General features: G+C 35.4%; 52 protein-coding genes and 8 tRNA genes (1 of these 60 running past the window's edge). 31 read left to right on the plus strand and 29 right to left on the minus strand.

Annotated elements, in window-relative coordinates; all coding sequences use genetic code 11:
• Positions 1-569 precede the first annotated feature (569 nt).
• The 3 genes from T367_RS0113175 to T367_RS0113190 all read left to right on the plus strand — a co-directional run bounded on the left by T367_RS0113175 (position 570) and on the right by T367_RS0113190 (position 1,901).
• Positions 570-821, plus strand: a complete 252-nt coding sequence (locus tag T367_RS0113175; protein ID WP_027420273.1) for a GIY-YIG nuclease family protein — start codon at positions 570-572, stop codon at positions 819-821.
• A gap of 148 nt (positions 822-969) precedes the next feature.
• The gene (locus tag T367_RS0113185; protein WP_027420274.1) at positions 970-1,422 is read left to right on the plus strand and encodes a hypothetical protein; all 453 of its coding nucleotides are present in this window, start codon (positions 970-972) and stop codon (positions 1,420-1,422) included.
• Between the two features lie 50 nt (positions 1,423-1,472).
• Positions 1,473-1,901, plus strand: a complete 429-nt coding sequence (locus T367_RS0113190; protein ID WP_027420275.1) for a J domain-containing protein — start codon at positions 1,473-1,475, stop codon at positions 1,899-1,901.
• Between the two features lie 74 nt (positions 1,902-1,975).
• Here the strand turns inward: T367_RS0113190 and thrA are convergent, their stop codons facing one another.
• The 13 genes from thrA to T367_RS0113255 all read right to left on the minus strand — a co-directional run bounded on the left by thrA (position 1,976) and on the right by T367_RS0113255 (position 15,534).
• On the minus strand, positions 1,976-4,393 hold the full coding sequence (gene thrA / locus T367_RS0113195) for a bifunctional aspartate kinase/homoserine dehydrogenase I (protein WP_027420276.1): 2,418 nt from the start codon (positions 4,391-4,393) through the stop codon (positions 1,976-1,978).
• The gene (locus tag T367_RS0113200; RefSeq protein ID WP_027420277.1) at positions 4,390-5,556 is read right to left on the minus strand and encodes a trans-sulfuration enzyme family protein; all 1,167 of its coding nucleotides are present in this window, start codon (positions 5,554-5,556) and stop codon (positions 4,390-4,392) included. The genes thrA and T367_RS0113200 overlap by 4 nt, the downstream gene beginning before the upstream one ends.
• Positions 5,557-5,967 carry an OsmC family protein gene (locus T367_RS0113205; protein WP_027420278.1) on the minus strand — a complete coding sequence of 137 codons (411 nt, stop codon included), beginning with the start codon at positions 5,965-5,967 and terminating at the stop codon, positions 5,557-5,559.
• The gene (locus tag T367_RS22380; RefSeq protein WP_051568547.1) at positions 5,964-6,929 is read right to left on the minus strand and encodes an alpha/beta fold hydrolase; all 966 of its coding nucleotides are present in this window, start codon (positions 6,927-6,929) and stop codon (positions 5,964-5,966) included. Before T367_RS22380 ends, T367_RS0113205 begins: the two co-directional genes overlap by 4 nt.
• Before the next feature lie 83 nt (positions 6,930-7,012).
• Entirely contained in the window at positions 7,013-8,284 is a 1,272-nt protein-coding gene (locus T367_RS0113215) for an O-acetylhomoserine aminocarboxypropyltransferase/cysteine synthase family protein (protein ID WP_027420279.1), read from the minus strand.
• Between the two features lie 847 nt (positions 8,285-9,131).
• Positions 9,132-9,950, minus strand: a complete 819-nt coding sequence (locus tag T367_RS0113220) for a metallophosphoesterase family protein (RefSeq protein ID WP_027420280.1) — start codon at positions 9,948-9,950, stop codon at positions 9,132-9,134.
• Positions 9,937-11,316 (minus strand): sodium:solute symporter family transporter, encoded by a 1,380-nt coding sequence (locus T367_RS22385; RefSeq protein ID WP_245593056.1) that lies wholly within the window; start codon positions 11,314-11,316, stop codon positions 9,937-9,939. The genes T367_RS0113220 and T367_RS22385 overlap by 14 nt, the downstream gene beginning before the upstream one ends.
• 141 nt (positions 11,317-11,457) lie before the next feature.
• Positions 11,458-12,312 (minus strand): NAD(P)H-binding protein, encoded by an 855-nt coding sequence (locus T367_RS0113230; protein WP_027420281.1) that lies wholly within the window; start codon positions 12,310-12,312, stop codon positions 11,458-11,460.
• A gap of 31 nt (positions 12,313-12,343) precedes the next feature.
• Complete coding sequence (locus T367_RS0113235; protein WP_157454232.1) at positions 12,344-12,739, minus strand: phenolic acid decarboxylase; 396 nt, start codon at positions 12,737-12,739, stop codon at positions 12,344-12,346.
• 11 nt (positions 12,740-12,750) lie between these two features.
• The gene (locus tag T367_RS0113240) at positions 12,751-12,945 is read right to left on the minus strand and encodes a hypothetical protein (RefSeq protein ID WP_027420283.1); all 195 of its coding nucleotides are present in this window, start codon (positions 12,943-12,945) and stop codon (positions 12,751-12,753) included.
• Between the two features lie 98 nt (positions 12,946-13,043).
• Positions 13,044-13,907 (minus strand): helix-turn-helix domain-containing protein, encoded by an 864-nt coding sequence (locus T367_RS0113245; protein ID WP_027420284.1) that lies wholly within the window; start codon positions 13,905-13,907, stop codon positions 13,044-13,046.
• Between the two features lie 85 nt (positions 13,908-13,992).
• The gene (locus T367_RS0113250) at positions 13,993-14,847 is read right to left on the minus strand and encodes a DUF4437 domain-containing protein (RefSeq protein WP_027420285.1); all 855 of its coding nucleotides are present in this window, start codon (positions 14,845-14,847) and stop codon (positions 13,993-13,995) included.
• A gap of 27 nt (positions 14,848-14,874) precedes the next feature.
• Positions 14,875-15,534, minus strand: coding sequence for an oxygen-insensitive NAD(P)H-dependent nitroreductase NfsB (locus T367_RS0113255; RefSeq protein ID WP_027420286.1), 660 nt, complete (start codon positions 15,532-15,534; stop codon positions 14,875-14,877).
• Positions 15,535-15,650: 116 nt separating this feature from the next.
• On the opposite strand from T367_RS0113255, the gene T367_RS0113260 reads away from it, so the two are divergent.
• A complete protein-coding gene (locus tag T367_RS0113260) occupies positions 15,651-15,986 on the plus strand; it encodes a winged helix-turn-helix transcriptional regulator (protein ID WP_027420287.1) in 336 nt (111 codons plus the stop codon).
• Between the two features lie 239 nt (positions 15,987-16,225).
• Here T367_RS0113260 and T367_RS0113265 read toward each other — a convergent pair whose 3' ends face one another.
• Together T367_RS0113265 and T367_RS0113270 are read right to left on the minus strand one after the other, a co-directional pair.
• Complete coding sequence (locus tag T367_RS0113265) at positions 16,226-17,239, minus strand: TQO small subunit DoxD (RefSeq protein ID WP_027420288.1); 1,014 nt, start codon at positions 17,237-17,239, stop codon at positions 16,226-16,228.
• Between the two features lie 73 nt (positions 17,240-17,312).
• A complete protein-coding gene (locus T367_RS0113270) occupies positions 17,313-17,684 on the minus strand; it encodes a hypothetical protein (protein WP_157454233.1) in 372 nt (123 codons plus the stop codon).
• A 297-nt stretch (positions 17,685-17,981) separates the two neighbouring features.
• On the opposite strand from T367_RS0113270, the gene T367_RS0113275 reads away from it, so the two are divergent.
• Both T367_RS0113275 and T367_RS24040 read left to right on the plus strand, forming a co-directional pair.
• Positions 17,982-18,461 carry a T9SS type A sorting domain-containing protein gene (locus tag T367_RS0113275; RefSeq protein ID WP_027420290.1) on the plus strand — a complete coding sequence of 160 codons (480 nt, stop codon included), beginning with the start codon at positions 17,982-17,984 and terminating at the stop codon, positions 18,459-18,461.
• Between the two features lie 39 nt (positions 18,462-18,500).
• On the plus strand, positions 18,501-19,538 hold the full coding sequence (locus tag T367_RS24040) for a hypothetical protein (protein WP_157454234.1): 1,038 nt from the start codon (positions 18,501-18,503) through the stop codon (positions 19,536-19,538).
• 520 nt (positions 19,539-20,058) lie between these two features.
• On the opposite strand, the gene T367_RS0113290 is transcribed toward T367_RS24040, so the two are convergent.
• Positions 20,059-21,075 carry a helix-turn-helix transcriptional regulator gene (locus T367_RS0113290; protein ID WP_027420293.1) on the minus strand — a complete coding sequence of 339 codons (1,017 nt, stop codon included), beginning with the start codon at positions 21,073-21,075 and terminating at the stop codon, positions 20,059-20,061.
• Between the two features lie 86 nt (positions 21,076-21,161).
• On the opposite strand from T367_RS0113290, the gene T367_RS0113295 reads away from it, so the two are divergent.
• From T367_RS0113295 to T367_RS0113335, 10 genes are all read left to right on the plus strand, one after another.
• The gene (locus tag T367_RS0113295) at positions 21,162-22,592 is read left to right on the plus strand and encodes an RtcB family protein (protein WP_027420294.1); all 1,431 of its coding nucleotides are present in this window, start codon (positions 21,162-21,164) and stop codon (positions 22,590-22,592) included.
• A 748-nt stretch (positions 22,593-23,340) separates the two neighbouring features.
• Positions 23,341-23,416, plus strand: a tRNA-Pro gene (locus T367_RS0113300).
• 87 nt (positions 23,417-23,503) lie between these two features.
• Positions 23,504-23,586, plus strand: a tRNA-Tyr gene (locus tag T367_RS0113305).
• A gap of 82 nt (positions 23,587-23,668) precedes the next feature.
• Positions 23,669-23,740 (plus strand) — tRNA-Pro (locus T367_RS24940).
• A 5-nt stretch (positions 23,741-23,745) separates the two neighbouring features.
• Positions 23,746-23,816, plus strand: a tRNA-Gln gene (locus T367_RS0113310).
• An 8-nt stretch (positions 23,817-23,824) separates the two neighbouring features.
• Positions 23,825-23,897 (plus strand) — tRNA-Leu (locus T367_RS0113315).
• A 74-nt stretch (positions 23,898-23,971) separates the two neighbouring features.
• Positions 23,972-24,042 (plus strand) — tRNA-His (locus tag T367_RS0113320).
• 5 nt (positions 24,043-24,047) lie between these two features.
• Positions 24,048-24,120: transfer RNA gene (locus T367_RS0113325), tRNA-Phe, on the plus strand.
• A gap of 6 nt (positions 24,121-24,126) precedes the next feature.
• Positions 24,127-24,198 (plus strand) — tRNA-Arg (locus tag T367_RS0113330).
• A gap of 456 nt (positions 24,199-24,654) precedes the next feature.
• Positions 24,655-26,898 carry a hypothetical protein gene (locus tag T367_RS0113335; protein WP_027420295.1) on the plus strand — a complete coding sequence of 748 codons (2,244 nt, stop codon included), beginning with the start codon at positions 24,655-24,657 and terminating at the stop codon, positions 26,896-26,898.
• 62 nt (positions 26,899-26,960) lie between these two features.
• On the opposite strand, the gene T367_RS0113340 is transcribed toward T367_RS0113335, so the two are convergent.
• The 5 genes from T367_RS0113340 to T367_RS0113360 form a co-directional block, all read right to left on the minus strand.
• Positions 26,961-27,242 (minus strand): hypothetical protein, encoded by a 282-nt coding sequence (locus tag T367_RS0113340; RefSeq protein ID WP_027420296.1) that lies wholly within the window; start codon positions 27,240-27,242, stop codon positions 26,961-26,963.
• Between the two features lie 9 nt (positions 27,243-27,251).
• Positions 27,252-30,815, minus strand: a complete 3,564-nt coding sequence (locus T367_RS0113345) for a T9SS type A sorting domain-containing protein (RefSeq protein WP_027420297.1) — start codon at positions 30,813-30,815, stop codon at positions 27,252-27,254.
• A 277-nt stretch (positions 30,816-31,092) separates the two neighbouring features.
• Positions 31,093-32,727, minus strand: coding sequence for an ABC1 kinase family protein (locus tag T367_RS0113350; protein ID WP_027420298.1), 1,635 nt, complete (start codon positions 32,725-32,727; stop codon positions 31,093-31,095).
• Between the two features lie 133 nt (positions 32,728-32,860).
• Positions 32,861-34,003 (minus strand): leucine-rich repeat domain-containing protein, encoded by a 1,143-nt coding sequence (locus tag T367_RS0113355; protein ID WP_157454235.1) that lies wholly within the window; start codon positions 34,001-34,003, stop codon positions 32,861-32,863.
• Between the two features lie 516 nt (positions 34,004-34,519).
• Positions 34,520-35,872, minus strand: coding sequence for an ATP-binding protein (locus tag T367_RS0113360; protein WP_027420300.1), 1,353 nt, complete (start codon positions 35,870-35,872; stop codon positions 34,520-34,522).
• Between the two features lie 262 nt (positions 35,873-36,134).
• Here T367_RS0113360 and T367_RS0113370 point away from each other — a divergent pair, with 262 nt between their 5' ends.
• The 8 genes from T367_RS0113370 to T367_RS22395 all read left to right on the plus strand — a co-directional run bounded on the left by T367_RS0113370 (position 36,135) and on the right by T367_RS22395 (position 42,593).
• Positions 36,135-36,779 (plus strand): Crp/Fnr family transcriptional regulator, encoded by a 645-nt coding sequence (locus T367_RS0113370; RefSeq protein WP_035844076.1) that lies wholly within the window; start codon positions 36,135-36,137, stop codon positions 36,777-36,779.
• A gap of 75 nt (positions 36,780-36,854) precedes the next feature.
• A complete protein-coding gene (locus tag T367_RS0113375) occupies positions 36,855-37,652 on the plus strand; it encodes a sulfite exporter TauE/SafE family protein (protein ID WP_027420303.1) in 798 nt (265 codons plus the stop codon).
• A gap of 85 nt (positions 37,653-37,737) precedes the next feature.
• Positions 37,738-39,147, plus strand: a complete 1,410-nt coding sequence (locus tag T367_RS0113380) for an MBL fold metallo-hydrolase (protein ID WP_027420304.1) — start codon at positions 37,738-37,740, stop codon at positions 39,145-39,147.
• 10 nt (positions 39,148-39,157) lie between these two features.
• The gene (locus T367_RS0113385; RefSeq protein ID WP_027420305.1) at positions 39,158-39,454 is read left to right on the plus strand and encodes a rhodanese-like domain-containing protein; all 297 of its coding nucleotides are present in this window, start codon (positions 39,158-39,160) and stop codon (positions 39,452-39,454) included.
• A gap of 1 nt (position 39,455) precedes the next feature.
• Positions 39,456-39,752 (plus strand): rhodanese-like domain-containing protein, encoded by a 297-nt coding sequence (locus T367_RS0113390; RefSeq protein ID WP_027420306.1) that lies wholly within the window; start codon positions 39,456-39,458, stop codon positions 39,750-39,752.
• A 10-nt stretch (positions 39,753-39,762) separates the two neighbouring features.
• On the plus strand, positions 39,763-40,158 hold the full coding sequence (locus tag T367_RS0113395) for a rhodanese-like domain-containing protein (protein WP_051568549.1): 396 nt from the start codon (positions 39,763-39,765) through the stop codon (positions 40,156-40,158).
• 235 nt (positions 40,159-40,393) lie between these two features.
• The gene (locus tag T367_RS0113400; protein WP_027420308.1) at positions 40,394-41,050 is read left to right on the plus strand and encodes a peroxiredoxin; all 657 of its coding nucleotides are present in this window, start codon (positions 40,394-40,396) and stop codon (positions 41,048-41,050) included.
• A gap of 169 nt (positions 41,051-41,219) precedes the next feature.
• Positions 41,220-42,593, plus strand: coding sequence for an MBL fold metallo-hydrolase (locus T367_RS22395; protein ID WP_035844080.1), 1,374 nt, complete (start codon positions 41,220-41,222; stop codon positions 42,591-42,593).
• On the opposite strand, the gene T367_RS0113410 is transcribed toward T367_RS22395, so the two are convergent.
• On the minus strand, positions 42,590-42,976 hold the full coding sequence (locus T367_RS0113410) for a hypothetical protein (protein WP_027420309.1): 387 nt from the start codon (positions 42,974-42,976) through the stop codon (positions 42,590-42,592). The two genes, T367_RS22395 and T367_RS0113410, sit on opposite strands and share 4 nt — an antisense overlap.
• A gap of 190 nt (positions 42,977-43,166) precedes the next feature.
• On the opposite strand from T367_RS0113410, the gene T367_RS0113415 reads away from it, so the two are divergent.
• The gene (locus T367_RS0113415; protein ID WP_027420310.1) at positions 43,167-44,066 is read left to right on the plus strand and encodes an NAD(P)/FAD-dependent oxidoreductase; all 900 of its coding nucleotides are present in this window, start codon (positions 43,167-43,169) and stop codon (positions 44,064-44,066) included.
• Positions 44,067-44,141: 75 nt separating this feature from the next.
• Here the strand turns inward: T367_RS0113415 and T367_RS0113420 are convergent, their stop codons facing one another.
• Complete coding sequence (locus tag T367_RS0113420) at positions 44,142-45,860, minus strand: T9SS type A sorting domain-containing protein (RefSeq protein ID WP_027420311.1); 1,719 nt, start codon at positions 45,858-45,860, stop codon at positions 44,142-44,144.
• A gap of 112 nt (positions 45,861-45,972) precedes the next feature.
• A complete protein-coding gene (locus tag T367_RS0113425; RefSeq protein ID WP_169736068.1) occupies positions 45,973-47,817 on the minus strand; it encodes an LTA synthase family protein in 1,845 nt (614 codons plus the stop codon).
• Between the two features lie 113 nt (positions 47,818-47,930).
• On the opposite strand from T367_RS0113425, the gene T367_RS0113430 reads away from it, so the two are divergent.
• Entirely contained in the window at positions 47,931-48,323 is a 393-nt protein-coding gene (locus T367_RS0113430; protein WP_027420313.1) for a DUF983 domain-containing protein, read from the plus strand.
• Between the two features lie 125 nt (positions 48,324-48,448).
• Positions 48,449-49,393, plus strand: a complete 945-nt coding sequence (locus T367_RS0113435) for a radical SAM/SPASM domain-containing protein (protein WP_245593058.1) — start codon at positions 48,449-48,451, stop codon at positions 49,391-49,393.
• Between the two features lie 28 nt (positions 49,394-49,421).
• On the opposite strand, the gene T367_RS0113440 is transcribed toward T367_RS0113435, so the two are convergent.
• Together T367_RS0113440 and rfaD are read right to left on the minus strand one after the other, a co-directional pair.
• Positions 49,422-50,450, minus strand: a complete 1,029-nt coding sequence (locus tag T367_RS0113440) for a hypothetical protein (protein ID WP_027420315.1) — start codon at positions 50,448-50,450, stop codon at positions 49,422-49,424.
• Between the two features lie 775 nt (positions 50,451-51,225).
• A complete protein-coding gene (rfaD, locus tag T367_RS0113445) occupies positions 51,226-52,191 on the minus strand; it encodes an ADP-glyceromanno-heptose 6-epimerase (RefSeq protein WP_027420316.1) in 966 nt (321 codons plus the stop codon).
• Between the two features lie 176 nt (positions 52,192-52,367).
• On the opposite strand from rfaD, the gene T367_RS0113450 reads away from it, so the two are divergent.
• Together T367_RS0113450 and T367_RS0113455 are read left to right on the plus strand one after the other, a co-directional pair.
• Positions 52,368-53,081 carry a Bax inhibitor-1/YccA family protein gene (locus T367_RS0113450; RefSeq protein ID WP_027420317.1) on the plus strand — a complete coding sequence of 238 codons (714 nt, stop codon included), beginning with the start codon at positions 52,368-52,370 and terminating at the stop codon, positions 53,079-53,081.
• A gap of 20 nt (positions 53,082-53,101) precedes the next feature.
• Positions 53,102-53,815, plus strand: coding sequence for a zinc metallopeptidase (locus T367_RS0113455; protein WP_245593059.1), 714 nt, complete (start codon positions 53,102-53,104; stop codon positions 53,813-53,815).
• A 234-nt stretch (positions 53,816-54,049) separates the two neighbouring features.
• Here T367_RS0113455 and T367_RS22400 read toward each other — a convergent pair whose 3' ends face one another.
• Genes T367_RS22400 through T367_RS0113470 form a run of 3 tightly spaced genes read right to left on the minus strand, consistent with a single transcriptional unit; the run spans position 54,050 to position 56,524 of the window.
• Positions 54,050-54,805 carry an AraC family transcriptional regulator gene (locus T367_RS22400; RefSeq protein WP_051568551.1) on the minus strand — a complete coding sequence of 252 codons (756 nt, stop codon included), beginning with the start codon at positions 54,803-54,805 and terminating at the stop codon, positions 54,050-54,052.
• Between the two features lie 20 nt (positions 54,806-54,825).
• A complete protein-coding gene (locus T367_RS0113465; protein WP_157454236.1) occupies positions 54,826-55,146 on the minus strand; it encodes a hypothetical protein in 321 nt (106 codons plus the stop codon).
• Between the two features lie 7 nt (positions 55,147-55,153).
• The gene (locus T367_RS0113470; protein WP_027420320.1) at positions 55,154-56,524 is read right to left on the minus strand and encodes a serine hydrolase domain-containing protein; all 1,371 of its coding nucleotides are present in this window, start codon (positions 56,522-56,524) and stop codon (positions 55,154-55,156) included.
• A 371-nt stretch (positions 56,525-56,895) separates the two neighbouring features.
• Between T367_RS0113470 and T367_RS0113475 the strand changes: the two genes are divergently transcribed.
• Positions 56,896-57,537 (plus strand): hypothetical protein, encoded by a 642-nt coding sequence (locus T367_RS0113475; RefSeq protein ID WP_157454237.1) that lies wholly within the window; start codon positions 56,896-56,898, stop codon positions 57,535-57,537.
• 129 nt (positions 57,538-57,666) lie between these two features.
• On the plus strand, positions 57,667-57,671 hold the 5' portion of the coding sequence (locus T367_RS0113480; protein ID WP_035844084.1) for an RNA polymerase sigma factor. Its footprint extends 523 nt past the window's final position; 5 of the gene's 528 nt are visible here — the first part of the coding sequence; the start codon lies at positions 57,667-57,669; its stop codon lies beyond the right edge, outside the window.

Here is a 57,671-nt window from a genome sequence, read left to right on the forward strand (position 1 = left end):
CTTTTTTGGTTACCCGATTTGCTTTTAAATTTTATTTAACCTCTTCTTCCTTTTTTTACAGCAAAAAAAGGAAGCAAAAAAGGCTGCCTGGCAGGGCCTACAACCAATAGCCCGCTTTTACTCACCAACGCCAATCTTGAAAATGGAAAAGATCGGTGATCTCCAATCAGAGATTGGAGCTTCCTCACTTTTTTACCAGTTTCAATTCGTTTCTTATGGTTCTTAAAAGAATGGCATCGAAAAATCGAGTTTCGGATATGATTATTGGGTTAAGTTGTAATTAGTAAAATTATTTTACTCTAAAAAAATCAATCCAAAACTTATTCTTTTTTACAAAGAAAATCATTTTAGTCTAAATTCCTCCCCAACTTTTGTGACTGATCCTCTGTTCCTGCTACAAAAGACCGAAGACCGGTAGAATTAATCACATATATTGCATTTAACAATAAATACAAAGCATTTGAGTATGAGAAATACTTAAAAACAGGTTCAGGAAGAGCTGTTCTTGCTAAAAGATTTAAATAATGTTTCTCAAACGTAGTCGGTTTTCAAACCTAAATATACCCAAAATGTATTTTGTTTATACTATTAAAAATTCGAATAACATCTACTATAAAGGATTCACAACTGATCCTGTTCAAAGATTAGAATATCATAATAAAGGCCTATCTCAATACACTAAAAATAATGGTCCTTGGGAATTAATTTTTATTCAAAAGTTCAAAACTAAAGAAGAAGCTTTAACATTTGAAAAATTGCTAAAACGCCTAAATCACAAATACCTGGATTTGTTAATTCAATCCGAGCGGAATGAAATTTGAGGCGAGGGACGGACCACCATTGTTGACCCTCAAAACGCATAAGTCAAATACTCTCTCGTCGATAATTGATAAAAGAACTCAAGCCGAAGCCATCATTCTTAATTCATCGGTTATGAAAAAATAGTATCTTTAAATAAATTATTCAATCATGAAATATATTCTCCAGTTATTTATTTTTACCGTTTTAAGTTCGAGTCTTTTTGCACAAGATTTTAAAGCTATAGATCAAACCAAAACAGAAATTAAAAACAGCATTAAAACGCTGACGGAAATTAACGAATATAAAGACAGTCTCAGTTTTAAAAACTTCTATTTAAAGGAGGATAAACTCCAACTTATTCAGGTTAAAAGCACTCAAAATAATATTGTCAAAATAGTAGAATATTATTTTAAAGATGAATTCCTAATCTACATTGAACAACAATGGTTGGACCTCGAAACAGGCAAAGTTATTAGTCTTCAAAAATCATATTGGAAAAATAGAGAACTGATCAAATGGTCGACTTCGGAGGATGGTGAAATTGATAAATCGTCTCAAAAGTATCTAGCTTTTGAAGCTGAAGTACTCAATTATATTGATCAGATTAGAGGACAGTACTAAATTAAAAACCTCAACTAACGTATCTGTAGTAGAAATCTGTTTTCCTCATAATGAAAAACTATTACGAAATATTAGATCTTCCAGTTAAATCATCGATTAAAAAGATCAATAAATCGCAATACAACCGCATACGAAAATTTCGTTCGAAAAGGGATGATAAAGACTATGATCTAGAAGCTTTCAAACTAGAATCTGAAGCTTTTTTTGTTCTGCGGAATCCCCGAAGGAAACAAATTTACGACCAACTTTATTCGATTCATTTCGGGAATAGAACCCTCAAAAACCAGAAATTACAAAAGAAATGGGAAGCAATGATTCGAAAAGTTGAAATTGCTGGACGTGATTATGGACAATATTTAACTGAAATATCTGATTGTGAACTCAGGAAGATTCAGCGACAAGACAAAGGACGAGGATTTTTCGCTTCAATTATGGATGCCTTTTTAAGCGGACTTGACTTCTTCAGTTTTTTGGGATAATTTGTAGAAAAATACCAGCCAAGGATCTTTATAAAAAAATACTCGGCTGGTAAAAGACTAGCTATGCGCGCTAATTATTTTTTATCTGCAATTCTTAATAAATCTCCAAATACACCTCTTGCCGTAACGGCAGCTCCCGCACCTGCTCCAATTATTGTAATAGGATTGTCTCCATACGATTCTGTAAAGATCTCAAATATAGAATCTGACCCTGTTAAACTCCCCAACATACTATTGGTTTTCACTTTAACTAATTTGGCTTCTAATTTACCTTTTGACTGTTGTAAATCTCCAGACAAATCACCGATATAACGAAGAACTTCATCTGGTGCTAAACTGTCTTTCACTTCAGAAAAATGTGCGTCTAAAGCCTCTAAATCTTCTAAAAATTTATCCGTGCTAATTTCTTGTAAAGCTGGTGGAATCAAACTTTCAACTGCAACATCTGCCAATTCGTTTTCTAAGTCTAATTCTCTCGCTAGAATTAATAATTTCCGTGCAATATCATTTCCTGATAAATCTTCTCTTGGATCAGGTTCGGTATACCCTTCTGCTACTGCAATTTTTAGAAAATGACTGAAAGGCAAATCGGACTGAGAGAATGAATTGAATAAAAAACTCAATGACCCTGAAAAAACACCTTTAATTCGCGTGATATTCTCCCCTGATTCGTGCAAGACTTTTATGGTGTCAATAATGGGTAATCCAGCACCAACATTCGTCTCATACAAATACTCTTTCCTGTGATTATACAAGCTTTCGCGCAATTCTTTATAGGTCGCATAACTTTGGGTATTCGCTATTTTATTGGACGAGATTAAATCGAATCCATTTTCAACGTAGGTATTGTAATTCTCAACGAAGTCTGTACTTGAAGTATTGTCAATGACCAATAAATTCTCCAATTGATTGACTTGGCTGAATTGGATGATGTCTTTGGTGATATTCTTTGATGTACGCTGTCCTTCGAACTGTGTTTTCCAATCTTCTTTTATGCCGTCTTTGTTCAATATAACCTGCGTTGCACCGGCAATGGCGAATATTTTTAAATGCAAATGTTTTTTCTCTAGAATCTTAGCTTGAGAACTCAAAATTTGGTTGATCAACGATCCTCCTACAGTACCTTTTCCTACAATGGCAATATGCATGGTTTTTACTGCTCCAAAAATTTGCGAATGAATGATATTCACAGCCTTTTTAACATCGTCTTTATCTACAACTAAACCAATATTATTTGCACTTACGGTACTATTGATCAAATGAATATCGATCTTATTTTTCTTTAAATAGTTCAAAGAATTCGAAAAATCATTGACTTTTTGCCCTACAATGGTTACCACAGCAATATTACGTATTAACTTGATTGAATGAATGTCATTTACCGTAATTTCATGCTTGAATTCATTTTTTAACGCCACTAAAGCCTTATCAGCATCCACTTTTTTAATGATAAAACTAACACCTCGTTCGGATGATCCTTGTGAAATAATTCCTGCACTAATGCCATCTCTTCCCAAAACTGAAAAAATACGGGCATCAATTCCCGACTTTCCCAACAATCCTTTGCCTGATATATTCAATAAATCTACATCGTCTTGAATGGAAATGGATTTAATTGCCGATTGGGTTTTCTCATCACTAATTAAGGTGCCTTCCTCTTCTGGCTTGAATGTATTTAAAATACGGAATGGGATATTTTTATCAATGAGTGGAACAATGGTTTTGGTATGGAGAATTGAAGCCCCAAAACTTGCTAATTCACTCGCTTCAGTATAGTTGATTTGACGAATTACTTTTGCATTGGCTACAATTTCTGGATTGGCGGTATAAATGCCATTTACATGGGTATAATTAAGGATTTCCGAAGCATCTAAATAATTAGCCACCAAAGACGCGGTATAATTCGATCCATTTCTACCCAAAGTAGTCGTCTCATCTTTTTCATTTGAAGCGATAAAACCTGGAATGATTGATAAAGTTGTTTTTCCTACGCTTTTGAAGACCGTTTTTGTATGTGATGCTGATGCTTGTTGATCGACATTTGCATTACCAAAATTACTGTCTGTTTTTAGAAATGCTCTACTATCTATTGTTGTTGATTTTAACCCTTCTTGATTCAATAATGCACTCAATATTTTTGACGATAATAATTCGCCCTGAGCTAAAATGAGATCTTGAATCTTAGGACTGTAGTCTTTTGTTAGTTGAACGCCTTTAAGTGTATCACTTAACAGCTGGAATTCTTCTGTAAAGTCGATGGTTTGAAGTGGTTCAATTTGATACTTTTTAAATGTCGTTAATGCTGGTGTATAATCTAAGCCCGACTTGGCTGTATCTAATAAATGTTGCAGTTCGACGGTTGCTTCACCTCTTGCTGAAACAACAATTCCAATTTGTTTATACTTTTTATGTTGGTCTCTAATAATGGCGATTACATTTCCCAAACCTTGACCATTTGCGAGAGAATTCCCTCCGAATTTTAATATTTTCATTGTTTTAATGCTTTTTCTATGTCGTTAATAATGTCATTGATATGCTCTAATCCGACTGATATTCGAATTAACCCTGGCGTTATCCCTAATTCCATTCGTTCTTCTTCTGATAATTTTGAATGAGTTGTAGATGCCGGATGCGTTGCAATTGATCTGGTATCTCCCAAATTGGCGGTTAATGAAATCATTGCTAATTGATTTAAAAAATTGCGTCCCGAAGTCAATCCACCTTTTAGTTCAAAACTGACGATTCCTCCCCCTTGTTTCATTTGCTTCTTTGCAATCACATAATTGGGATGTGAAGGCAAATGCGGATATTTCACCAATGCAACCTCCTCGTGATCTTCTAACCAAATTGCCAATTTTAAAGCATTCTCACAATGCCTATCCATTCGAATGGATAGGGTTTCCAAGCTTTTTGAAATAATCCACGCGTTGAATGGAGATAAAGCAGGACCTGAATGACGCGCAAAAGCTTCTACTTGGTCGATTAAACTTTGTTTTCCTAGAATCAATCCTCCTGTGACGCGCCCTTGTCCATCTAAATATTTAGTAGCCGAATGGAGAATTAAATCAAATCCAAATTCGATTGGTTGTTGCAAATAAGGCGTAGCAAAACAATTGTCTATAATGGATATCAGTTGGTGTTTTCGAGCCAATTCAGACAGCCATTCCAAATCTATAATATCCAATCCTGGATTGGTTGGTGTTTCAACGAAAACTACTTTGGTGTTCTCTTGAATAGCATCTTCCCAACTTTCAGTATTATTAACATCTACATAGGTGTATGTAATTCCCCATTTCGGTAGAATTTTAGTCAGTACGTTATGGGTTGATCCAAAAACGGACTTGCAAGCAAGAACATGATCTCCACTTTGAAGTAAAGCGCCGAAGGTTGTAAAAATAGCTGCCATACCAGATGCGGTAGCCCAACCCGCTTCCACTCCTTCCAAAGCTTTCATCTTTTCTATCAATTCGGTTGTGTTGGAGTTGGAATAGCGACTGTAAATATTACCTTCTAATTCACCTGCGAATTTCGCCCGCATCTCTTCTGCATCTTCAAAGACATAACTTGAGGTTAAATATAAAGCTGTGGAATGCTCTTCACGTTTATTCGTATCAAATGACGTACGAATGGCCTTTGTTTCAAATTCTTTCGTCATTTAATTGATTTTAAAAGATGTAGTAATTTCAATTGCAGGACTTAATGATTGAATCGCCGAGCAGTATTTATTGATAGACAGATCGATGGCATGTTCCATTTTATCTGTTGCTACTTCGCCTTCAATGATATAATGCAAATGGATTTTCTTAAATTCCTTTGCAGCTTCTGTTGAGCGCTCCGCAGTTACTTCAATTTTAATATCCTCAACGGCTTGTCTTTGTTTTTTGAGGATCAATAATAAATCGATTGTGGAGCAAGATGCAATGCCAGACAAGAGCAATTCCATTGGACGGAAACCTTTGTTTTCACCTCCAATTTCGGGAGATCCATCAATATTTAAAATCAAATCTGCTTCGTTGATTGCTTCGAAATGAAATGCTTTATTTTTTCTTGTTAATGTTACTTTCATGGTTGTTTAAAAATGGGTGTCAAAAATTTTGTGAGTTGTTCGTTTTCTATAAGGAAAGCATCGTGCCCGTCTTCCGATTTTACTTCATGATATTCATTCGGGATATTCAATTCATCCAATAATTGTTTGGTTTTGATATTCTCATCGGGGATAAAAAACAAATCAGAATCAATACCAATTTGTATGATTTTGGATTGAATATGTTCAAGCACATCTCTTATTGACTGATTATGACGGGTAATGTCAACCGTTGTCAATAAATGATTCATCATTAAATAGGCTTTCAACTCGAATCTTTTTGTGAGGACGTTTCCATGGTGATTGAGCCATGATTCCACATTAAATACTTCACCATCCTCCGTTTTCGTACGGTTAAATTTTCGCGTAAACGACTGTGGCGTTCGGTAAAAAAGCATCGCCATTTTTCGAGCATCCTGCAAAGGTGTTTTCGAGTTAAGCAGGATACTTCCTTGAATGGTATTGTGTCCAATAATCCAATCCGTTGCTTTCCAGTCAGCAGCAATTGGAATGATGTATTGAGCAAAATTGGGATAAAGGCTTACCATCTCCCATGCTATCCCCCCACCCAAAGAGCCACCAATAATGGCAAATAAAGCTGCCACTTTTAATTCGGATAATACTTGAAAATAAATGCGTGCAATATCTTGTGTTGTGAAGTCTTTATAGTTATCTATTAAATGTCCATCATAACCGTTCCCAACAATATTGAAAGCGATGATGGTATAATCCGCTGTATTAACGACCTTTTCTGGTCCAATTATTTCCTTCCACCAACCATTTTTTTTGCTCGCCACATCAGAATTACCTGTTAATGCGTGATTAACCAAAACAATTGGCGCTGTATGTAATTCCTTACCAAAAATTTGATAGGACACATTCAATTTAGGATATAAGGCCCCACTATAGGTCTTGTAATTTTCTATTTGGTGATTGATTAACATCTATTCTTTTTTCATTTTAATTTCAAAGGAGTGGCAAATAGCGATTTTTACATCACTATTTGCCTACCTCTCCTATTGTTGGATTATGCTTTCAATGCTTGTTTAAAATCATTTTTTAAATCCTCTAAATCTTCCAAACCAATGGATAATCTAATTAGTTCGGGGCGCACGCCTGCCGATAATTGATCTTCTAGAGAAAGCTGCTGATGCGTTGTACTCGCTGGATGAATTAATAGCGATTTTGTATCACCGATATTGGCAAGCAGTGAGAATATCTTGGCATTATCAGCTAGTTTTTGCGCTGCTTCATATCCGCCTTTTAAACCGACTGTTACAATGCCACTTTGCCCATCTGGTAAATATTTTTTTGCTAAATCATTGTATTTATCTCCAGCTAAACCAGGATATTTAACCCAATCCACCTCGTCTTGTTCTGTCAACCAAGTTGCAAATTCGAGGGCGTTTTTAGAATGTTGTTTTATTCTTAAGTCCAATGTCTCCAGACCTTGAATGATTTGAAAAGCGTTATAAGGACTTAAAGCGCCCCCAAAATCTCTTAATCCTTCTAATCTCAACTTCACAATAAAAGCGATTTCGCCCAATGCTTCAGCATATTTTAGTCCGTGATAACCCTTTGAAGGCTCTGTAAATTCAGGAAACTTACCATTGGTCCAATCGAAATTACCGGCATCTATTACGGCACCTCCAAGTGATGTTCCTTGACCTCCGATGTATTTTGTTAGAGAATGAATGACAATATTTGCTCCGTATTTAATCGGATTCAACAAAGTTGGCGTTGCAACAGTATTGTCTACGATTAGGGGAATGTTATTGGCTTTCGCTACATTGGCAATCGCTTCAATATCTAGTACATCTAATTTGGGATTCCCCAATGACTCAATAAAAATCGCTCTTGTATTCTCTTGAATAGCTGCTTGAAATGTAGACACATCATCAGGATCAACAAAAGAGGTATTGATACCAAATCTTGGTAAGGTTACATTCAATAAATTAAACGTTCCGCCATATAAACTATTCGAAGAAACAATATGGTCTCCTGCTTTTAATAAGGTTAAAAACGTTGATGAAATCGCCGATGATCCAGATGCGAAAACTGCTGCACCCACACCACCTTCAACTGCAGCCAATCTTTTTTCTAGAATATCATTCGTTGGATTGTTCAGTCTTGTATAAATAAATCCAAACTCTTTCAGTCCAAATAAATTCGCAGCATGTTCGGTATTGTTAAACACGTACGAACTCGTTTGATAAATTGGAACAGCTCTTGTTCCTCCTGTTAATTTGGTGTCATGTCCTGCGTGTAAGGCATTTGTTTTTTGTTTTAAATCGCTCATTTTTTCTTTTTTTTTAATTTTTTAGCATAAAAAAAGTCCCTTTGGATATGTATTACCAAAGGGACTTTTAAAATTGTTTTTTTAGAACTATAAATTTCAGTCTGGGTAATACGGTTGCATTATGTGCATCATCATACACATTTCCATTAGGCAGCAACAAAATTTATTATTCATCATTGTAATTTATTGTAATTTTTAGTCAAAAAAAAAGCCCTTGCAATTGCAAAGGCTTTTATTATTTATAATTTTTATCTTATTATATAACAATGCCATTTGCATAGATTAATCTACACATCATACAACACATTATATTTTTGTTTTCTGTTTTCACTGATACAAATGTATAATTATTATTTAAAAATTAAACTCATTCGATAAAATTTTAACATTATTTTAAGATTACCATGCGAATTTAGCGGATGTAATTGTTCAACTAAAAGTCCATTTAATTCTATTATTTATCAGCTATAGAATACTGCTTTAGTGAAGATTTTAACTTACTAATAATTCGTCTTTAAAATCTGCGTGGCTCCAAAACTTCAAGGATATCGCTATTATATGTAAACATAAAACCAATTATTGAAGACTAGGCCCCACCCCTGATAGCAGCGGTAGCTTGTATGAATTCAACAACTTACAAATGCTAAAAAGCGAATATGGCGCGAAGCAAATATTTGCTTTTGTTGCTTTTGTGATGGTGAAGAAGGCAACTATAGCGCATAGCAGGATAGCGCGTTTTGACGAGCGTAGGTGCCCACTTGACACTTTCTAAATTCCAATTAATCTCATTCAAACTTAAAACTTTGCTATAAATAAAAATTAATTTGATTGTTCAAGGCACAAGAATTTACCCCCAATAATTATCCGCTTTAATTGCTACCCCCTGTTCAGATATTTCTTGCGGTATTAAGATATCAGTATTGTCCCAAATCCCTGTCAATAAAGTTTTAGCATAAGGTGCCGCCAATTTTTTATCTGTCATTAACTGACTTGTTTCGATCGAATCATAATCGAACGCATGCAATTCAATTTCCCAAGTCCCTGTTTTTAAAATAGCAAACCAACAACGTGTTGTTCCATCATTCGCTGGCATACCAACAACACCGGGATTAATCCATGTGTTTTTGTCTATATGTTGCGCAAAAGGAAGTCCAGAATGACCAGCAATGATAATATCCGCTTTTAAATCATTGAAGATTTCTATTTTTCGTTCAGTTGGCGTTGATGCGAAAATGAATTCTGAACGATCTTCTACTCCACCATGAATCACAACAATATTTTTACCATTTATATTGAATGATAATGTTGTTGGTAAGGTTCCAATCCACGCTTCTGAATCTTTTGACAAGTTGGCTTTCGCATAAGGAAACCATTGCTTTGACAAAATATCACATCTTGAGCCTGCATCAAAATTACATCCACAATCTATCGCCCCTTCTCTAATTTGATCCTCTACATTTCCCGTAATACAATTGACGCCCCATTCCTTAATTAGCTGCACGGTTTCTTCTGGCTGACTACAATAACCAACAATATCACCATTACAAATAATTTGATTCGGGGCAAAGCCTAATTCCTCAGCAATCTCTTTTAAGCGTTTGCTCGCTTGAAAATTACTATAATTTCCACCGAATAATAATAGATCATCTTTGCTATATTGGTTCATGCTGTGATTGAATTTTATGGTGGAATACTAAAGGTAAAAAATAGACCAATGTACAAGTGATAATCCCAAAAACATTTGCCCCTAATAATTCGTTATACGGACCGTCGGTAAAAATCAATGCCTCTGGAAAATTGCCCGTCGCCAATACAATACCAATGATGATACCGACTAGCACACTTAAATGAAAACTGATTTTAGGTGTTTTAATCCACCAAAAAATGAAGACAGGTGTTAAACCAATCACCATTGTTCCACTTATTGTAGTTGCTGATAAGATCGCTGGATTGAAGAATATTGGCAGAGATCCCGCGACAGCAATAATCACCATTGTATACCGGCCAAATCTTACGGTTTTTCCAAGGTTCAGATCGATGGTTGCCAATTTACTGAACGATGAAAAAGTAGAATCTAAAGTGGACGCTGCGGAAACAATCATAATAAAGTTTATCAGCAATAACAAAATAGGCCCGAATACCATTGCAACCTCTGTTAATGCACCCGGAGCAATTCCTTTTGTTTGCGCAAAAATGCCTAAAAAACTGAACAAGAAAATACAAATTCCTCCGATTATTCCTGCCCAAATAAAACTTCTTAAAGTTGTTTTTAAAGGACTGATAAATCCGCGGTCTGTAAGTACTGGATCGTGAAATGGATAACTTAAGGATTGCAATAAAGCCGCAAATAATAAATTCAACCCATTTGACCATGAAAAGCTCCCTGAATTCCGCACTTGCGTAATTGTCAACCCTTCATCAGCAACAAAAAGCATGGACAAAATAACGGTTAAAAGAATGCCAAATAATAACATTTGAATGACATCTGAAAAAATGGAACTTTCTAGTCCTCCTTTTAAAGAATAAGCCAATGTGAGCAAGGTAAAAACAACAATAGAAATATAATAAGTATTGGAGCCAATATCCCCAAAATAGGAACCAATAACCATTGTATTCGACCAAATTTCATTGAATAAACGGAAAGCGATCATCAGCGAGAACAATTGCACTGCTCGGCGTCCAAATCGATGACTTAAAAAATGGTGAATACTATTGAATTCTCCGTTCTTTCGCAGGTAATAAATTACAATCCCAGCTACAATGAATGAAAAATAATAGGCCGCATAAGCCAATCCTCCTAAATAACCGAATTTATTACCCAAGTCGGCTGCATTGGCAATTGATTTAGCAAAAACCCAAGAGATAATTAAACTCCCCGTTAGCATTATCCAATTGGGGGATTTTCCATTTTTATTCGCACGGAAAAAACTGTCAACGGTCTTTGCACGAGGCGACAAGAAATAAAGTCCCAGACCTGAACCAAGTACGAGCACCCATTGCCAAAATGTAATATCTGTGATGACTGCTAACACCCAACTATTTTACGCATTCTATTTTTTATTGAATTCAACTAACCATGCGTTTTCTTTTTCGAAACAAATATGTCTGTTCCGATACATTTTCTGAAGCCACATGGTTAACGACACCAATTTGACCTCTAAGCGTTCATTTCCTTACAATTCTCTTTTTTTAAATGCTTTAATAATCTCTACATGACTTTTATGTGCTCGACCTGCTGCTTTTTCATAATCAGAAGGAACATGTTGCGCACCTATTTTAATTCCTTCATAAATACCTGCAATCACCGAACCTATAAAATCACCCAATGCAGCTTTTCGTTCTGCTTCGTACGCTGATACACTCACAGCGTTATACGTTAAATGCGTTCCATAAACAGCATTAATCAATTCTGCCAATTGCGTTTGTGTAATTGCTTCGCCAGCTAGATTGTAGGTTTGCTGATTGTGTTCCTCTTTTAAAAGCATTTGCGCATAAGCATATCCCAATTCGGCTCTGCTTGTATACCCGCATAGTCCATCTCCGGCACAATTACGAATCTCTCCCTCAGTTGCATAATTTTCAAGATATTCTAAATCTGGTTCAATATAAATACCATTTCTACCAATCACCCAGTCCAATCCCGATGCCTTCACATCCTCTTCAGTCTGACGATTGCTTTGCACAATTGGACTGAAGGCTGTGTTCTCTTCGGCCCCAATAATACTCGTATAAACGATTTTTTTAACGCCATTTGCCTTTGCGGCTTCAATCACATTTCTGTGTTGTTGAATTCTTTTTTGGGGATCGTCCATTCCTGAAACGAGTAATACCGCGTCAACACCTTTCAAAGCGAGATCGAATTGTGCGCGATTATTATAATCACCCTCTCTAATTTCAACACCTAAATGTTCCGCTTTTTTCGTTGTACGGGCGATGCCAATCACATTTTCTTTGCCTATTTCATTGATTAGGTTTTGAACGATTTCTGCTCCTAATTTTCCGCTTGCAGATGTTACAGCTATTTTCATAATTTTGAAGTTTATATGGTTAAATGATTGGTTATGGTAATTTAGCGTATTTCAATTCCGCTTCTTGAAAATGAACTCGTTTTTGTCCTACTATCGCACTTCCGAAGACAGTTTTTTCTTCGAAATTGATCAATAAGGTCACATAATCACCCCGCTTAGGTTCAAACCAAGAGATTAAATGTTCATTATTCGTTGTCTGCTTATAATTATAAGGCATTGGACCGAACCATTTCTCAGGTGATCCTCCAGTTCGGTATTGATAATAAATTCCTTCAGGTGTATATTTATTGACATATTCATTCCCGCCTGAATAAGTATAATTCAATTCCATGCCCATCAATTTGTCTGGATAAGCTATTGTTTCTTTTTCTTGCCCGCATGATAAAAGGATCAATGTAAATGGTAATAATAGGAGATATTTTTTCATCATTATATTTTTTAAATTGTTCTGATTGCTTTTAATTCTGCTTCTAATTCTTCTGCTTTTGCTTTGAATTTCCCTAAAGCTTTTTTTAATTGTTCAACTTTTTTGAAAGCCTCTTCATCTTGAACTGCTTCGTATGTAGTAACATCGTTATCAACTTTTGATTTTGCCTTACTTCCGCAAGTAGGACAGTTTACTATTTGACTCATTTTTGTTTCGTTTTAATATTGAAACAAAGGTAGGTCGAGCTTAAAGTTTGATAAAGGTTAAAATAGAGATAAGAATGGTAAATATGAAACCAACTCGATTAATCTTGTGATTTATATACTTTCGGAGAGACGCCTGAATGTTTTTTGAAAAATTTAGAAAAATTAGTCACTTCATCAAAACCGAGCTCAAAAGCAACTTCCTTTAAACTCTGTTCGGTTGTTCGAATCATTCGTTTAATTTCTAGCATGACAAATTGATCAATAAAGGTCTTCGCTGTATTGAGCGTAATCTGTTGAACAATGGTATTGAGGTGTTTTGTAGAAATTCGCATAATATCTGCATAATCCTTTACATTACGCGTCTCTTTGTACTTTTCATAGACCAAATGTTGGAATTGCACGAAGACCGAATAGTACTTCATATTGGTCTTGTGAATCACTGTATCCTGCGAAAGCCGTTCTAATTTCAATAAATGTAATTCGAGTAATTTGGCGATAATATTTTGTTGCGTTTCGCTCAACTCTCTGTTCATTTCTTCTGAAATTCCCCGAATAAAGGTTGTATTAAACGAACAATCTTTTACGATAGGAGCAGCAATATGATAGTTGTAAAAATGGGAAATAATTGCTAAAGATGATTGAGAAAAATACTGCAGCACATAATCTTCAGTGAACACAATCAAAACACCTTCGTAATTCAAGTCGCCCTGAAAGGCATGTACTTGACCTTTGGCTATTTTTAAAACATCTCCCGCTTGAATGGAATAATCTTGCAGGTCTATTTGATGCATCCCTTCGCCTTTTGTTACCAGTAAAAGTGCATTGAATTTAATGCGATGAGGTTTTTTCGGGTCATGATTTGGTGCTTCACGCATGCGCGTAAATAACTCTTTCAGATTCAAGAATTCAATACCCAATGCTTTGCCTTGGCTTTGGAATGGTATGTCAGGAATCCTATTCAATTGGTTGACGAAAATGTTGCTAACAAAGGTAATAGAAAAGCGCTTCACGCCATGTTAGGCGCTTTTCTTACAATACCTATTGTGTTTAATTCACCTGAAAATCTGCATTAGTTCTGATATAAACCAACGTTTCCAATTCAGTATGATTTTGTATTGAATGAACGGAATTTGAAGTTGCTCCAAAATAACTTCCTGGATCTAACATTTTCTGCTCCTCTCCTTGCGGCAAAGTATAAGTTAATTCACCTTGAATAACAACGGCGTGAAAAACGGTTCCTTCGCTGTTTATTGTTCCTTTGAAGCCAGCCGGTAATTTTAAAAACAATCCTTTACCTTGATCACTCTCCCACAAAAAACTAAGCTCAGCTTTACTTTCATCACTTACCCAGTTCGATCGATTACTGTTCAACCAAACTACATTTGCGACATCAATATTAATTGGACGCTCCCCATTATCAATAGCTTGTTCTGTAGAATGCACCAAATAGGGTCCGTTATCTATTTCAACCAGCGCTATATTTTCTTCTCCTTTTACTGCTGTAATATGTGCTTCGCCCTGTGGTTGTGTCCAGAAAGAACCTGAAGGCATCCACATTTTTTCCGCATTAGGGTCGTCATTATGAATTAATCCTTTAATCACAACTGCACGATACGTGATATTATGTATATGCGGAGGAGAAGAGAAACCGTCAACAAATTTGGCTAAAAAACCTGTAGCCTCTGTTCCATTTCTATCTCCCCAAATTGTGCCGGCTTGTGGACTTTGGTCTCCCCTTGCTGGGTTAAGTTTTTCATACTCAATTTCTGAACTTAGTTTTACTATATTGGTTGGATTCGAAATAGTTGCCGATACAACCGGTTCATTCCTCACTTCTTTTTGCGGTTGATTGCAACCAACCAATAAGCCTAAGCCTATTCCGATTAATATTATAGATTTCATTTGCTTAGATTTATGGATACTAAACTACTATATATTCGTGAAAACTTCGCTTTCAGGCAATCTTGATTTAGGCGTCTTGTCAGTCGAATTAAAATCTGATTCAGCTCTATAACCAATTGAAACTGCTGCTACTGCCGTAAACCCTTTTGCTCTCAAACCAAATTCTTCATCTAAAGCCTTTACATCTATACCCTCCATAGGTGTAGCATCAATCCCTAAACTCGCAACCCCTAATAAGAATCCACCTATATTTAAGTAGACTTGTTTTTCCATCCAATGCTGCAAGTCTTTTAAATCATATTTGTGTATATCTGCGAAAATATTTCTTCCACTGTACATACCCTTTTTTATATCTTCATTCGGAAATCTTCCGTCTTTGTCTTCAACTTCTAGGACATGTTGCATATAATCTTCATCTGCAGTTATTCTTGAACAAAATAATACTACGTGCGAAGCGTTTAACACCTTAGGTTCGTTAAAATGGAAAAATCCTTGCGTTCCTTTTGCTATCCTTTCTTTGCCTTCTTTAGTTTCGGCGATTATAAAATGCCATGGTTGAATATTGGTACTTGAAGGACTCATTCTGAGCAGAGCTTTCACTTGCTCAATATCTGTGTCGGATATTTTTTTTGTTGTGTCAAATTCTTTTGCGGTGTAACGCCAGTTTAATGTTTCTTTAAGATTCATATCTCTATTAATTTATTTACTATACTTTTTATAGTTGCAAAATTAAGTATAGTAAACTATCTTTGCAATAACGGTCAAAAAGGATAGTATAAATTATGAAAGAAAAAGAAACTAAAATGTTAACCTTTAAAGGTAAGGAATATCCTTGTTGTGCGAGTTTAACGATGGGTGTTATTGGAGGCAAATGGAAAACGGTTATCCTTTTCCATCTTACGGATAAAACATTAAGATACAGTGAACTAAGAAAAGAAATGCCTACTGTTACTGAACGAACCTTGAGTTTACAACTTAAAAACTTGGAGGAAGATGGTGTGATTAAACGAAAAGTTTATACTTCTAAACCTCCATTGAAAGTTGAATATTCTTTAACAAATTTTGGAAAAACTTTAATTCCTGTTGTACGTGCTATTGCAGATTGGGGGCATGAGGTTATTGAAAATAATGAAGTTTAAAACCAAAGCAATAATTGATTATTCCACCCCTGATAGCAGCGGCAGCTTGCAAAATGAGACCATTTTACAAATACCGAAAAACAAGTGTGGCGCGATAGCAAACACGTAGTTTTATGTGAATTTGTAATGGGATTGCTTGCAACTATAGCGCATAGCAGGACAGTGAGCTTTAGCGAACGCAGGTGCATAAAAAAACCTCCCGAAACACTTCTATTCCGAGAGGTTATATGGTACGCTTTTTATTTGCTTACCGACTGCGTCCAATTGGCACCACTGATATCTGTCATTCGGATGGTGTAGTTGCCTTTTGGTAAATTGGCTATTGTTGCATCGTCGAATAGCAATTTAGCTTTCGCGCCTAAAGGCAATATTAAACTATGCTGACCGGGTTTGACTTTTGCCACATAATAATTGTCAATATTACGGGGCTGCAAGTCGGCTAATTTGGATTGATTGTATTGCATCACCACATTTTCGTCTTCGTCTAATAGACTGACATCAATAATCCATGCGCCGTAAACATCAACGCCTTCAGTACGGAAGACATCGAAGGTTAGTGCGTTATTCGCAAATTCTGCCGCAGAAATTTCAACTTTTGGTTTGACTGATTTATTGTGCAATTCGCCCCAAAGACCGCCGTGGAAAACTTGGTTGGTCATTAACGTCATTCCGAAAATAAAAAGAGAACCGATTAATACGACTTTCGGCAATAAATTCTGTCGAATGGGTAACTCGCCCGAACCTAGCCAGGCGAACCACTTTTTACGGGTGAATCCATACTCTTTCCGCATAAAGTAATTGTCTAACGAATAGGTTCCACTTCCTGATAAGAACAAAACAAATCCTGCTGCGATTCCGAGCACACCTATTTGCCATTCGTCCAAACAAGTGGTTCCAATCCAACCTGAACCGAGTAGAATGCCCATGGCTAAACCAAAGACGCCTATACTCATTAATCGGGTGAAGAAACCGAACATGATGAGTAAGCCCACAATGCCTTCGACAATAGTGAAAATCACCATATTCCACCAAAGAACTTCTGGATTTTCCACGAGGTATTGAATGATGGGTTTAATGCCCAATGCATGGGGTAAAAAATGATTGAATTTTTCGCCGATGTATCCGGCGACTTCGGGGTCAAGTTTGTCCGCTAATATTGTTCTTCTCCAAAAGGCTGAGAAATAGGTCCAACCTACGACCAATCTGATGGCCAAGGCAAAAAGCCCGGCATTATTTTTTGTTATGCTATTCATTTGTAAAGTTTTAAATGTGATTTTCTGTAAAAAAATGATTCTAGGGTTGAAAAATGGTTCAACCAATAAAGATTTACAGATGGTATTTAAAACGTTGGAATAGGATATAAAAAGGAACCTGTGTTTTGAGGTCCTCTATTTGAGTAGATAGAGGTAAGGATAGCTCCTTATAATTCGTTCCAATATTTGCAGGTGCAAAAATGGCGAGCGCGTCCGCGAGAAACACCTTTTGCTTCGATGTTTTCACTTCTTGTGTCACTGCATCTATTGACACATCAGCAACACTGCAACCGGATTGACTCAATGTTGTGACACTATAATTCGACACTTCAGTTTGTGGTACATCTAAGAATGACTGTACCGAATTCCGCACTTTGCACGGAGACAATAATAACAACAAAGCCAAAACAGCGATGTTGAACATGGCTAAAGTGTGATATTTCAATTCTTTTGTCTTCAGGACGATAAAATTAGGGGTTATTTTGGTATGTTGGGAAGGTTAAATTGTTATCAAGTTGTTAAAAAAAAGGAAGGTTTATTTATTTGTTCACATATCGGAATCGACCTTGTTAATTCTTAATTTACAAGTTGTTATGAGAAAAAGCTCTACACCCCATAACATACCTGGGATCTAAAATAAATCTATTATTTTTTTATTATATCTGCCAACTTTTTGAACGAATTATTCGTTTAAATATGAGGTTTTTAAACCTTTAATTACAAATCTCAAAAACAAAAAACTATGAAAAAAAAACTATTGATGAGCTGCGGGATTTTTCTGCTCGCGAGTTCAGGTATTTTACATGCCCAAGATGCTGTACCGGCATCTGGAGGTGACGCTTCAGGCGCAGGTGGCTCGTTGAGCTATACTGTCGGCCAAGTTGTGTATACTTCCAATTCCAGTGCCACAGGAAGTACAACACTTGGAGTGCAGCAAACCTATACCATCATTTCAGATGTTGGTTTGACAGTAGAGAATATTGCTTTGGTCTCTACTTATCCGAATCCAACAACTAACTTCATCACCCTTTCAATTGAAGATCAAGATTTAACAAAGCTAAGTTATCAATTGTTTGATGTGACTGGTAAATTACTTCAGAAAGAAGCGGTTACAGCTACTACAACGACAATTGAAATGGAAACGTTTAAACCGGCAACTTATATTCTAAAAGTGATGGACGAAAGCATGACGATCTCTCAATTCAAGATTGTCAAAAATTAATATCAAAAAACTAACAAGTAAGAAATTAAATTATTAAACATGAAAAAAGTATTATTTACAATTGCCTCTGTATTTATGTTAGCGCTGAACGTTGTTGCGCAAGCTCCAGAAAAAATGAGTTACCAATCTGTGATTCGTGATGCAGATGATGCATTAGTAGAATCAGCAACAGTTGGTGTTCAAATTAGTATTTTACAAGGTGCTATCGACGGAACTACTGTTTACGCTGAAACACATGCTACTACAACAAATATAAATGGATTAATTAGTTTAGAAATAGGAACCGGAACAGTTGTTTCTGGTGATTTTAGTGAAATTAACTGGGGTGACGGACCATTCTATATTAAGTCTGAAACAGATCCAGAAGGAGGAATGGATTATACGATTACTGGTACAAGCCAATTAATGAGTGTACCTTATGCTTTCCACGCAAATGTAGCAGATAGTATTGTTGGTGGAATAACAGTAACGGAAATGGATACTGCTTTATGGAACAATCATACTGATTCAACAGACATCGCTGCAATGGGTTTTATTACAGAATCTATAGGTAGAACTTATGAAGTAGGTGATTTTGCTCAAGGAGGTGTAGTTGTTTGGGTAGATGAAACTGCACAACATGGAATTGTATGCGCCAAAGAAGATTTTGAAACAGTGAGATGGTTTGCTGGAACTTATGGCAGAACGAGATGTGGCGGGAATGGACCATTAGCAGGAGAAATGAATACTTCTATTATCATTTCATCTCAAGTAGCTATTGGCGATGATGGTGATGATTACGCTGCTGCTTTATGCAATGAATTAGTTGTAACTGAAGATGACATTTCGTATAGTGACTGGTATTTACCTTCATCTGAAGAAATGGGAATAATGGGTGCAAATAGATTATTGATTGATGCTACAGCTATCGCAAATGGCGGAACTGCAATTCAATTCAGTCCCTATTGGACTTCAAATGAATCGGTTGATGCACCTACAACAGACGCACGTGCTAAATTAATCACCCCTGATGGTGTTTCTGACATGAACACAAATAAGGCTGCCAATTTCAATGTGAGAGCTTTTAGAAGATTTTAAACTAGTTTAAAATGCAATAAAACCCCATTTCTGATTATACGGAGATGGGGTTTTTTATTGGATTGAATAGGCTATTAAATTATTCGCATTATAGGAAATACAACCCACAAATTCACGACTGGACATCCAATCGGTTGCGGGGTATGATTATAGATCTGAACGGTTCTATTTTTTGACGTTATGTACGGCAGAGAGCATTCATCATTTTGTAAAAATTAAAGATGGTAAAATGGAATTGAATAAAAAAGTAACAGTCGCAAATGATTATTGGAAGAAAATACCCGACCATTTCCTCCATACCCGTTTGCACGATTTTGTCATTATGCCCGATCATATCATTTAACAACATCACTGCATACATCAAAAGCAATCCTGAAAATTGGTGAAAAGATGAATTGAATATTGATTGTAAAAAACAACCAACTCCTTTAAAATCTGTAGGTTTTACGAATCCTTTCCTAAGAAATAAATTGAAAGAATAACAATGCATTCAGCTTCAAAAAATGTTTTGATTAAAATATCACTCACTAACATACTGCTTTAGTGAAGATTTTAACTTACTAATAATTCGTCTTTTAAATCTTCGTGGCTCTAAAATCTCAAGGGTATCGCCAAAACCTAGTATCATTCGTTCTAATTCGTAATTCAAATGAACTTTAATTTGAAAAACAACGCTTCCGTCTTCTCTTTGCTCTACTATTTTTTGCGAATGATGAAATGGTTTAGTTGATACATAAGGTGCGTTGGAGGCGTCTACTTTAAAAACAACATCCATTAAATTATTATCATTCAAAACAGTCACCCCAATCGTGTCTTTATAATATTCATCCCCATTGAAGTTCTCATCCAAATAATCAATATCTAAATTATAGTTAATCTCAACAATTCTATCTAAAGCCAAAGTCATAATCGCATTTGCACCTTCTCTTTTACCAACCACAAACCAACGGTTATTGAATTGTTTTAGAATGAATGGGTGGAATATTATTTCCGCTCCTTGTATGGCTTTAAAGGATTGATAACCGATTGTTAAGCATAACTTTTTTAAAATGGCCTGGTACAAAACATCCAAATGTTCTAGTCCTTTTAGGTTCTCATTTTTATCTAAATGAATGATTGACGACTGTTTGCTCTTCTCACTATATACCGTATCCTCTAGACGTTGAATGATACCTCCCAACTCTGAGAACAAAGAAAAGTCTTTGAATTGTTTGAGCATCTCCACAGTCTCAGACAAAACCCCCATGTCATTTTCAGTAAGTGGAATATTGGTGATAGAATAAGCATCATCTGCATATCTATAATATTTCTTATCATAGACCTCAATCGGCGCATTATAACCTAATTTATCACTGCGCATTAATTGAATATCCAATTGTATTGTGCGTTTACTTACATTAAAATCACGACCTTCATACTCGTACAGCGCTTCAGAACATGCATTTATCAAATCATCTAAAGTCCAATTCCTGTATGGGTTTTGTAAACATTTATCAATTGTTTTGTACCGTATTAACGCATTTTTATTTTGTGCCATGTGAGAAAAATACGAATTATTATTTACTACGCAAAATCATTGCGCAGAAGGTATAAATATTTGTATCAGATTTAAAAACGATAACGATGAAAACACACGAAAAAATAACTGGTCAGCATTTAATTGACTTAGGTTTTCAACCAAGAAAATGGTTCAAAGATGCAATTTCCTATATCAATTCAAACGATTTGGACAATGATGCGATGCTTGCATATCTTGAGCAATTTAGGTTGCCACCGATGTTAGATTTACATGAGGTTGCCGTTCCGTTTAAAGTGAATATTAAAGCAGAGAATGAATTAGAAGAGAAAAATGTAGATGCAGTGGTGTCAAGCATGAAAGTATTAATGAGAACCCCAACATTAGTTGGAGGGTCGATTATGCCAGACGCTTGTCCAACAGGGCCTGCAGGAACGATTCCAGTTGGTGGTGTTGCAGTAGCTAAAAATGCCATTCACCCAGGTTTACATTCCGCGGATATTTGTTGTTCGGTGATGTTGTCTGATTTTGGTAAAACAGATCCAAAAATGGTATTAGACGCTGCACATGCCTCTACACATTTCGGAGGTGGAGGAAGGGAAAGAGATGAACAATTTAGATTTCCTGCAGATCTTTTAGAAGAATTCGAGAATAATTATTTCTTAAGAGATAATCAAATGATTCAAACTGCGAGAAAGCAATTGGGAACGCAAGGAGATGGGAATCATTTCTTGTTCATTGGCACTTCCAAAAAGACGGGGAACACGATGATGGTTACCCACCATGGATCGAGAGGAGTTGGTGCGAGGTTATTTGATGAAGGTATGAAAGTTGCCGAACGCTATAGAAAGGATCTTTCGGAAAAAACGTTGAAACAAAATGCCTGGATTCCGTTCGATACGGAGGATGGACAAAACTATTGGGATGCATTGCAAATTGTTCGTTCATGGACGAAGAAAAATCACGAATGTATTCATGATGCAACAGCGAAGAAATTAGATGTGACAATTGAAAACAGATATTGGAATGAACATAATTTCGTGTTCAAGGACGGAGATTTATTCTACCATGCCAAAGGAGCGACACCGTTAGATGAAAAATTTTTACCAGATATAACGGGTCCGAGATTAATTCCTTTAAACATGTCAGAACCAGTTTTAATTGTTGAAGGAAAATCGACGACGAACAATTTAGGGTTTGCCCCACATGGTGCTGGCAGAAATATGAGTAGAACTGCACATAAAAAATTAAAAGTTGATCAAACAGTTCAAGAAGTATTTGACGAAGAGACAAAAGGTTTAGATGTTAGATTCTATTCGAATGAGATTGACATCACAGAATTGCCTTCTGCTTATAAAAATGCAGCAACCGTTAGAAGTCAAATGAAAGAATTTGGATTGGGTAAAGTGATTGATGAAGTGATGCCATTTGGTTCGATCATGGCAGGAGATTGGCAAAAAAATGCGCCTTGGAAAGTGAAACGAAGAAAAAAACTTGAAAGAATGAAAGCGGCGGAAGCGGTGAAGAGTGAAAAATAAGTATTTGTTTGTTGCGGGATGGGAAGTGAGGTAATTTGGCCTTGCTTCCATCACTAATTGGAAAATGAAAATTATTTAAAAACAACCTGACGAGAAAAACATCGTCATGACAACTATAAGAAAATGAAATTTAATAAAAATCATATTATACTAGACCCCCGACCGCAATTCCGTTGCATAAACTCGCATTATCAAAATGCTGAGAAAAGGATACTTTATGATTAGATTTTTGTAAAAAAACATACAATTATTACGATTTAATTAAAGCGTCCAAAATTTTTGGACGCTTTTTTTATGATTTATTTTTAGCTTAAATGAACCGATAAAAAATTGAAATAAAAAAAGAAGAATGAGCATTAGCCAATTGGGAGACAGTCGATTGAAAAAAATGTGAATTACTTGCTTGAGGCGAGGCAGGAAAGAACTGCTAAAACTAAAGGATAACTTGTTGATTACCAGTTATTTAACTTGATGTTTTATTTGTTTAATTAAAAACTTATTATAATATTTGCACCGTCGAATTTAACCGACAAAATTTAGACTACAATGAAACAACTAGAATTACATATACAATTTATATCACAGGCACATAAGCCCGAATTTCGATTTTATCGTGTACACTTACCCATTAAATTAAATGCGGATGTTTTAATGTTATAGGAACTTTGTTTAAAGAACAATCTATTTCAAGCATCCGCCTCAACGGATGCTTTTTTTGTGCACAATAATTTAAGATTTATCAATATTTCGGGTAGTAGAGGAGTCAGGTCTATCTCGCCTCAATTGGGATGAGGAGCACGCAGGTTCAAATCCTGCCTACCCGACGAAATAACCAACTCAAGTTTACTTGATGTTGGTTCGAGTTGAGCTAGGCAGGAACGACACAGTCAATCCTGCCTACTCAACCAAATGGAAGTGTTGAGCAATTGGTTGGCTCGCTTGACTGTAAATCAAGTCTCTTTTGAGCGTGCAGGTTCGAATCCTGCCACTTCCACAATGGCACTGTGGTTTTAACCAGAGCACTCAACTGTCTCTTGAGTTATTCGTTCCGAATACTCGGAATCAGTGCCATAAAACTGGGAAGATAACGATGGTTGTTTACCCGCCTTGGACGCGGGAGGTTGTAGGTTCGAATCCTGCTTCTCAGACTGAATGCCCTGTAGTGTAAAGGCAACACACAAGACTTTGATTCTTGGACTATAGGTTCGACTCCTGTCAGGGCAACAATAAATACGGTGATGGCGGAATGGTATACGCGTCTGTTTTAGAAACAGAATTTTGAGAGTTCGAGTCTCTCTCTCCGTACAAAAGCAACTCACATATTGCTTCTTGTGGAAGTAGTTTAGAACTGAAAAGTTTAAAGTGAGCTTATTAAAATGGTGTCTTTAGTTTATGCGGTAGAATACCTCACTGTGAATGAGGAGAACAGGGTTCGATTCCCGAAGACACCCAATAGGAACAGTAGCAAAGTTGGTCAATGCGCCGGACTGAAAATCCGGAGATACAGGTTCGAATCCTGTCTGTTCCACAATTTAGGAATATAGTTTAACGGATAAAATATTGGGCTACGAACCTGAAGCTGTGCGTTCGAATCGCACTATTCCTACAAAAAAACAAATAAAAAAACACTACGCAAAAAGGTTGCGCAGTTAGTGTAAATATTTGTTCTGTCGAAAGACAAAAACGTTCTTTTCAATACCAATTGGTCAAGTAAGTGTTACTTCAAATTTTCTCTAAAAAAACACATTTACAATTACCAATTACTTATAGATATTAAGGTCAAAACTAGCTTACTTCAAATTGGCAAATGCGGTTCGAATCCGCCCCTAAAGGAAAAGTTAGTTAATTACCTCAATAAAAATTAGGTCAAAATAATCTTACTTCTGTTTCCAGGTTCGAATCCTGGCCACCGTCAACAGACGATGGTCGAATGGTTGATTTAGATTGTTGATTACCTAAAAAATTCAAGGTCAATTGTTTCTTACTCCCGGGTTCTACCCACCATTTAAGGTAATGAAATAGAAACAAAATTACCTGATTAATTAAATTAAAAAATAGTACAATGAAAAATGATTTATTAAAAGTAACAATTCGAAAAAACGCTCTTTTTATTCCACAAAATGGTAATTTAAATGGTGTTTCGAAAAAAATAAATGAAACGACTAGTGTTTTATTGGCCAATTGCGCCAAATTAGGATATACATTTTCTGAGCCTTTATTGGCTGCAATAAATCCACTCACAACGGTAGAAAAATTAGAAGTCTTTAATTTGCTCAAAGATGTGAGTGGCGTCAATAAAAATTGGACCCCATTGGTTAAACAATGGAATATTCCAACAGGCGAATCAATTATTGACCATGTGATCACTTGGTTTTCGAATATCTTTCAAGTTAAGAATGGAACGACATTGCCATGTGGACACATCATTCCAAATCATACCTTTCCTATTGATCGCTACAATGGTTGCCCTTTTTGTGGAACCCCATTTGAATTCGATAAATTGGATTATACTGAGGGTGCAAACAAGCTTAAAGTATTGGATTTATGGACGGAAGTAATGTTAAAGGATGAGATGAATAGTTTTTTAACTTCCCCTGTTGCATTGGATGCCACACAGGTTGATAGTCTTAAAGTTTTATTGCAACATTTTGCGATTGATGCGAACCTCGAGATTAGAATGAAGGAAACAATGATGGTTGTTATTGATGCCTTTGTTGAAAGTGGAAAACCTGAATTGGCTGGTCGATTTTTCAAAACACCGAATGATATACTTCGCTATTTATGGTATAAACATACTGGTTTTTTACAATTAATTGAACCAAAAACAATTGTGAATCGAATGACTCAAAATGCTAGATATTCACGTGGATTTGGTAACGAAGCTGGATTGGCAAAATTGCAAGCCATTGCTGATTTGAAATTAAAATTTAATCGATCGGAATGTAAACAATATGCGATTTGGTTGAATAATTTAAAGTTAAGTATTACTGATCAATGCGAGCAAATGCACCCTAAAAGAAATATGTGGGTACGTGTAATTAGAGCATTGCGTTTAGCAGAGTACAGCAAAAGAAAAGGCTTTGAAAACCTTGCAGCTTTATTGGATACTTTTTACAATAAAAAATACGAAGTATGGCAGGGTAAAGTCAATCATTTAAAGCTAAAATCAGACGCAGAAGGAACTTTAGCATTGTTAAAACAACGGCCAGGATTATTTGCAAGATCGTTATTCTCAACAATGGTTTGGTTTGGGCCTGATATTACCATTCAAAACTTTAAAGAAGTAATGGATAAAGTTCCTGCAAGGTTGATTTATACTTTAAACATGTATGCTGAATCATACTTTGATAAAAATGCATTGAGAAGTGTTAAACCACTAGGTGGCGTGAACAAAAAGATTCCAGCCAATAAATTGATTCAATTTTATTCTGATGAGGAACTCCAGAGCATGAAATTATTAGTACAAAGCTTGAGTTTAGAGGTTATTAAACGCAATTTACAAAAGGTAAAGAACACCAATTCGACCATTTTTATCGATGAAGGTTTATTTAAAATTCCTATTGCAATTGGTGATAGAAACGAACAATTACAAGACTTACCAGAAGCATTAATGGGAACGCGTTTTAAAGTTGAAGGGAATACCATTCGATTGTTCTTACAATGGGGTGAAGGTTTGCCAGCGCAACACCTGGACATGGATTTAAGCTGTAATGTTGCGTATGAGAATAGAAACGAATTTTGTTCTTATTCACAACTTGTTATTCCAGGTTGTAAACATAGCGGTGATATTCAATCTATCCCTGATAAAGTTGGTACGGCCGAATATATTGATCTTGACTTGGTTAAATTGAATGACCTTGGTGCAAAATTTATAAGTTTTACTTGTAATGCTTTTACCAGCGGTAATATATCTCCGAATCTTGTAGTTGGTTGGATGAATAGTCGGGTACCGATGAAAATTTCATCGTCCGGTGTGGCGTACGATCCAACTGCGGTGCAACATCAAGTAAGAATAAAACAAAACCTTACTAAAGGCATGGTATTCGGAGTACTTGATATTGAAAAATGTGAAGTAATTTGGTTAGAAATGAGTTTTTCTGGACAAATTGTTCAAGGCCTTGATAGAAATGCGTTGAATGCGTTGATCAATAAATTGGACGCAAAATTAAAGATTGGAGATTTACTTCAATTAAAAGCTGATGTTCAAGGATTAAACAGAATTGATGATGCAACAATTGCCGATGAAGTATACGATATGAAATGGGCATTAAATACGGCTGAAGTCAGCAAATTATTCTTGGAATAATGATTAGATGTTGAATGGGAAGTGAGGTAATTTGGCCTTGCTTCCTAGATTTAGGAACTATTTTAACTATAAATCGGCATCAATAATACATACATTATCAAACTGATTAATACGGCTGCAAAGATCAAAGTTCCCATTAACCTGTTCTTTCGAACTTTTTGCATATCCGCTCGAATTTCAGCTAACAATTCTGGTGTAGCTTCTTTATATTTTAAAGCTTTTCCTTTTTGCTCACCAGCGTCAGTATTGGCAGAACTATCCTTCAGTGATCGTTTAACACTTTCACCACGTTGTTTATTCACCGATTTAACCATCCCCGATGCAGGACCCCATCCAAATGACATTGAAACCTATTATTGAATAACAATTTTTACAGTACCCGCTTCCATGTTTGAAGTTGTAAGTGTGATTAAATAAACGCCTGGACTTAAAAATTTATTCTCAAAAATATGACTTGATCCTTTCAAATTTGACATTGAATAAACCTCTTTTCCTAACAAATTATAGATTTTTAACTGACTTTCACCTTTTAATTCTTCGCCAAAATATATTGTTGTAAAGTTCGAAAATGGATTAGGATAAACCAATAGTCTCAATTGACTTGACTCGTTTTCTAAGATATTGTCAAATTCTTCAACATACAAAGTATTTAAAGTTGTATTTGTTATAATAGCTGGGTTCTCATCAAAATAAATTTTCGCATAATTGTGTATCTCAGTGCCAATATCGAGTCCTTCAATTAAATCGATTTTAAATTTAACGAAACCGTGACTTGCTAATTCATTTACATTGCTGTCGGGTAACATTATATTTTCAAATCTGAAAGATATTTCTCCTGAAGGTAGCCATACTATTTCCATTGGATCACTCCAAGAAACAGGCCTTAATGAGGACCAATCTAGATTAGGGTCAAGTTGATCTACAATCACTACGTTCCTAGCGGTATCAGTACCTGTATTTTGAAAACGAATAATATATTCTAAAGATGGAGTTGTTGGAGGAATAAGCCCCATTTCTTCTACGCCCTTAGGCGTAACCGACTTATCATTAGGATCGTAAGCACAAACTAAAATTTGGTTTAAAGTATCATTGGCTACGTAATCAGATTCATCAATTGAAGTAATAAGTAGACTAGACAAGGTGTCTCCCATGAAACTAAAATCAGGCAATTCAACTTGAACATTAAAGTTAACCCTACCAAAATATGCTAAACTTTCATAGCTCCAAAAGATTTGTTGGTCAACTATGGAGTCAGGTTCAACCTCACTAGAAATATAAGCAACATTTTCATCCAACTTCATGGTGATTATACCTGATGGATTTGTTGTCCCGACATTATTTATATCAATCCAATAATTGACAATAGTATTACATCTTGGAAAATCTCCTGAAAGCGAATTCTCAACCTCATCTACAACTTCACTAAAATAAATACCAAAATCAACACTATCTTCATACGTAAAGTATTCATCAACCTCGACAGAATAAATCGAAGGATCAGTTGTAATGTGCCAATGTTCTAATTCTGCTAATGAAATTGCATAAGTTTCAATTACATCCGAATTTGCTATCATGATATAGTCTCCATCTTCATAAGTAAAGGCATAAGAATAATCGGGGTCACTAATCACCTCTAACATCGACGTTCCAATTTCATCTAAGTCTTCAGTCCCGTTTTCATTTAAGTCAATAAAAACTTTACCCCTTATTTGATTTGGACTAAATTGATAGTTTTCATAGATTGCAATAGACTGATCCCAATAAGATGAAACTAACACATCAAAATCACCGTCATTGTCCAAATCACTAGCTAAAATTTCGCGTATAAGGTCATGGCTATTAGAAATTGATTGAGGTTCTCCGAAAGTGGCATCTCCTAAATTCTCAAGCCAAACTAATGCATCATCTTCAGGGTAATTAGCTCCCCCAATAAGCAAATCAGGATCACCATCATTATCAAGGTCTGCCATCTGGACAATTTTCGGATCAGTATGCTCAGAATAAAGAATATTTGCATCCCCAAATCCTAAATCGCCCAAATTCTCATACCATTTAACGGGTACTCCCGTTGTAAAACCAACTACCACATCCATTAACCCATCACCATTTATATCTCCGTAATGGATCCCCGCATCGTAACTAACGCCTGTTGCAATCGCTTGGGGATCCCTAAATAAACCATATCCATTATTTTTGCGCCATCGAACTTCATTATCCCTGCCATGGGTATATATTAAATCTACATTTCCATCAGCATCAATATCTACTAATTCAAATGTTGTCATCGAACCCATATCATCGTACTCATAAATATAGTCGCGAAACTCTCCAGCATCATTAAAAATAACTGACAGTTTATCAAAATCAAGTGATAATAATTCAAGATAACCGTCACCATTTATATCATAACATTCAATATCTTTACCATCTTCAGCATCATCTACTAGAATTTGTTTATCTCCGAAATTTCCATCACCAGTATTTTCGAACCAAGAAATTATTGCACCTTCTTTTTCACAAACGGCAATATCTATATCACCATCATTATCAAAATCACCTGCACAAGCACTCACTGGCTCGTCAAAATCATCACTTATAATTTCTTTTAATTGAAAGTTTAAATCACCATGATTTTTATACCAATAAACCTTATCTAATTGAAAATCAATAGCCAAAACATCATCTAACCCATCTCCATCTATATCAAAAACATCCAGTTTTTCAGGTCGATACGTATTGATAGAAATATAATTATAAGAACCGTCAAAACTTCCTCCACCCAGATTTTTAAACCAAACAACTGGTTGTTCTACATTATACTCACCGAATTCATATTTATAACTTACCATAATATCCAAATTTCCATCGTTATCAAAATCGGCTAAATCAATTGTTTGAGGATAAGGTAATTCACTAAAAAGCACTTCTTGATCATCAAAAACACCATCCCCTAAATTACGATATAGCGCAACTTTTTGATCTGTAACAGAAATAGACAAAACATCATTATCTCCATCATTATCAATGTCACCAACGGAAACTGAAAGAGGGTCTAATACATCGTCAGATATCAATGCTAAATCACTAAACTCTCCTGTTCCTAAATTTTTATTCCAAACAATTTTATTTTCCCCAACTGTAGAAGTCGAAACGATATCTTTCAATCCATCATTATCTACATCTTTATAAATAGATTTTCTTGGATAATCTACACCACCCTCAGACCAAACTGGATCTGCACTAAAGTTCCCATCATCTAAATTTTCATACCATCTAATAGCACTTGCATCACCTGGGGCAACAAAATTGAACAAAACATCCAAATCTCCGTCTTCATCCATATCCAATAACTGCCCATCGTAAGGAATTGTAATATACTCTATAATGGTGGAATTAACCCAAGAAAGTGGAGATCCTTCAGTTTTAAAAACGGATACTATCCTTCCTGCTGATTGAGCAACTAAAACATCAAGAAATCCGTCGTTATCAACATCTCCAATATCAACTGCCTTTGGTGTACCAGGAACTTCGCCAATAATTATCGAATCCGCAAATGTTCCATCTCCGTTGTTTTTAAAGTAAACTAAAAGCTGCCTACTTGGCATACCAGTTTTTTCAAAACTAATTATATCTTCGTACCCGTCTTCGTCAAGATCATGCACAGTAAACAAAGAATTTCTATAGATATTTGTGCTTATTATTCTGTTTTGTGAGAAATTACCTTCACCTAAATTCTCCTTCCAAACAAGACTTTCTTCCCCACCTAAAACGACATCTATATCACCATCGTTATCTAAATCATTAACACTTGTATACTCTCCTCTAATATTATTTATTAGTTCAATTTCATCAGAAAATTGAGCAAAAACAGAGGTTACACTTATTAAACTAAAGAAAAAAAGTAATAATAATTTCATAAAAATTAGGTTTTATTTAGAATAAAGTTAATCAATTTTAAAAAATCAAATTTTTGGTTGGCTAGTAAAAGTCTTTTTAGAAATATAAACTCTGTTTTTAAGAAGTCGGCATCCCACCCCTGATAGCAGCAGCAGCAGCTTGCATGAAAACACCATTTAACAAATGCTAAAAAGGAAATGTGGCGCGTTAGCAAACATTTGCATTTTTTTGCTTTTGTAATGGGGATGAAGGCAACTATAGCGGATAGCAGGACAGTGAGGCACGAACGTAGGTGGCCTACCTCCTATTCCTCCGAACAGATACAATCAACATGACTATCAATATTGCCCCGACTGGAATACTCCAAAATTCGATTGTGGGGTGCTGTGAGAAAACGGTGAGGAATATTAGCGCAATGAGAGCCATGAACAACATGAATTGATGGCCCAAAGCATACATTTTTCTCAGGTCTTTGTTCCTTGTTTCAACCACCAACTTACCGCGATTGGCATTGTCTAAAAACTGATTTAATGCTGAAGGCAACTGAATGAGTGCCGTGAATTCTTGTTTGATGGTATCGCTAATAATGTTCTTCAATCCGCCTCCGCTGAGCACCATTTTTTTGAGGTAAGGTTTGACGGTATCCATTGGGTTATATTCGGGAGCGATAGTAGCACTGATGCCTTGAATTAGAATCATAGCCCTGTCGAGTAGAATCCAATCTTTAGGAACGCGAATGGTATTGGTGAGGTTCTTCACGCCGATTTCTTTCCGCAAACGATCGATACTGCTGCCTTTGATATCATCAAACGAAACATCTTTAAAATTCATGTTGTCAATTTTGATTTCGTTTTGAACAAAGGTAGTCAGAGCATCAACCAATTTTTCAGCAACCGCCATGGAATCATAATCGGTGCCTAAGAATCCCATTTTTTGAAGGGAGGCAATGATTTTTGGCGTGTCCTTGCGAATGATGTGTTGAATAATAATTGGAATTTCTTTCCGCATCTCGTCGTTCAATACGGCTGTGGCACCAAAATCAAGTAAAATAATTTCGCCTTTTTGGTTGACCAATACATTGCCCGGATGTGGATCGGCATGGTAGAATCCGTCGACCAGAATCATTTTGCAAAAAGCGGTGATTAATGTTTCTGACAGGACTTGAGGATCGATATTCCACTCCGCTAATTTTTCGCGGTTGGTGATTTTTACCCCTTCATGAAAGGCACAAACAATAATTTTTGGTGACGAATAGGACGGATAAACTTTTGGAACAACGATATTTTCAAATTCAGCAATATTCTCTGAAATTCGAACCATTGATTTTGCTTCCAAGGCATAATCCAATTCCTCTTCCACCATTTTTCGAACTTGTTGGTAGACAAATTCGATTCCGTTTATTTTTAAGAAAAAAGAGACCTTCTTTACCAAATTTTCGACAATGTTCAAATCGAGTTCTGCCAAAGCCTCAATATTCGAGTGTTGAATTTTAACCGCGACTTGTTCGCCTGTTTTTAACCTCGCTTTATACACTTGCCCTATGGAGGCGGATGCGATAGGCACCTCATCAAATTCGGCAAATAAAGCGGAAATAGATTCGCCCAATTCCTTTTGTATGGTCGCTTCAGTTTCAGAGAAAGGACTGGCTGGCGCGGCATCTTGTAGGGATTCTAACACCTCAGCATAGGCATCAGGTAAAATGGTAGACATGACCGACAAAAGCTGACCCACTTTAACGAATAACCCTCTTAATTCTAGAATTGCACCTTTAATGCGTTCGGCATTTTTTTGGTGGACTGCTCCTATTCGTTTGTCGAAATACTGTTGTCCAAACACCTTCTTTCGCGCAAAAAGCCAAAGATAATTCCACATGATACGATAAGCTAATCTGTAGGCTTTTCTGGCTCTTTTCTTTGAGGTGGACTTATCCATTTTTAGGCGATGTATTTGTATGGTACAAGATACGGAGAAATGGATGGATTATTATGGGTTGATTGAAATATTCTCATCCGCAGGTAAAAAACATCGGTTAAATCAATGTTAACTAGATTGTATAAATTTATTTTTAATATTGAGCATTTGGTAAAATATCCAAGATTCGTTGCTGCTCAATTTCTGATAAATCGTGATAAAAAATAGAATATTGACCCCCATCCAATTTTTTGTAGATTCTATCAATTAAAATATCGGGTATAGATTTCAAAAAGCGAAGTTCTTTATTTGTTAGTTTCTCGACATCTATACTAGAAACCGTTAGTACCTCTATTGAGGAAATTTGAGAAATGATTTGTACAAAATTTGTTAATGCGACATCTATTAATTTCAATGTTTCAATTGTTGTAGACTTCATGAGATTGCCTGACACTTTCAACTTGTGTGCATAAGCAATATCAAGACCATAAATAGGCAGTAATCCAATAGAGTCAGGAAGCATCTCAAGCTTATAAATATCTTTAAGTTTTAGCCATCTTAACGTACTTAACTCGCTCATGTCTCCTTTGATTTCCTTCAAATTTGGTCCATTGATTACCAGTTCATTCAAATTTGTTAGTCCGTGCCAAATATTTGGTATAAATTCGTTTTTCTTTAAACTCAGTTCTAGGCTTTCAAGTGATGGTAAATAACCGAATGAAGTAGGCAATTCCTTAATAATTTCAGCTGAAATTATTAATTTTTTGAGATTAGTTAATCTTCCAAGATAATTCGTAAATACTCCTATATTTCCAATTCTTATTGAAAGACTTACCAATTGATTCATTTCCCCTATGGATTTAGGAAATTCATTCACTTGACTACCACTTATATTCAAAGCTGTCAAATGCTTACATCCTGAAAAAAAATCAGGTAATACTTCAACTGAATCTACACTAATATGTATAGTTTTTAAATTTTCAAGATTGCGGATTTCTTTTCTAATCTTTACTTCATAGCTATCTTCTTCTTTATTTTTCGGGTAAAAATCAATTCTAAGAGACTCTAAATTTTCTAATTTCCCTATTATTTCTAACCACTCTTTTTTGAGAAATTCATAATTAACTGACAAATGATAAACATCATTGTATGGAATACTGTCCATAGCCGCTAATTCATACAGTTTACATTCTGTATTTTGAGTAATAATCGGTGCTGAAAAACTGTAATTATTAATAGCAAATACTTCTTGACTATAAAAAACTGAAATTAATACTACAATCTTTAAGATATTCACCCTCATTATTTTTTGAACAAACTAAATACAGTTAATAATAATACAAAATTTATATCGACTCGATACGACTTTCGTTTTTTTGTAATGTAATTTAAATTTTACAATTCAGGGTATTAGCATTGCAACCGCGACCGAAGAACACACACGTTCGACAAACTCAGAGCATCGCTCAACAGGATATTGCTAAATGAGTGCGATTTTTTTTTTAAAATTTACAAATCAAAACTATCTCACCATTTTATTCTTTTAGCCTCTTCTTCCTTTTTTTACAGCAAAAAAAGGAAGCAAAAAAGGCTGCCTGGCAGGGCATAAATCCAATAGCCCGCTTTTACTCACCAACGCCACTCTTGAAAGAATGGCATCAACGTTTTTTGCTACTAGTTCAAATTTTAGATTTCTCTACTACTCCCTTTCCACTGTCCCGAAAAATTTTTAGGTAATTTTTATAGGCGGAACAAGATACGGAGAAATGGATGGATTATTATGGGTTTGATGAATTATTCTTTTAACGTTATTCTAATTTTGCCCCTCTACAAACCACTCTACATATTTAGGTAATTGTGTTCCTAAATAATAAGGTAGGCTCATTAATGTATAAGGCTTTTTTTCTCCTGGTGTGAGGTGTTTTTCAATTAAAAATTCACCACCACAGATGCGAATAGCAAATGCATGGTTGGTGCGTTCTATAAATTGGTGCAAAGACTTTAAAGTGCCTACTTTACCAGATTTTATTTCGATAGGAACCACTATTTTTTTATATGAATAAACCAAATCTACCTCGGCTTGGGATTGCCTTTTTTCTCTCACCCAAAAGTTAGGTTTTTGTCGATTATTCCAATTCAAGGATATTAATTCTTGTGTGATTAAATGAGGTATTATAGCTCCTTTAAAAGCATTACTTAAATCGGGAAGACTTAAAAGTTCGGCCTGTAAACCCAAGGCATGATTCACGATTCCAGTATCCAAAAATTGCATCCGAGGCGATTTTTTTAAATCTGGTTTTACAGGAACCTCAGTATCTGTAGTAGGATAAATAAGTTGAATGATTTTAGCATCATCTAAATTTTGAAATGCTTCACTTATTTCACGTGATCGATAATTTGAATTGCCGAAATTTTGAAATTTAATTCGCTCGTCTAGGTATAAACTAGCCGTATTCATTATGTGTTTAATTATTTTTCGGCTACTTCCGTTTGACGCATATTTTTCAACATCATTTTTGTAGGTTTCCCATATACTTTCATAAATTGCTGGCAATCTTGTAATGTCCTTATTCGGAGCATAATTTTTGATCGCTTCAGGCATGCCTCCGATAATTGCATATTCATGGAACAGATTGATCAAGATATCATGCGCAAACGTTTTTACTGGAATTTGATTTAATGCCGTACTTGCCTGCTCATGCCCTATTGCTTGCAAATATTCTTCAAAATTACAAGGATGCAAATACATAAATTGTACGCGTCCTACGGGAAAGCTTTTGACTTCTTTAAGTGCAAATTCTAATAGTGATCCCGCAGCAATCACATGTAATTCGGGTATTTCTTCGTAGAAGTATCTTAAAAATTGAATCGCTTTTGGTGATTCTTGAATTTCGTCAATGAAAAGTAGGACACTGTCCTTTGATTGTATTTGGTGGGATAAAAATAATTGGTCTCTGATTGTGTTAACATCTTCATTTTCATCAAAGAACTTTATATCATTAACTTTTTCAAGATTAAGTAAGATATAATTATCATATTGCTTAGCAAATTCTCTGATTATTGTAGTCTTACCAACCTGCCTAGCTCCACGCATAATCAATGGTTTACGCAGCTTGTCCTGTTTCCAAGTCAATAAATGTGAAAATATAGTTCGCTTAAAGTTCATATTATATCTAGTAAATATAAACAATTTGTTACAAAGCAAGGGGTGTTTTGAAGATTTTTTGTTACAAAGTAAGGGGTGTTTTGAATGAAACTTGTAACAAAGTAAGGGGTGTTTTGGTAGAAACCTGTAACAAAGTAAGGGTTGTTGGTTCGGAAAATTATGCTCTCCAACAACCGTTTTCACCATCGCCCAAAACAGGAATACGTGACAAAGATCACCTCCCAATAAACAATAAGGTCGTAAATTTGGATAAAACCAATTTATGAAACACCATATCCAACCTTTGCTTGAAGAGCGTTACGGCTTCCTTTTTGAAGCGGCATTAATTGAAGAAATTGCAGAAGTTTCCACTCTAATGGAAGTGAAAGCGGGTGAAACCATCATGGATTATGGACAAAACATAAAAGGAATGCCTTTAATGTTGAGCGGTGCTATGAAAGTGTTACGACAAGACAAAGAAGGCGACGAATTGGTTATTTATTATTTAGAAAGTGGTGATGTTTGCACCATGACCTTAACTTGTTGTTTAGGACAAAAACAATCGGAAATAAAAGCTGTCGCTGAAAGGGACTCAACTTATCTATTCGTGCCCATTATTAAAATGAAAGAATGGATAAAAAAGTATGACAGCTGGATGGCTTTTGTCTTCGAGAGTTACGATAGCCGTTTCAATGAATTGTTAGAAGCTATTGATAATTTAGCCTTCAACGATCTCAATAAACGGTTGCATAAATATTTAAAAGACAAAGTTTTAATCACCAAATCAACTTTACTGGAATTGAGTCATCAAGAAATCGCCTATGATATGCATACTTCCCGTGTTGTTGTTTCAAGACTTTTAAAAAGTCTAGAGAAAGAAGATGTTGTAAAACTCGGTCGGAATAAAATAGAAGTCCTTCAATTCTAATTTGTTCCATACTGTGTAACATTTGTTGCTGCATAGCTCTATGTTCTATTGTTCCTTTGTATCCAAATCAAAGGAATGGAAACTATCGAAATTATTGGATTTATTGCCGCACTAATCATTGGTGTGGTTCTGGGATTAATAGGCGGAGGAGGTTCTATTTTAACCGTTCCCGTATTCGTCTATATTCTAAGTTTTGACCCCATCATCGCAACAGCCTATTCATTATTCGTTGTTGGTACAACCGCTTTGGTTGGTGCCATTCGGAATGCCCAAAAAGGCATGGTTGATTTTAAAACAGGAATCATATTCGCCATACCAGCGCTTATTACTGTTTACTTGACACGAAGATATATTGTTCCTGCCATACCTGATCAATTATTCAGTGTTGGTGATTTTATGGTGACCAAGTCGATCGGGATCATGGTGTTTTTTGCCCTAATTATGCTTTTGGCGGCTTATTTCATGATCAAAGGACGGAAAGAAGAAAATACAGAAGAAACAGCGGTCCAATACAATATTCCTTTAATTCTGGTTGAAGGCACCCTTGTCGGGTTCTTGACAGGCATAGTTGGTGCTGGCGGTGGATTTTTAATCATTCCAGCTTTGGTCTTATTGGCCAAATTATCTATGAAAAATGCAGTAGCAACATCTTTGCTAATTATCGCCATAAAATCGTTGATTGGGTTTATTGGAGATGTTGAGAATATTGCCATCGATTGGACTTTTTTAGTGGTTTTTACCCTGTTCTCAGTCGTTGGAATTTTTATAGGCATGTACCTCACACGATTTATTGATGGCAATAAACTTAAGAAGGGTTTTGGTTGGTTTGTGTTGATTATGGGCATCTACATTGTATTCAAAGAATTGATGTAAAAAGCAAAATGCGACAAGTAACAAATGTTACTGTAGGACGATCATTGAGGTTGTAAATTTGTAAAAGAATTAAAAAATAAAGATCATGAAAATAGAACAAATATATACTGGATGTTTAGCGCAAGGTGCGTATTACATTGAAAGTAATGGAGAGGTTGCTATTATCGACCCTTTAAGAGAAGTAGATCATTATATAGAATTAGCAGCAAGTCGTGGCGCAAAAATTAAATATATTTTAGAGACCCATTTCCATGCTGATTTTGTCTCCGGACATTTAACCTTATCCAAAAAGACAGGAGCTCCAATTATTTATGGCCCAGCTGCCAATCCTGATTTTGATGCCATAGTTGCTGAAGACAACCAAGAATTTAAATTAGGTAAGATTAAAATAAAAGTATTGCATACACCAGGTCATACCATGGAAAGCAGCACCTATTTAGTCATTGACGAAGAAGGAAAGAAACATGCCATATTCAGTGGTGACACTTTATTCTTAGGAGATGTGGGTCGACCAGATTTAGCGCAAAAAGCGGCACATATGACCCAAGAAGAATTAGCCGCAACCTTATTCAAAAGTTTACGCACAAAAATAATGACCTTGCCTGATGAGACGATTATTTATCCGGGGCATGGTGCAGGCAGTGCTTGTGGTAAGAATATGAGTAAAGAAACGATCGGTTCGATTGGAGAAGAGAAAAAAACCAATTATGCCCTTCGTTCTGACATGACTGAGGAAGAATTCGTGAAAGAAGTAACAGATGGATTGGCACCGCCACCAGCTTATTTCCCAATGAACGTGATGATGAACAAAATGGGATATCAAGATATTGATGAAGTGTTGAAGACAGGCAAACAAGCCATGACTGCAAACGAATTTGAAGAGGCTGCCAATGCAACTGAAGCGGTGATGTTAGATGTTCGAACGCAAGGAGAATTTGCAGTAGGACATGTTCCAAATTCAATTTTTATAGGATTGAATGGTGACTTTGCACCTTGGGTTGGCGCTTTAATTAAAGATGTCAAACAACCTATTCTTTTAATTGTCGGAGAGGATCAATTGGAAGAGGCGATTACCAGACTTTCACGAGTTGGATTCGATCATATTATCGGCTATTTAAAAGACAGTATTGACGGTTGGAAAACAGCTGGAAAAGAAGTAGGTATTGTCAATTCAATTCCTGCAGACACATTTTCTAAAGAGATGAATAATGGTAAATTAAGCATTATTGATGTTCGAAAACCATCTGAATTCGCATCCGAGCATGTGATTGATGCGCTAAGTAATCCTTTGAATACAATCAATGATCATTTAAAAGAAATACTAAGCGAGGGCACGAATTACGTGCATTGTGCAGGTGGATACCGTTCGATGATCGCTATTTCAATATTAAAATCAAGAGGCATTCATAATTTGATTGATGTGCAAGGTGGTTTCTCTGCTATTAAAGAAACGACAGTACCCGTCACAGCATATGTTTGTCCATCAACCTTATAAATAAATAAAAATGGGACTATTCAGTTTTTTTAAAAGCGGCGCTTCGTCTCGCCCTGATTATCAAGAGATGATCAAAAACGGAGCAATTGTAGTTGACGTAAGAACGGTTCAAGAATTCAAATCTGGACATTTAAAAGGAAGTAAAAACATTCCTTTAGACACGCTCAATTCGAAAAAGAAAGCGCTCAATGGTAAAGAAGTGATTTTGGTCTGCCGGTCAGGTGGAAGAGCATCACAAGCCAAATCAATATTAACAAAATCAGGCATCACTGCTTACAACGCAGGAGCTTGGCAAAATTTAAACTAAAATGGAAAATATCACACAACAAACATGGATCAATCATATTGATTCAACAGAAAACGCAAAAGTAATTGATGTAAGAACGCCAGGCGAATGTGCAGCTGGAACTTTACCCGATGCCATTCAAATTGACATCATGAACCAAGCTGAATTTACAAATGCAATTGCTAACTTAGACAAATCAGATACCTATTTTGTATATTGTCAAAGTGGCGGCCGAAGTGCTCAAGCTTGTCAATATATGGAATCACAAGGTTTGAAAACTTATAATTTAGCTGGTGGAATGATGAGCTGGCGCCAATAAAAAATAACAAATGAAAAAAGGAATTATAATTGCTTTAGCGGTATTCAGTTTAGGCTTCACAGCTTGTAGTCAATCTGCCGAAGAAAATATGACGGAAGCAGGAATTACACAAACAGTAAAACGAGTAAATAAATCTGAATTCAAACAATATTTAAGTGAGCATCCAGATGTGCAATTAATTGATGTGCGTACGCCTGGTGAATATGCTGGGGGCACAATCGAGCATGCTAAAAACATCGATTATAACGGAGCCGATTTTAAAACTGAAATCAATAAATTAGACAAATCAGCACCTGTACTTATTTTTTGTATGTCAGGTGGAAGAAGCGGAAGAGCATTACAATTAATGGATGAATTAGGATTCGAATATGTTTTAGAATTAGCTGGCGGATATCGCAGTTATTAAAGGAATTAAAAATTAATTTAACGCACCATTCTTTACGAATTGGTGCGTTTTTTTTTGACCTTTTAGGCTTGTTAGAATATTTCCGTGATTGAAATATTTATGATGCGAACGAAAAAGTATTTATGAATACTAAGCCTCCTTAAAAACAAACATTTATCATCTTTATCAGTAACATTTGTTACCCCTATTCCATTTGTTAGTCCGTACATTTATTGTATCATTAAAAACACAGAAAATGGAAACAGTTGAAGAAAAAATTACGATGATGCCTCGTATTGGCGATCAAGCTCCAGATTTTGAAGCGACAACAACCAAAGGAAAAATAAAACTTTCTGAATTTGCAAAAGACAAGTGGACTGTATTGTTCTCGCATCCGGCAGATTTTACACCAGTTTGTACGACTGAAATGAGCGGTTTCGCCATTCGTAAATCAGAATTCACAGCGCTAAACACAGAACTTTTAGGGCTGTCAATTGATAGTATTCATTCGCATTTAGCTTGGGTGAACAACGTTAGAGAAAAAACGGGTGTTTATTTAGATTTCCCAATTATTGCGGATATCGATATGAAAGTATCGAAATTATATGGCATGTTGCAGCCTAACGAAAGTGAAACGGCAGCAGTTAGAGCGGTCTTCTTTATCGATCCAACAAAAAAGATAAGATTGATCATGTATTACCCTCTAAATGTAGGTCGTAATATGGATGAGATCTTACGTGCGCTGGAGGCTTTACAAATTTCAGACGAACATAAAGTTGCCATGCCATTGGATTGGAAAAAAGGAGATAAAGTTATTGTTCCACCACCAAAAAACTTGGTAGAAATGGATGAAAGATTGGCGGATACAACCTGTGAAAGAACAGATTTTTATTTGTGTAAACGCGACTTATAACAACCCTATTTAATTGAGATAATTACTGATCTCAAGATACAGAACCTGCAATTCGAGTTAAATTAGTTTTTAACTCGAATTCTGGGTTTATAGGATTCATAATTCGCCCAAGCTCTTTTTCTAAACAAACAAATTATTGCAATTTTAATTCGAGTCTAAAAAATATAAGATGGAACAATTTAAACTTAAATTTATTGGTGGTGCTGGAACTGTTACTGGTTCAAAAATTCTATTGCAATACGACAATAAGAATATCTTAATTGACTGTGGATTGTTCCAAGGTTTAAAAGAGTTACGGAAGTTAAATTGGGAAAGTTTGCCGATAGATGCGGCTAAAATCGATGCGGTATTATTAACGCATGGGCATCTTGATCATTGTGGCTATTTACCTGTATTGGTCAAGAATGGATTCAAAGGAAAAATATATGCGACTTCGCCCACTATTGCATTGAGTCAAATCATTCTTTTAGACAGTGGAAAAATTCAAGAAGAAGATGCCAACCGCGCCAATTCATACGGCTTCACAAGACATGATAAAGCTTTACCATTGTATACACAAGCCAATGCACTCGCCGTTTCTGCACATTTTTCTAGTCATCAATATGACGAATGGGTTCATTTATTCCCTGAAATTAAATTTGCGTTTCACAATGCTGGACATATAGTCGGATCTGCAATAGTGGAAGTTAAAATTAAAGATAAAACCATTTTATTCTCCGGTGATTTAGGTCGGAAAGATCCTTTACTTCTGTATCCTGCATTTAAGAAAATACAACCGAATTATTTGGTAGTAGAATCGACTTATGGCGATAGAATTCATGCTGAAGTAGATGTAAAATCACAATTGGAACAAGTCATAAAAAAGAGCATTGAGAAAAGCGCAACAGTTTTAATTCCCGCTTTTGCTGTTGAGCGAACACAAGAAATTATTTATCTTTTATATAAACTGAAGCAAGAAAATAGACTTGGTAATATTCCAATTTATTTAGACTCTCCAATGGCGACAAAGGTGAGTGAAGTTTACCATGACCACCTTGAATTGACAGATCTCACTAAAGAGGATAGAAAAAACATGTTTAAAGATGTTCATTTTGTGGAGGATTATAAAGCTTCGGAAGCTTTGGTAAATGATAAAAGACCGAAAATTGTGATTGCTGGAAGTGGTATGTTAGAGGGAGGACGGATGTTGAATTATTTGAAAAATCACTTAAAGAATGAAGAGACCACACTTTTATTCTGCGGATACCAAGCGACGGGAACAAGAGGAAGAGCAATTTTAGAGGGCACGCATGCTGTAAAAATTCATGGGGAGTATTATGATATAAAATGCAATATCGAATCTATCACAAATATGTCTTCACATGCCGATCAGTCTGAGATTTTAAATTGGATGTCTAATTTTACAAATACCTTAGAGACTGTATTTTTAAACCATGGTGAACCGCATCAATCACAAGCTTTACGGGTTGCCATTAATACCAAATTTGATATCATGCCAATCGTTCCGTTTATAAATGAAAGTTTTAAATTGAAAGCCGACTAAGCGGTGAATTCTGACAAATACCTAGTGATGATCATATCGGTGATGCGCTTATCAACGACTTTTCTCATCGATAAATAAGTTGTTAATTCATCACTTGAAAACAACCCTACTATTACACCAATTAATTGTTGCTTTAGTTTATTATTCTTTTGCAGAAAATCAGTTAAATAAGTTCGTTTTTCTGTTGCTGTTGAATTTGCACCAGACAACATTTCATGAGTTAGATGCGCTTCTGCATTAAACAAGGAAATGATTATTGCATGTTGAAATTTGAGAACTGGTCGCAAAGTATTATGCATAAAAAATTCTTCAACGGACTTTGTTCCATTTTCTTCGATATTTAATGCGGGTAAGATACTTGAGATGCTTTTATTTCGATCCATACAAATTATGATTTACGTTAAAATTAACCAATTCCAATCAAGCGCTCATGATCAGCTTAAAAATTTTATATTTGCAACAATGTTGCATTATTTGAATTTTAGTTATAAATTAGCCTTATCAATGACAAATATCATGCGTTAAGTAGAGAACATTCCTTAGCTTAGCATTACCATAAAACAAGAAAACACAATGACAAATCAATACGAAATAATTATAATAGGCGGCAGTTATGCTGGATTGTCAGCAGCGCTAACGTTAGGTCGCTCAAAACGTAAAGTACTGATCATTGACGGTGGTAAACCATGCAATGCTCCAACGCCACATGCGCATAACTTTTTAACGCATGATGGACAGAACCCTCGAGAAATAGCACGAATTGGCAAAGAACAAGTTTTAGCCTATCCTACCGTTCGGTTCGAATCAGGAACAGTAAGTGAAGTCGTTAAACATATTGACGGGTTCGCTGTTAAAACCGAAGATGGCGGAAATTTCATTGCTGACAAGATAATAGTCGCAACGGGCATTCGTGATTTATTTCCGTCTATAGAAGGATTTGCGGAATGCTGGGGTATTTCAGCGGTACATTGTCCATATTGTCACGGTTTTGAACTCAGCGATAGACCTACGGCTATTTTAGCCAATGGAGAAATGGCTATGCATTATGCGAAATTGGTTTATAATCTGTCGAAGGACATTACAATTTTGACCAATGGCAGACATGCATTTGGATCGGCTGATATTACAAAACTAACGGCGAAGAACATTCATATCATTGATAGTGTGATAAAAAAAATAAACCATGAGCATGGTCAAATCACATCGGTTGAGTTTGAAGGCAGACCAACATTAAATGTGACTGCGATGTATGCTGGATTGCCGATGGAACAACATAGTGACATACCACATCAACTTGGTTGCGAGATTGACGAGAATGGCTTAATAAAAGTGGATGCTGGTCAACAAACAACAATAGATGGCGTTTTTGCTTGCGGTGACAATTCGAGTATGCGTTCTTTATCCGTTGCTGTACAAACAGGAATGGTGGCAGGAGCATATATCAATATGCTGCTTTGCGAGGAAGCTTTTTAATCTAAATTACATCAAATAAAAATGCCTGTCCGTTCAATGAACAGACAGGCATTTTTTAATTTTATTAGGTTGTTCTTATTTAGAAACAACCACTTTTACTGAACCTCTTTCGCCATTCGCGAACTCAAGGTTGATTGTATATAAACCAGCAGCTAAACCAGTAACATCAACTTCTAATCGATTCACTGTCATCTCTGTATTTTGCTCTTCTACAATTCTACCGTTGATATCAACAATCTTCATTGCAACATTACCTTCATTCAATTCGATTGGAATATAAATCATAGATTGTGCTGGATTAGGATAAGCTGTTAATTCAACCGTCTCAGGTAATTCAACCAAACCTACATTAGGCGCAGTAAATTCAATGCCCATAGCAGGCATTCTATCATTCCCATATCCTAAAGCAAACCATTGATCGCTTAATTGAAGCGGTGCAACTGGTTGTCTATAATTATCGACATTCCATCTGTAATCAACTTTAGTATCATAACCTGGGTAAATGATATCACCGTATAAAATCACACAGAATAAATATCTCACATCATCCTCAAGTAAATAAGGCTCTTCTAGAGGAATATTTACGTTTTCACCTTGAAGATTGTCAGTATACTCATATCCTTGATCATAAACATCGTTTAATAAAGCCATATTGAAATCAGCATCATCAAGATCATCAAATTCATCTTCCCATTCAATAATCCAAAACTCGATTGCTTCACCTTCAATAGTTGTAGCTTCAGGATTTTGAGATGTACCAGCAGAATAGTTTACACTGTTTACAGCAACTCTACTTGCGTTAGGATCTTGAAAAGTTAAACAAGAAAACAAAGTAGTAGTCGTTCCGTTAAATTGATTTGTTTCGTTAATAGGAACCATACTTGATTCATCCAGTCTACTTAAAGAGAACATATCATCAGACATTGTAAAATCAGCTACTTGAACGTTATCAAAAGAAGACTCATCAATAACACCAGCTATAGATACGTTATAGCTCATATTATAATAACCATTCGCATAAGATGCTTGAGAAAAAGTTGGTAATGGAATATAAACACTATCACCAGATTCAATTGACGCTGGATCTGAACTTTCAGAGTAAATAGTAGATCCTCCTAAAGTGATTTCAGCTTTTAAAACAACTCCTGTTTGATCATTTGAACCGTAATTTCTTACCCATGACCCTACTTCAACTTCAAATTCTGCTGCAGATTGTGATAATGATTGAACATTACCAAATCTTTGAGCGCGGAGCATATCTCCTGGTCTCATACCTATATCATTAGAATATAAACCGTTTTTAGAACCGATAAATACTGAAGTTTCACCAGTATCGATCTCATCTCTTAATAAAGCACCAGTAGCAGCTGTAATCATCACAACTGGAATACTAACTGAAGGTCCGTCAGCACCACCACCCATTGCAACTGGAGCACCAGCTAAATTGTTGATCATTACGACTGCGATTGCTCCAGCTTCTTGCGCATTTAATGCTTTCACACCAAATTCACAATCACCTCTATACAATACTGCAACTTTCCCTGTTAAATCATTAATAATATCGTCACAAGCTTCAGGGTTTGGATCACCTGTACCATCATCAACCAATACCATAACGCCTGAAACGGCACTCAATGGATCTTCAAAATCTGGATTGTCCCAATCTGCTGCATCAGCATATGTAAAGTCATAATTTCCTTCGTTCGGAGAAGGAGCCTCTACATAAAAAATTACTTGTGCATTCGTAGCTACAGCTAATACACAAAAACTAAATAAGAGTAAAAATTTTTTCATTCTTTAATATTTTTTATAAGTAAAACGTGTCTAACAAAGATATGAAATTTTTTAAACAATTAAAAAATCAAATTTTAAGTAAAAATTGTATTCTTTACAAGTCTAAAACTCACTATAAATCAACAAATTCCCGATACATTGATTCTAAAATAGATCTACATTTTAATAATGCAGAATCAATTTTAACACTGTCTGAATATGGTGAGCCCACTAAACGTTCATCCATCATTTGATATACAGTATACCCATTCTTATCCCTAATTCCATAAGACAATGTAGATGTACAAATAGCCCATTCTTTGCTTGATGGATTTAATAAATCTTTGCTCCAGTGAAAGGCGTCAGTATTATAATCAAGTTGGTGCAACAATGTTTTCGCCAAATCTGCCTGAGATCCTACTTTGTCTATTTTAGCACCTTTATAAGCATCTTTCAAAGCTCCCCCCCATATTAATAATGGAATGTGAAAATAATCTTCGTCATACGTATCTGCATTCATCAAATTCGTTCGACCATGATCAGAAATAAAGACCACGATTGTATTCTCAAAATCAGGCAAGGCTCTTATTTTTTCTACAAATTTATTTAAATGATCATCTGCATAACGCATACTAGTAACATAACCGTCAGACTCGTACCCTTCAACTGGATCGGCAACCATATCGTATGGCGCATGTGTACTTTGGGTAAACAATCCATAAAAATAAGGTGCTTTTGCTTTTTCAATCTCATCATAAAAGTAAGCGAACATGGCCTCGTCATGAATTCCTAACTTCCCTTTCGGTTCAATATCTAAATCATTTTCGTCAATCAATTGATCGAATTCAATATCTCTTAAATAACCTCCAATATTTCCGTAAGACAACGAACCTCCAAAAGCATAAAAAGAATTGTAACCCTTTGATTTAAGTGATTTATTAATTGAAGGTAATTTCCTTGCCCTTGCAGATTCGGTAGAAATTGAAATACCTGCCATTGTTGGATAACCACTCATTAAAGATGAATGCCCTGTCTCTGATGTACCACTGGTAGCATAAATTTCAGTAAATAACAAACCTTCTTCACACAAGGCATTAAAATTAGGTGTGATTCCTTCCAATCCTCCTAAAGGTTCAATTAATTGCGCCGACCAACCTTCAAAGGTTACCAGAATTATATTAGGCGTTGATTTATTGAATATTTTAATTGAATCAACAGCCGAACTTTCGTACATCTCATTCATTACAAGTTCAGCCGTCTGCTCAGGAACAACTTGATAATATTCTCCAATATCATCTTTAAAATACATAAAGCATGTTCGAATGAAATTCCACTCTGGATTCACTGTAACGTCATTCACTATTTGTTTGTTCGAAAAGTAGGCATCTGTGGTGCTGATTGGAATTTGCTGTAATCCTCCCCTTAAGCAAATAATAAAGAGAAAGGAAAAGCCTAATAAATAGATCAACCCATAGATTATTTTCTTTTTTAATGATAATAGAATCGGCCTAATCTTGATTCCTTTGAACAGTCGAACATACATCAAGTAGGTAAACACCATTTGCAAAATAAAGTAAAAAATAAACCAGCCCGTATAACTACCTGATGCTGTCCTAAAAATTTCTGAAGGTGTAGCGAAGTGAAGGAATATTTTGGATGACAATTTGGTTTTCCACTCAATATAAGTCACAATCTCTCCAGCCATTATCAAGGCCATGGCTATAAAAATGATCCATAAATAAACATCTTTTATCTTGTTTAAGACATTCAAAAATCCTCCTTTAGCAAAAACACCAACTGCACTTAATAAAAAAGGAAGGGCCATTAAATAGGCTATGGCAGAAAAATCTAATCGCAAACCAACAAATGGAATGCGGAAAATTTCTCCATAATGACCTGAAAAATCACTTAAGAAATGGATTGTAAATAATGTTCTTTGGAATAAAAACAAAGCCAAACTAAGTAGGCAAAGTTTCATCAGAAAAGTTAACTGTTCCTTCATTTTACAAAACTATTAACTTTTTACGCTTTTTGTAATTAATATCACCAAAGTTATTGGTAAAAGACCTTATTTTTGTCAAAAACTTAGATATGTTAGCATTTCTTAAAGGGACTCGATTATACAGTATTTTTAACAATGTCTGTCCCAATTGTCATGTAGGTAAATTCTATATAGGCAAACAAGCATACGACTTTAAACACTTTGGTAAAAACTATGAAAAGTGTAGCAATTGTGGCTTTGTTTATGAAAAAGAACCGGGCTTCTTTTATGGTGCTATGTATGCTAGTTATGCCATTTCAATTGCTTTTTCGGTAGCTATAGCTGTTGCTATTTTTGTACTTTTTCCCAGCTCCAGTTATCTCGTTTACATCATCTCTATTGTATTGGGTCTTATTCTGCTTATGCCTCTCTCCTACTGGCTAAGTCGTTTAGTTTGGTTGAATTTATTTACGCATTATCATAAACATAAAGAGAATCTTTAGCGTTCCCTATTCTTCTTTACTATTTAAAGATTAACTTTGCTCTTCAAGCGATGCTGAGCAATAAATCAAAAGCCATACTAAAGACAATGACTTTGGGGAGGATATTTAATTATCTCCTCTTAAATATGTCGTATTATTTATCCCAATGGTTTCGTAAACCTATACATTGGGGTACGCCGGTTGCTATATCAATCGAACCGACAACTGCTTGTAATTTAGGTTGCCCGCAGTGCCCAAGTGGCTTGAAACAATTTACAAGACCAACTGGTAATTTAAAGGTTGACTTGAATACAACAATCTTAGATCAAGTAGGAAAAAACTTACAATACATCAATTATTACTTCCAAGGCGAACCATTTATTCATAAGGATTTTTTAGACCTTGTTAAGGATGCGCGCAGTCGTAATATCTACGTCGTTACCTCAACAAACGCACATTTTATTTCTCCGGCTGTTGCGGATAAAATTGTTGAATCTGGATTGAGTGAAATCATTATATCTATTGATGGTCTTACCCAAGAAACCTACGAAAAATATCGTATCCACGGTAATTTAGAAAAGGTTTTAGAAGGCACGAAAAACTTGGTAGCTGCCAAGAAAAAATTCGGCGTTACGAATCCTATTATTAGCTTCCAGTTTTTAGTTGTGAAATACAATGAGGATCAAATTGACGACCTTTATCGTTTGGCCAAAGAAATTGGTGTTGATCATGTTAATCTGAAAACTATTCAAGTCTACGATTTCGAATCTGCCGGTGCAGAATTGATTCCAGAACAAGACAAATATTCGCGTTATAAAAAGAATACAAAGGGTGTATTTGAATTGAAAAACAAATTCAAGAACAGCTGTTGGCGCATGTGGAGTTCGTGTGTATTCACTTGGGACGGAAAAGTGGTTCCTTGTTGCTTTGATAAAGACGCAGAAAATCAATTAGGCGAAATCAAAAATCAAGAATTTTCAGCTGTTTGGAAATCGAGTATTTATAGTGATTTTAGAAAAAAGATCCTCGTCGATCGTAAATCAATTGAGATTTGTAAGAACTGCTCTGAAGGATCTAAAGTTTGGGTTTAGGCTAGAGGAAAGACAAAAGATTAAAGACTCACGCCTCAAGATTCTCTTCTAAATCTAAAGTAATACGTTTCCGCGTTTGCATTACATGTTGCTCAAGATGGGCGAAAAACTTATTCCTGTCTTTCGTATTGACTTTGGAGATTAAACTGGAGTTATTGACCAATTTATCTAAAACGAATTCTGACTCTTTAATATAATACGGATCTGTCGTATTTAAATAGGTCATTATATTATGTGATAAATACACTGACGAACCTGAATCGGAATTGACGATATAAGTATTGTCGGCAATGTAGGTATCGTTGGCATATAGGTTAAAATCATTTCCTGAGGTAGGAGCCTCGTTACCTAAAGCGAATTTTCTTCCCAACTCTGCTTCTTGTTTCATATGATGCAATAAAGCTGACAAATTATCTAATAATTCAAGGGCATAAGCAGGTTCTTCAAAGAATTGTGCATCGTAATAATATTCAATTTGTCGCAATGTCCCTCGAAATAACTCAGGCGCAATAATCTCAGTTGAAGGAATAGAATTGTAAATATTATGGGCTTCAATTCCAATTCCTAATACGCGCTTATCTATCTTCTCACGCTTAAATTTTTCATCGGCATAAGCTGGAATTTTAAGATACGTTTTTGCCCAGAAAAAAAATTTGAATCGCGTTAAATGGGGAACATTAAAAAGTTGAAAAATAGGGGTATCATTGATACTCATCGTCAACCCTGTGTTCTGTAAATTTTTCATTTGAACCAATCCATCTCGAATTCCTGTCAACCATGTCTCAAAATTTAAACCAATATGATCCATTGGTATATAATTGAAATTTACATGACCTTTTTTGTACTGCTCCATATCATCAAACGAGATATTATAAGCATCACAAAGCTTTTTGGTTTCATAAATTGTCAAAGGAACATCTCCTCTTATTCGACGATATACGGCATCGGCACTTAAAAACAAAAGCTCTTGCAAAACAGTTGCTAAACGCTCCTCTTTTACCAATTGTTTTTTTATTGCTTCAAAAATTCGTTGCTGTACATCTTGAACTATTTCCATGAACTAAATTTATAACCTGTATTCGACTAAAACAAATTTCCACAGAAATAATGTTACAAGTAAGGTTTTGATTAAAATAAAAAATGAAATCTAGCGGGTTAAATTAAGGCTTTTTTGATTAAAAGAAACTTGTTTTAATCGTTTATAGTAGAATTAATTTCAATATACGCAGTACAAGATCGGAAATAGACTATTTTTTTTCAATTTAATCAGATTTTGAGAATTTGCTAAGGATCAAAAGCTCTCACTAGGGATTAAGTAAAAATTTTATCAGGTTAAAAAGGAAGTCACAATTATGACACGTCTATATTTTATTCTGAAATTTTCAGTATCAGTTTTACCTTCAATTTTTATTTAACCTCTTCTTACTTTTTTTACAGCAAAAAAAGTAAGCAAAAAAGGCTGCCTGGCAGGGCCTACATCCAATAGCCCGCTTTTACTCACCAACACCACTCTTGAAAATGGAAAAGATCGGTGATCTCCAATCAGAGATTGGAGCTTCCTCACTTTTTCACCAGTTTCAATTCGTTTCTTATGGTTCTTAAAAGAATGGCATCGAAAAATCGAGTCAATAGAATAATTCTTAGGTTAAGTTGTAAATAGTAATTTTTTTAATCTAATTGTTCCGAAACTCTCATGACCGAAACCTCCGCATGGTATTAGACAAGTTACGGCCTTTCTTGTTCTTACATAATTTATAGCGCATACGATAGAGTCATGCCTTGTCAACAAAAACTGAAATCAACTGTGAGCGCTTCTTATAGCTAAATTCAGGTTAATAATAATTTTGGTCCATTAAATAATTCTGCACATAATCCTCTACTCCATCTTCTAACGAATGAAAAGCATATTCGTATCCGTTTTCTTTTAACTTGGTTATATCTGCCTCTGTGAAGTATTGGTATTTATCGCGAATGTCTTCGGGCGTTGGAATGAAAGAGATATTTTCTTCTTTACCCATCGCTTTAAATGTAGCCTTCGCCAAATCTAAAAACGTGCGTGCCGTTCCTGTTCCTAAATTATAAATTCCATTATTAGGTTTTGTTTCCATTAAGAAAATACAAACCGAAACAACATCTTTTACATATACAAAATCTCTCAATTGCTCGCCATCCTTAAATTCAGGATTGTGAGAAGCAAAAAGTTTCATTGCTCCTGTTTGAGAGATTTGATTAAACGCATGAAAAATCACCGATGCCATTCGCCCTTTATGAAACTCATTCGGTCCATAAACATTAAAGAATTTTAAACCTGCCCAAAAAGGCGGTTGCTTTTCTTGTTTCAAGACCCATTTATCAAAATTATTTTTCGAATCGCCATAAGGATTAAGTGGTTTTAATTTCTCAACCACATCGTGGTTATCAGAATAGCCAAATTCTCCTAAACCGTATGTTGCGCCGCTACTTGCATAAACCAATGGAATTTGGTTTTCAGTACAGAAATTCCACATATCCTGTGAATATTTCTCATTCAATTCATCAAAAATTGATTTGTCAAATTCGGTGGTATCCGTTCTCGCACCTAGGTGGAATATAAATTCGATTTCCGATTTAAAGTCTTGAACCCAAGTGAAAAAATCGTTTCTTTCAATTTTCTTTTTAACGGATTTATCCTCTAAATTCTGCGCTTTCTCCGTTTTTGTAAAATCATCAACCACAATAATGTCTTTATGTCCGATCGCATTTAATTTTGAAACCAAACATGAAGAAATAAATCCCGCTGCACCTGTTACTACAATCATAATTAATTAGTTTATTGCCAAATTGGCATAAATGCCTCTCTGGTAAGATATTTGTTCAACTTAAACATGACTGATTTATTGAATAGTTAAATTATTTTAAGTTCTAATCGATAAATCAGATTTAACAAAATTAGTACTATATTTTTATTAAATTTGAATCATAAAAAAAATAGAAAATGGAATACAATAATTATGAGATTTTAGATACTGAAGTAAATACTTTCGAGTTATCTAAAACTTTTTTTGCGAACGTGTACAAATACATGTTTATGGCATTGGCCATTACTGGTGTTGTTGCCTATTATTCAGCTAGTACAGGTTGGTATTTAGACATTGCCTTTACTGAAGCTGGAATGTCTCCAGTTGGGTACATTATTGCATTTGCACCTCTTGCTGTTGTAATTTTTATTCAAGCGCGTTTCCAAAAAATGTCCTTTGGTAATATTTTTGGATTGTTTATCCTCTACTCAGTCATTTTAGGAATAAGTTTGAGTTTTATTTTCCTCATTTATACTGGCGCATCAATTGCTATCACATTCTTTGTGACTGCAGGCGCTTTCGGTTCGATGGCTTTAATGGGGTATTATACCAAGACAGACTTAAGTAAAATGGGGAGTCTTTTATATATGTTATTCTTCGGAATGATTATCGCTTCTGTTGCGAACTTCTTTATGGGAAGTGATACGTTGGATTATGTAATCTCTTTCTTGGGACTATTTGTTTTTACAGGTTTAACTGCTTGGGAAATGCAAAGAATGAAACAAGTCGCATCGAATACAGAATTAAAAGGCGATGAGCGTAAAAAACACGAATTAATGGGTGGATTAACGCTTTATATATTATTCATTAACTTGTTCTTATCTATCCTAAGGTTTACAGGAGAAAGATAATAATATATCTATAAGAGAATATGGGATCAGGAATGACAACATTTTATTACGGACCAATGATTATTGGTGGCGTATTTATGCTAATCAGTTGGTTAATCGGTAGAACTTTAAAAAGTAAAATCGAGCACTATTCCAAAGTGCAATTGGCCAACAGAATGACGGGTAGAGAAGTTGCCGAACGTATGTTGAAAGACAGCGGTATTTATGACGTAAAAGTCATTTCTGTTCAAGGTCAATTGACGGATCATTATAATCCGATGAACAAAACGGTGAACTTGAGTGAGGTGGTTTACAATAAAGCAACTGCCGCTTCGGCTGCCATTTCGGCACACGAATGTGGACACGCTGTTCAACATGCAACTGCTTATAAACCGCTTGAAATGCGTTCGAAATTAGTGCCTATCCAAAATGCGAGTGGTAGAATCATGAACATTATCGTAATGGTGATGGCTTTTGGAGGCGCTTTATTAGGTTCATTTGCTCCAGCAATGATTTACATAATTATTGCAGCGCAAGCAGCGATTACACTGTTCGCCGTAGTTACTTTACCTGTCGAGTTTGACGCAAGTAAAAGAGCTTTGGCATGGATCAATAATAACGGCATTGTAACCGTTGATGAATATGACGGCGCTAAAGATGCGCTTAAATGGGCAGCAATGACGTATGTCGCAGCAGCGCTAGCAGCAATCGCTCAATTGGTTTACTGGATTATTGTACTGATGAACAGAAGATAAATCTTAGATAAAAAAAATTAGAATCCCGTTTCAATTTATTGAGACGGGATTTTTTTTTGAATAACCTTATTCAATCGGAACACAAATATCCATGATTGATTTTCGCACTGGATGATCAAGAAAGTTATTGTATGTAATGTCAAAACAATTCCTCGTTTCATCCGTTTTATACCCCTTTTCACTTAGCCAAACAAAAACACTATTCCAAGCTTTTTCAAATTCTAGAAAAGATAGCTAAAACCTTGCCACAACACACTTCCCTTTTGGATGAAGTAATAAACCAATATCTCCATCAACTTCAACTTTTTCGTCGATTATAAGGCAAGCACTCGATCTTACTTTCGTTTGCTCATTTACATTCGGGTTGTCATGATAAATCGTGATTTTTTCAAATTCTTTTGATTTCAGAACACCCTTCGTTTCAGCCCAATTGATTAGCTTTTGATAAGCTTTCCCAACCTCTTTAAATTTACCACTGTGAGCTACATAAGCCAATCGTTTGGCTGGCATTTCTTTTATTTCAATTTCTGTATGCATAGCAATCCATTTTAAATGATGATTAATATTGCTAATATACTGGTCTATTAGTAGTTCCTTTTGTCCATTCTTGCTTTCAACTTTGCCAATCTTGCTATACTTTCCTTTTTTTACTTTTCTGAATTGACTTGGACTAATTCCGTAGAATTTTTTAAACGCTTTTGTGAATGCAGCATTACTATTGTATCCGTATTGCAAAGCAAGTTCAGAAATGCTAATTTCATTGTTTTTTAGTAAAATAGACGCCGTTTTTTCAATGCGTTTCCGTGCGATATAAGCATTCAAGGTTTCACCAATAATTGCTTTGAATAAACGATGGAAATGATACGGTGAAAAATAGGCACATTGTGCTATAATTTCTAATGATAAGTCATTTCCAAGATTTTCATCAATATAAATCAGTGCCAAATTAATTCGCTTTGTATACTCTTTATCTAACTCGTTTTGTTCCATTTTTAAGCTGAATTGATTCGTCAATTTGTGCCATCAACAGGCTCCAATCCATAATATTTGAAATGGGCATCGCTCCACACTTTTTCCAGTTGTGGATTCGCCTTTACTCTTTTATCCAACTCTTCAAAAACCAATTTACGATGCGGAACCGTAAAGAATTCGTTCCAAATTAATTGATCTCCATACAACTCAATTTCTTCAATATTGTCTTTTGCTAATGCTTCAATAAATTTATTATAGACAACAGGATAAGTCGATTTATGATTTTCTCTTCTTGTAGCAATTATTGCAAACACAATAATCAGAAATACAATTGACCCTCCTAAATAAATGAACATCATAATAATCTCAATTTATTCTTTTGGCAATCACATTACTCTTTCCAACGAATTTCAACGTTTCTGTCTTCCCATCTATTAGGTCAGAAAATTCGGCATTGAATTCAAACACCGAAAAAGCAAATTTATGCTGGTCGAATGGAAATAATTCGTGCTTAACTTGACCTGTTTCTTGCAGATAGATCCGTTCTTCTTCTTCAAAAATGTGTAATGTGTCGCCCGGTTTAACAAGATAGTCTCCTAAAACGTTTTCACACATCGTTTCTGTTAGTTCAATTAATTCAGTTTTTGTAGGCAAAGTAACTGCCTTGCCTTGCACTATTTTTAATAGATCTACTGCAATCGAATATTTAGGTGTATTGTCGTCATTGGTCAAAAAGCAGATGAAATATTCTTCGTCCGGAACGAATGTAATTGAACCAATAAAACCATTCATTCCACCATGATGACCATAAGCTTTTGTTCCATCAAAATTTCTAATGCCCCAACCATAACCGTAGAATTCGGCCGACGTAAAGATTTCCTTTGTTTTTTCTTTTGGCAATAATTTGCTAGACATCACTGCTTGGGTGAATCGCCAAAGATCCGCAGTGGTTGAATACATATTCCCCGACGAAAAGGGTTGGTTATAATTGATATAGTCGGCCTTAACCGTTTCAAGAGGACTGGTTGTATAACCCACAGCCAGATTTTTAACCACTTTTTTATTGTTTATTACACCCGTGTTTTCCAATTGCAAAGGTTCGCATATTTCCTTTTCCATAAATGCTTCAAAAGACAAACCTGAAACCTGCTCGATAATTAATCCCAATAGAATATAACCTGAATTGGTATAACTGAAACGCTCACCAGGTTCAAATTGATAGGGAGCTTCAGCCACTTGCTGAATCACATCCGTTGGGGTTAAATCTGTTTGGCTTAACGCTCTCCAATTCGAGAAATAATGATAATCTCGAATGCCCGATTGATGTAACAACAAATGTTTGATGGACACATTTTCAGCATTAGGAAAATCAGGGAAATATTTAGACAATTTATCGGTTATTGAAAGTTTTCCACGATTTTCTAGCAATAGTATTCCATAAGCCGTAAAGGGTTTTGTGACTGATCCAATCAAGAACTTTGTCTGTGCTGTGTTTTCTATGTCAAACGCGCAATAAGCTAGACCGTAGGATTTGGAAAAAAGCACCTCATCTCCTTTTGCTATTAAAACATTCCCGCTGAATTTATTATTCGCTTCCCACGCTCGAATATAGGTATCAACCTTGCTAATTAGCAAGTCATTTCCCATCAATAAAACATCTGAATGATTAACCTTTTCAACACTGGAAATCCCACACCATAAAAGTAGGATAAATATTATTTTTGAACTGCTACTCATTTAGTTTCGAATTTGTAAAAATCTGACTATTGAACTAAATATCATGATTAAATATAGACATTTAAGCATTTAATTAGAATGTCGGAATGGAATACGCATACATTTTAACCTTTTTTATGGGAAGACTTTTTTCGAATTGGCTCCCTCAAAAACAACGTAAATCTTTTGTTTTTATCATTTTTAACCACAGAGTACACGAAGGTTTTGTATGAATAAATTTCAATCTTTACACTTTTAAAACCCTAATATTTACAACGCTTTCAAGACGGATATAAGATTTATTTGTAAAATAATTTAAAAGACCACCACCCACTTGACATTCATTCCTTCGTGTATATAAGCAGAACAAATTATTAACAAAAATGAAAAAAATGAAAAGAGTTTTTAAACAAGGCTGGATAGCCATTGCATTATTATCATTAAGTATTGGTATTACTTCATGTGAAGACGAAGTTGAATTTGATTGTATTGAATTAGAATTGAATATTGGAGACACTTGCGTAAATGATGCCGGAGATCTTGGAATTATAAATGAAGATTGCGAATGCGCACCAATTGATTTTGGTAGAGGTGATTTTGATTGTGTCGAATTAGCATTAAACATAGGGGACACTTGTTATACAGATGGAGGAGATATGGGGATTGTTTCTGAAACTTGTGAATGCGAACCAACCGATTTTGATGGAGATTATGATTGTATAGAATTAGCATTAAATATAGGGGACACTTGTTATACAGATGGAGGAGATATGGGGATTGTTTCTGAAACTTGTGAATGCGAACCAACCGATTTTGATGGAGATTATGATTGTATAGAATTAGCATTAAATATTGGAGACACTTGTTATACAGACGGAGGAGATATGGGCATCGTTTCTGAAACGTGTGAATGCGAACCAACCGATTTTGATGGAGATTATGATTGTCCTGAATTAGGTCTAAACATTGGTGATGAATGTTATACCCGTGGAGGTGATGAAGGGATGGTGACGGAAGAATGTGAATGTGAATAAGATAAAATAAACAATTTGGTCATAAGGTATGAATCGCGAAATGTGATTCATACCTTTCGAATGAAAATTATTATTAATACTTTTTATATATTCCTACACCTTAATATCTTGGCGGTATTCTTGTAAAACATGAC

It is taken from the genome of Crocinitomix catalasitica ATCC 23190 (assembly GCF_000621625.1).
Classification (GTDB): Bacteria; Bacteroidota; Bacteroidia; order Flavobacteriales_D; family Crocinitomicaceae; genus Crocinitomix; species Crocinitomix catalasitica.

What these genes read in the sequence shown, in the direction of transcription:
- T367_RS0113175 (WP_027420273.1), top strand. Translation starts at nt 570, where the DNA reads ATGTATTTTGTTTATACTATTAAAAATTCGAATAACATCTACTATAAA.
- T367_RS0113185 (WP_027420274.1), top strand. Translation starts at nt 970, where the DNA reads ATGAAATATATTCTCCAGTTATTTATTTTTACCGTTTTAAGTTCGAGT.
- T367_RS0113190 (WP_027420275.1), top strand. Translation starts at nt 1,473, where the DNA reads ATGAAAAACTATTACGAAATATTAGATCTTCCAGTTAAATCATCGATT.
- thrA (WP_027420276.1), bottom strand. Translation starts at nt 4,393, where the DNA reads ATGAAAATATTAAAATTCGGAGGGAATTCTCTCGCAAATGGTCAAGGT.
- T367_RS0113200 (WP_027420277.1), bottom strand. Translation starts at nt 5,556, where the DNA reads ATGACGAAAGAATTTGAAACAAAGGCCATTCGTACGTCATTTGATACG.
- T367_RS0113205 (WP_027420278.1), bottom strand. Translation starts at nt 5,967, where the DNA reads ATGAAAGTAACATTAACAAGAAAAAATAAAGCATTTCATTTCGAAGCA.
- T367_RS22380 (WP_051568547.1), bottom strand. Translation starts at nt 6,929, where the DNA reads ATGTTAATCAATCACCAAATAGAAAATTACAAGACCTATAGTGGGGCC.
- T367_RS0113215 (WP_027420279.1), bottom strand. Translation starts at nt 8,284, where the DNA reads ATGAGCGATTTAAAACAAAAAACAAATGCCTTACACGCAGGACATGAC.
- T367_RS0113220 (WP_027420280.1), bottom strand. Translation starts at nt 9,950, where the DNA reads ATGAACCAATATAGCAAAGATGATCTATTATTATTCGGTGGAAATTAT.
- T367_RS0113230 (WP_027420281.1), bottom strand. Translation starts at nt 12,312, where the DNA reads ATGAAAATAGCTGTAACATCTGCAAGCGGAAAATTAGGAGCAGAAATC.
- T367_RS0113235 (WP_157454232.1), bottom strand. Translation starts at nt 12,739, where the DNA reads ATGAAAAAATATCTCCTATTATTACCATTTACATTGATCCTTTTATCA.
- T367_RS0113240 (WP_027420283.1), bottom strand. Translation starts at nt 12,945, where the DNA reads ATGAGTCAAATAGTAAACTGTCCTACTTGCGGAAGTAAGGCAAAATCA.
- T367_RS0113250 (WP_027420285.1), bottom strand. Translation starts at nt 14,847, where the DNA reads ATGAAATCTATAATATTAATCGGAATAGGCTTAGGCTTATTGGTTGGT.
- T367_RS0113255 (WP_027420286.1), bottom strand. Translation starts at nt 15,534, where the DNA reads ATGAATCTTAAAGAAACATTAAACTGGCGTTACACCGCAAAAGAATTT.
- T367_RS0113260 (WP_027420287.1), top strand. Translation starts at nt 15,651, where the DNA reads ATGTTAACCTTTAAAGGTAAGGAATATCCTTGTTGTGCGAGTTTAACG.
- T367_RS0113265 (WP_027420288.1), bottom strand. Translation starts at nt 17,239, where the DNA reads ATGAATAGCATAACAAAAAATAATGCCGGGCTTTTTGCCTTGGCCATC.
- T367_RS0113275 (WP_027420290.1), top strand. Translation starts at nt 17,982, where the DNA reads ATGAAAAAAAAACTATTGATGAGCTGCGGGATTTTTCTGCTCGCGAGT.
- T367_RS24040 (WP_157454234.1), top strand. Translation starts at nt 18,501, where the DNA reads ATGAAAAAAGTATTATTTACAATTGCCTCTGTATTTATGTTAGCGCTG.
- T367_RS0113290 (WP_027420293.1), bottom strand. Translation starts at nt 21,075, where the DNA reads ATGGCACAAAATAAAAATGCGTTAATACGGTACAAAACAATTGATAAA.
- T367_RS0113295 (WP_027420294.1), top strand. Translation starts at nt 21,162, where the DNA reads ATGAAAACACACGAAAAAATAACTGGTCAGCATTTAATTGACTTAGGT.
- T367_RS0113335 (WP_027420295.1), top strand. Translation starts at nt 24,655, where the DNA reads ATGAAAAATGATTTATTAAAAGTAACAATTCGAAAAAACGCTCTTTTT.
- T367_RS0113340 (WP_027420296.1), bottom strand. Translation starts at nt 27,242, where the DNA reads ATGTCATTTGGATGGGGTCCTGCATCGGGGATGGTTAAATCGGTGAAT.
- T367_RS0113345 (WP_027420297.1), bottom strand. Translation starts at nt 30,815, where the DNA reads ATGAAATTATTATTACTTTTTTTCTTTAGTTTAATAAGTGTAACCTCT.
- T367_RS0113350 (WP_027420298.1), bottom strand. Translation starts at nt 32,727, where the DNA reads ATGGATAAGTCCACCTCAAAGAAAAGAGCCAGAAAAGCCTACAGATTA.
- T367_RS0113360 (WP_027420300.1), bottom strand. Translation starts at nt 35,872, where the DNA reads ATGAACTTTAAGCGAACTATATTTTCACATTTATTGACTTGGAAACAG.
- T367_RS0113370 (WP_035844076.1), top strand. Translation starts at nt 36,135, where the DNA reads ATGAAACACCATATCCAACCTTTGCTTGAAGAGCGTTACGGCTTCCTT.
- T367_RS0113375 (WP_027420303.1), top strand. Translation starts at nt 36,855, where the DNA reads ATGGAAACTATCGAAATTATTGGATTTATTGCCGCACTAATCATTGGT.
- T367_RS0113380 (WP_027420304.1), top strand. Translation starts at nt 37,738, where the DNA reads ATGAAAATAGAACAAATATATACTGGATGTTTAGCGCAAGGTGCGTAT.
- T367_RS0113385 (WP_027420305.1), top strand. Translation starts at nt 39,158, where the DNA reads ATGGGACTATTCAGTTTTTTTAAAAGCGGCGCTTCGTCTCGCCCTGAT.
- T367_RS0113390 (WP_027420306.1), top strand. Translation starts at nt 39,456, where the DNA reads ATGGAAAATATCACACAACAAACATGGATCAATCATATTGATTCAACA.
- T367_RS0113395 (WP_051568549.1), top strand. Translation starts at nt 39,763, where the DNA reads ATGAAAAAAGGAATTATAATTGCTTTAGCGGTATTCAGTTTAGGCTTC.
- T367_RS0113400 (WP_027420308.1), top strand. Translation starts at nt 40,394, where the DNA reads ATGGAAACAGTTGAAGAAAAAATTACGATGATGCCTCGTATTGGCGAT.
- T367_RS22395 (WP_035844080.1), top strand. Translation starts at nt 41,220, where the DNA reads ATGGAACAATTTAAACTTAAATTTATTGGTGGTGCTGGAACTGTTACT.
- T367_RS0113410 (WP_027420309.1), bottom strand. Translation starts at nt 42,976, where the DNA reads ATGGATCGAAATAAAAGCATCTCAAGTATCTTACCCGCATTAAATATC.
- T367_RS0113415 (WP_027420310.1), top strand. Translation starts at nt 43,167, where the DNA reads ATGACAAATCAATACGAAATAATTATAATAGGCGGCAGTTATGCTGGA.
- T367_RS0113420 (WP_027420311.1), bottom strand. Translation starts at nt 45,860, where the DNA reads ATGAAAAAATTTTTACTCTTATTTAGTTTTTGTGTATTAGCTGTAGCT.
- T367_RS0113425 (WP_169736068.1), bottom strand. Translation starts at nt 47,817, where the DNA reads ATGAAACTTTGCCTACTTAGTTTGGCTTTGTTTTTATTCCAAAGAACA.
- T367_RS0113430 (WP_027420313.1), top strand. Translation starts at nt 47,931, where the DNA reads ATGTTAGCATTTCTTAAAGGGACTCGATTATACAGTATTTTTAACAAT.
- T367_RS0113435 (WP_245593058.1), top strand. Translation starts at nt 48,449, where the DNA reads ATGTCGTATTATTTATCCCAATGGTTTCGTAAACCTATACATTGGGGT.
- T367_RS0113440 (WP_027420315.1), bottom strand. Translation starts at nt 50,450, where the DNA reads ATGGAAATAGTTCAAGATGTACAGCAACGAATTTTTGAAGCAATAAAA.
- rfaD (WP_027420316.1), bottom strand. Translation starts at nt 52,191, where the DNA reads ATGATTGTAGTAACAGGTGCAGCGGGATTTATTTCTTCATGTTTGGTT.
- T367_RS0113450 (WP_027420317.1), top strand. Translation starts at nt 52,368, where the DNA reads ATGGAATACAATAATTATGAGATTTTAGATACTGAAGTAAATACTTTC.
- T367_RS0113455 (WP_245593059.1), top strand. Translation starts at nt 53,102, where the DNA reads ATGGGATCAGGAATGACAACATTTTATTACGGACCAATGATTATTGGT.
- T367_RS22400 (WP_051568551.1), bottom strand. Translation starts at nt 54,805, where the DNA reads ATGGAACAAAACGAGTTAGATAAAGAGTATACAAAGCGAATTAATTTG.
- T367_RS0113465 (WP_157454236.1), bottom strand. Translation starts at nt 55,146, where the DNA reads ATGATGTTCATTTATTTAGGAGGGTCAATTGTATTTCTGATTATTGTG.
- T367_RS0113470 (WP_027420320.1), bottom strand. Translation starts at nt 56,524, where the DNA reads ATGAGTAGCAGTTCAAAAATAATATTTATCCTACTTTTATGGTGTGGG.
- T367_RS0113475 (WP_157454237.1), top strand. Translation starts at nt 56,896, where the DNA reads ATGAAAAGAGTTTTTAAACAAGGCTGGATAGCCATTGCATTATTATCA.